Origin of the sequence: Paeniglutamicibacter sp. ORCA_105 (genome assembly GCF_045798545.1) — a bacterium.
Classification (GTDB): Bacteria; Actinomycetota; Actinomycetes; order Actinomycetales; family Micrococcaceae; genus Paeniglutamicibacter; species Paeniglutamicibacter sulfureus.
Genome location: NZ_JBIXLM010000029.1, coordinates 1 through 55,517, shown reverse-complemented (window position 1 = coordinate 55,517; position 55,517 = coordinate 1). Strand labels below are relative to the sequence as shown.

The following is a 55,517-nucleotide window of genomic DNA, read 5'->3' as shown; positions in this document are numbered from 1 at the left end:
CCCCCCCCCCCCCCCCCCGCCCGCCCCCCCCCCCCCCCCCCCCCCCCCCCCCCCCCCCCCCCCGGGACTAGGTGGCCACATGTGCCGTCGACCAGCCTCCCAGACCTAAGGACCACCCCGAGATCCCCATGCCCTCCACAGCCACACTTCCCTCCGCCAAGGCCCGCGTCCCCGGCCGCATCAGCGTCATCATCCCCGCAATGAACCAGCAGGATTTCATTGGCGACGCCCTGGCGTCCCTTGCCCTCCAGCAACTGAAGGGAAGGGAACTGGAAGTCCTGGTTGTCGATGACGCCTCCACCGATGCCACCGCGGCAATCACCGCGGAGTTCGGCACACGCATTCCCGGCCTGAAGATCCTCACGCACCATGCCAACCGGGGGGTGTCTGCCGCCCGCAACACCGGGCTGGAAAACGCCAGCGGCGAATTCGTGGTCTTCCTGGATCCCGACGACTGGTTTGCCCCGACCCACCTGGCACAGCTGGCCGACGGGCTAGAGGCACTGGACGTGGACTTCGTGCGCTGCGACCACGTCCGGGTCACCGGCGCTAACCGGACCCTGCACCACGCTCCGCAGGCCAACCGAAACATCGTGTTGGACCCGGCCGACGACATCTCCCCCATCCACACCGCGACCATGATCGACTACCCCCTGGTCTGGGCGGGCATGTACCGCGCCGAGGTGCTGGAGTCCGCTGCACCGCGCTTCAACGAGGAGCTGCGCACCTGCGAGGACAGGGCCTGGATGTGGGAGCTGTGCCTCAACGCTAAAAGCTACGCGGTCCTGAACGCGCCGGGGGTTTTCTACCGCCGCGGACTTCCCGGCTCCCTCACGCAGGTCTTCGACGACCGGCAACTGGACTTCGTGGACGCATATGCAGGGATCCTGGACATGGTGCTGGACGATCCGGCGCACGAGGCCCACGCACCCAAGGCACTGCGGCAATTCCTCGCCGTTTCCTGCCACCACCTCAAGCGCTCCGCCGAGTTCCCGCCCGCCCTGCGCCAGGCCCTGCGCTTGCGCATCGCCGACCGGCTGGCGATGGTGCCGGCACCGCTGCTGGAAGACGGGCTGGCCCAACTCGATGCCAAGCGCCGCAAGACATTGACCGGCCTGCGGCCCTCCGCCGCGGCCAAGAGGGAAAGCAAATGATCCAACTCATCCAGGCGTCCACCTACTTCCAGGTCGTCTCGCTGGCCGCGATGGTCGATGCCGGCCTGCTCCCGGAGGCCGAGCGCCGCGTCCTGGTGCTGGCCAACGGCAGCCAGATGCCCGAGATCACCACACCGCTGCGCGAAAACCCGGGCTTCGAGGCCCTGGCCGCGCGCTTCGACGACGTGGTGGACCTGGGCGAGCTGCTGTGGCCACGCCGCCCGGGGCAGTTCAATCCCCGGAACGAGGAACTCCCGCTCTTCGAGAAGCTGTTGCGCCACCGCTGGGACCTCGGCGCGGGGCAGGTGTCGCTGGTGCTCGAATCCATCCAGGTGAACCCGGCACAGGCATTGGCCAGGATCTTCTTCGACGCACCGATCTCCGTGCATTCGGACGGGTTGATGTCCTACGGCCCCACGCGCAACAAGCTGTCCGTGCAGATGACCCAGCGCCTGCGCGAGACCATCCACATCGACCTGGTGCCGGGCCTGGAGCCCATGCTGCTGCTCGAGGCCCCGGTGCAGCGCAAGGTCCTGCGTCTCGAGCCGCTGGCCGCCGTCTTTGCAGAGCTGGCGGCCGCGGCAGGGCCCGCCGGCCTCGACCTGCCCCGGGGCGCCGCCCTGGTGGTGGGCCAGTACCTGGGCTCGCTGGGCATCCTCGACACGGCCAGGGAACTGGAGCTGCACCACGGGATGCTGCTGGCCGCCCGCGACGCCGGGGCGGGCTCCGTGGTGTTCAAGCCGCACCCCAGCGCCGGCCCGACCGCCGCGCTGCAGCTGCGTGCCCGCGCAGAATCCCTGGGCCTGGAGTTCCGGATCCTGCACACCGACCTGCTGGCCGAAACCGTCATCACGCTCATGAACCCGCTGGTGGTCATCTCCTGCTTCTCCACGGCATTGCTCAGCGCCAAGTACATGCTCGGCACCCCCGTCATCGCCGTGGGCACCGGGGATCTGCTGCAGGAACTGAGCCCCTACCAGAACAGCAACCGCATCCCGGTCTCAATCGTCGACGCCCTGCTGGTCCAGGAGCTGGCAACGCCCGCCGAGGCGGGTCCCGACGACGAACTCACCCCGCTGCTGCGCGCCGTGGCCTATTGCATGCAGTACCGCAACCTACCCGGGCTTCGCGAGGATGCCGCCGCGTTCCTGGAGTCGAACTACTCGTCCTTTGCCGCGCATTTCAAGCGCCGTCGGCTGGCCGCCCTGGACCTGCCCCCGACCTGGGCCCACCCCTCGCGGGCCAACCGCAGCCGGGTCTGGGGACGCAGCATCAAGCGCCGTGCCCTGCGCGTCGGCTCCCGCTCCCTGGAAAAATTGGCACGCACGCTCCAGGAGACCTCTTCCCGTGTATCCCGCTGAATCGGCCGTCGCCCGTCCCCGCTTCGGACATGCCGAGGTGTGGGTGGAATCCCCGCTGCAACTGCTCTCCGCCATCGAGGCGCACGGAGCCGGGCTGCTGGGAACCACCAGCCGCATCCACCCGCGCGGGGGCACCACGACGCTAGACGCCACCCTGGCCACGCTCATCGCGCAGGCCCCGGCGGGCGTGCAGTTCGCGCCCTCCACCGCTGCCCCTCCCGCCCCGGGATCCGCCGGGGCCCGGCGCTGGGTGATAGGCGACGCGTATTCGGGAAGGGTCCAGCGCGCCATGCTGGGGTACATCGCCGTGGAGGAAGTGGTGATCATCGACGACGGCCTGGCCACGCTGGGTCTCATCAAGGCGCTGGTGTCCACCGAGCCGACCCCCTTGGTGCGTCCGCGCTCCCGCACGAACCCGGCACGCCGGGCGTTGGGCATCGCCAGCTGGTACCGCCTGCGCGCCCTGGCCCGGGCGGGCCGCCTGCTGATCTTCACCGCCCTTCCCGTCGAGCCCGACATCGCGCAGCGGTTCCTGGAGCTGGGCGGGCACCTGGAGTCGCACCGCTTCGAATGGCTGAACACCCAACCGGTGACCGAGCGGATCAACGAGCCCACCGTGGTTGTCGGTTCGGCCATGGCCGCCGACGGGCTCATCCACGCGGAGCCGTACTTCCGCTGGCTGGATTCGCTGACGCTCGACGGGCCCGTCGCCTACTTCCCACACCGCCGCGAGTCGGGGAAGTTCCTGGCCCTGCTCGCGGACCACGACCGAATCGTGGTCCGCGAGCACACCATCCCCATCGAGATGCGGCTGCGCTCGCTGCGCCCCGGCCAGGTCGTACGGGCCTTGCCATCCACTGCCCTGCCGTCCCTGCGGCTGCTGCTGGGCGAGGGCGGGGTGCGGATCCTGGGCCAAGGGATCCCCGCCGCCTGGTGGAAACCCGCCGCCACCCCAGAACTTCGTTCCCACTTGTCCTCGTCCCTGGAGCTGTTGACCCCGTGAACAATCTTTCATTCAGACCCAGCATCGTGGCCGTGGCCGACTCCGACTCCTACCTGAAGCTGGCCTGCACCACCCTCTCGGCCCTCGGACCGGAATGGGACCGCCGCGTGGTGTTGGTGCGCACCCCGATCGCCCCCACCCCGGAACAGATTGCTGCCGCGACCGCCGGCACCTGCTTCGAGGCCGAGGACATCCCGGTCATTCCGCGGGCCGCGCTGAACTACGACTCGCTCGAGGAACACATCATCTTTGCCGCTGCCACTGGACCGGTGGTCAGCGAGCTTTTCACGAAGCTCCTGCGCTCCAAGGCCAACTCGGCGCGCCCCGCTGCGCTGATCTCGGCGCTGCCCGGCGTCGCCTACCCGGCCACCACCAAGGGTTGGGCCTACCGGCGAAGCGGGGACGCGTTTATCGTGCATTCCCATGCCGAGGCCCGCGAATTCTCACACCTGGCCGATATGGAGACCGGCCACAGCCCCGACATCCTGGTCTCGAAGCTTCCCTTCCTGAAGACCGCCGGGTTCCCGCAGCCCCAGACCTCCCCCATCGACACCGTGGTGTTCGCTTCCCAGGCCAAGGTCCCGGTCCAGCGCGCCGAGCGCGAGGAGATCCTGCTGGCCCTTGAACGGGTGGCGCGGTTGAACCCCGACGTGCGCGTCCTGGTCAAGCTCCGCGCCCGTGCCGGGGAACCACAGACCCATGCAGAGGCCCACCCCTTCGACGCCCTGTGGGAGCAGCTGGTGGCCGAGGGGAAGGTCGGGGCCGGGCACGTGGAGTTCGTGACCGGAGCCATGGACCGGGTGCTGGTTCCCGGTTCCGCGTTGCTCACCGTCTCCTCCACGGCTGCGTTGGAGGCGGTGGATCGTGGACTGCCGGTATTGGTGATGACCGATTTCGGGCTCAATGACCAGATGCTCAACTCAGTCTTCCGAGGCTCCGGGCTGCTGGGAACCCTTGATGACGCGGCAGCATTGCACTTTTCTTTCCCGAATCGCGCGTGGCTGCGGGAAAACTACTTCCACCGCCGCGGCCCGGAATTCATCTCCGCGCTTTCCCACTACGCCCAGCGTGCCCAAAACCAGGCGCTGACCACCTCGAACGAGCAGTTGGCCATGGTCCGTGACGTCGCTTTCAGGCAGCGGGTACGTACCTCGCTGCCACGCCCTGCCCTCGAGGTGCTGCTGCGGATACGGCGCTGGTGGCTGCGCGAACGCGGCTCCCGGATCTGATCCGCAGGCCCGCTTGTACCACTGAAGAAGCCCGTTGGGAATAAGCGTCCTCGGTTCTCACTTAGCATTGTAAGTGTGCTGGACGGTGGGTCTTCCCCTGCCCAGAAGTTTTGATTTTGAGGAGACAAGGTGTCGGAAAATCCGATTCGGGTTGCAATTGTTGGCGTGGGAAACTGCGCCACGTCATTGGTTCAAGGTGTCGAGTACTACCGTGACGCGGACCCGCAGGCCACAGTTCCCGGCCTGATGCACGTCCAGTTCGGCAAGTACCACGTCAATGACGTGCAATTCGTGGCGGCCTTCGACGTGGACGAAAAGAAGGTCGGACTGGATCTGGCCGACGCCATCCACGCCTCCGAGAACAACACCATCAAGATCGCCGAGGTCCCGACCTCGGGCGTCACGGTACAGCGCGGCCACACCATGGACGGCCTGGGCAAGTACTACCGCGAGACCATTACCGAATCTTCCGCCGACCCGGTTGACATCGTCGCCGCGTTGAAGGAGACCAAGGCCGATGTGCTGGTCTGCTACCTGCCGGTCGGCTCGGATGCAGCCGCCAAGTTCTACGCCCAGTGCGCCATCGACGCCGGAGTGGCCTTCGTCAACGCCCTTCCGGTCTTCATCGCCGGAACCAAGGAGTGGGCCGACAAGTTCACCGCCGCCGGAGTCCCGATCGTGGGCGACGACATCAAGTCCCAGATCGGCGCCACCATCACGCACCGCGTGATGGCCAAGCTGTTCGAGGACCGCGGCGTCATCCTGGACCGCACCTACCAGCTGAACGTCGGCGGTAACATGGACTTCAAGAACATGCTTGAGCGCGACCGCCTGGAATCCAAGAAGATCTCCAAGACCCAGGCCGTCACCTCCAACACCTCGGCCAAGCTTGAAGCCGACGACGTGCACATCGGCCCCTCCGACTATGTCGCCTGGCTCGATGACCGCAAGTGGGCCTTCGTGCGCCTCGAAGGCCGCAACTTCGGCGATGCCCCGGTGTCCCTGGAATACAAGCTCGAGGTGTGGGACTCCCCGAACTCCGCCGGTGTCATCATCGACGCCGTGCGCGCCGCCAAGATCGCGCTGGACCGAGGCATCGGCGGACCGATCCTCTCGGCTTCCTCCTACTTCATGAAGTCCCCGCCGGAGCAGTACAACGACGACATCGCGATGGAAAAGGTCGAGGCCTTCATCCGCGGCGACATCGAGCGCTAAACCTCGTACCCCGCATGCGGGGTCGAAACGTCGAAGCCACCACGGGCAACCGTGGTGGCTTCGACTCTTAACAGAGCCTTTTGGTATTCCGGGCGAAATCCGGCGATCGTGGCCGCGTTTCCGGAACCGGTCCCCTAGGAAAGTCCGACGGCCTGCCCTTTTTCATCAACATCCATGTGCGTGGACGCCGGTACCTTGGGCAGGCCCGGCATGGTCATGATGGTTCCGGTGATTGCCACGATGAACCCTGCGCCGGTCTTGGGAATGAGATCGCGAACCTGCAATGTGAAACCCTCGGGGGCACCGAGAAGCGTCGGATCATCGGAGAACGAGTACTGGGTCTTGGCCATGCACACCGGGAGGTTGTCCCAGCCGTTCTCGTGGATCTGCCGGAGCATCCGCTTGGCGGCGGCCGAGTATTGGACATCCTCCCCTCCATATATCTCACGCACCACGGTCAGGATCTTCTCCTCAATCGGACGATCCAGATCGTAGAGCGGGGCAAAATTGCTCGGTGCCTCGATTGCCCGCAACACGGCGGAGGCCAGCTCTCCCGCGCCGGCGCCGCCCTGGCCCCAGACATCCGCCACGGCGCATTCAATGCCGTTGGCTGCGGCCCATTCGGTGACCACCGCGATTTCGTCTTCGGTATCCATCGTGAACCTGTTGATGCCGACAACCGGCTGCACCCCGAATTTCCTGATGTTCGAAGCATGGCGGATGAGATTGGACATGCCGCTGCGCACGGCTTCGACGTTCTGGTTTTTCAGGGCGTCCTTGGCCACTCCCCCATGCATCTTCAATGCACGAATGGTGGTCACCAGGACCACCGCATCCGGGTCACAGCCGGCGTAGCGGGCCTTGATGTCCATGAACTTCTCGGCGCCCAGGTCCGCCCCGAAACCGGCCTCGGTGACAACGACGTCGGCCAGCGAACGTGCCGTGTTGGTGGCTATGGCCGAGTTGCACCCGTGCGCGATATTGGCGAATGGGCCACCGTGGATCAGTGCCGGTGTACCGGCCATGGTCTGGACCAGATTGGGCTTGATGGCTTCCTTGAGCAGCATCGTCATGGCGCCGGCCGCCCCCAGGTCGTCGACGGTGACCGGCGTCCTGTCGTAGGTGTATCCGATCGTCATCCTGCCCAGTCGGGTACGCAGGTCATCGAGACCCGTTGCCAGGCAAAAAACCGCCATGACTTCCGAGGCGACGGTGATTTCAAACCCCGTTTCGCGAGGAACACCTTCGGTGGGGCCGCCAAGACCGATCACGATGTTGCGCAATGCCCGGTCGTTCATGTCCATGACACGCTTGAACGTGATTCGACGTGGGTCAATGCCCAACTCATTGCCTTGGTGCAAGTGGTTGTCAAGGAGCGCCATCAGCAGGTTGTTGGCGCTGGTGATGGCATGGAAATCCCCGGTGAAATGCATGTTGATCTCATCCATGGGAAGGACCTGGGAGTAGCCGCCCCCCGTGGCTCCGCCCTTCATTCCAAAGATCGGCCCCAATGAAGGTTCGCGCAGGGCAATCACCGTCTTGGTTCCGGTGGCGGACAGCGCATCCCCCAGACCCACCGTGACGGTGGATTTACCTTCACCGGCAGGGGTGGGGGAAATGCCGCTGACCAACACCACTTTGCCAAGTTTCGCGCCGCGGGCCGTCAACCGTGCGGGATCTATCTTGGCCTTGTATCGGCCGTAGGCCTCGAGCGCATCCTGTGGAATGCCTGCCGATTCGGCAATCTCCGAAATTGGCTTGAGCACCGCCCGCGAGGCAATCGCTAGATCGCTCATGTCGGTTTCTGGCATCGCTGTCATCTTCTGTCCCCTATCTCGGTTCCCGGTAGCGGGGGGATTGAGGAAGACCAAGGCCTGGGCTTTCCTCGATACGTCTTCAAGCTATCACCGCCGCACCGCAACGTCTGGAAGGCCGGGCCACCGAGATCGCACCCGGTCCTAGGGATTCGCGGGATAGGCAACGACCGAACCGGTGAATCCCAGCACCACATGGCTGCCATCCGCCTCCTGCGCGTCAAGGGCTCCGAAACTGACGCCCTTTGCTTCCTTGCCATCCGCGGTGCACGGGAAGAGCAACGTCCCGCCCGTGCCGTTCTGGGGCTTGGCATATTTGACGCCCTTGCTGCAGAGGAAGCGCTCCTCCGCCGCGACGTTCCTGGTTTCACCGGTCCGGGTATCAAGCAGTGTCGGGCTTTTTTCCTTTGCCAGGATCAGGCTGGCGCCACCATCGTCAGGTGCATGGGCAACGTCGATGTCGTTGACAACTGCGTAAACCTTGGTCTTCCAGATGACTTTCCCGGTACTGGGGTCATACCCTTCGAGATGAATTTTCCCGTTGACGAGCTTGCTTTTGGTTTCCTTGGATTCCTTGAGTGTTCCAGAGTCGAAAACGCATCTCACCGGGTAGGCCTTTCCGTCTTGCAAAACCGTGTTCCCAGTCCCCATGGGCGGCAGGCAGATCGTGGTGGCCCCCTTGGCCTTCCACAAGGTCTTTCCGGTGTCGGCGTCAAATCCAATCATCATTTCCTGGCGGTAGTCCGAATCGCGGGCAACCACATTTCCCTTGCCGTCCTTGGTCTCTTTGTATTCGCGGCCGATCCAGGCCGAGAAGATACCGAGCTTCTCCGAGTATTCGACGTTCCATCCCTTACCAGGGGTATAAGCCGATCCCATGGCCTTGTCCAGCGACAATCCCCAGAGTTTTTCGTTGCCCTTGAGTCGCAAGAGATTGCTCTTGTTGCCGCTGTAATGTGCGTAGATTTCCCCGGCACCAATGGGGAAGATGGAATCCCCCAACTTGTGCTGCGGCGTGAGGGTGCGCTGGGTGCCTCGGTCAAGATTCACACGCATCCTCTGCTCGTCATCAATGTATGGATTGATCGAGAGATAACACATGTCCTTGCCGTCCGGACATGAACTCTGGCGGGACGTGATCACTTGTGCGGGGCCCTTGTAGACGACTTTGCCGGAAGTGATGTCCACGGCAACCGGCTTGGTCCAGACGTCACCACCCCAACCGTCGCGCGGTTTCGACTTCTGCAGGAAAAGCGCCACGTGTTTCCCCTTGGCCGTCTTGCTCAGTTACACTCCCATGTTGACGCCGCTGGGGACCCAGCCAGGATCCACCGAAACACCCCAAAGTTTCTTTCCGGTGGTCTCCTTCAGCCCCGTCAGTTCGAGCCCCTTCGCGTCTTCGGAGAGCACCACCACCACCACCACGCCTTTGACAACTTGCGGGCGGTCCAGCACCTTCATCTTCACTGTCCAGGCAGGTTTGGCCATCTGGGTCCGGCGTTGGGCGAGTTCCGCCGCAGCATCGGTCTCCGGTGCAACAGGACCGGCAGTACCGTTTCCTGCCCCCGCCCCACGGGCTGGTACCGGCCCTTGGGTGCATGAACCGATCATCAGCCCAACACAACACAACGCGAGTGCCACGGCATACTTCCGTTTTTCCTTGATCATGGCCTCAGCCTAGAAATTTTCATCTCCTGTTTGGCACGCATCATTCAATCTGTGGATAACTATTTTGGGTGACTGCATGGCTTCTGGACTGATGGCCCATCGATTCCGTTTTGCCATCTGGCAATGGGAGAATGGACTTCATGCCCACCACTCCCCCGTTTGCCTTGCTGCTCGATGTCGACGGTCCCATCGCGTCTCCGGAGACTCGCGATGTCGCACCCGAGATCATCTCCCTGCTTCTGGAACTGACCGTCCTGGGTATTCCGGTGGTCTTCAACACCGGGCGCTCCGACGAGTTCATCAAGCGCCAAGTGATGGGGCCGATGATCACCGCGGGGATGCCGGAGAACGCGAAGATCCACGCCATCTGCGAAAAGGGAGCCACCTGGTTCACCTTTGATGCCAACGGCGCCGGAGAGGTCCATGTGGATCACGAACTTGCTGTTCCGGGGCACTACGCGGATGAGATTCGCGAACTGGTGGCCTCCGACTTTGATGAACACATGTTCTTTGACGAGACCAAGCGAGCCATGGTCTCGGTGGAGCAAAAGATCGATGCGGAGAACTTCGAATACCGGCGTGCCCAAGAAGTCTTCGACTCGGCCGCCATGGAAGCAATGGCCCGGCGAGGTCTGGGCGTTGAACGTTTGGAGGTCAGCCAGCCTGACGCGAATGCGGATATTTCGTATCGCGTGGATCCGACCATCATTTCCACTGACATCGAATCGGTGGAACTTGGCAAGGACTTGGGTGCCCGTCGCACCCTGGAGTTGTTGGAGGCGGATGGCATCATCCCCGCCGCGTGGTTCACGGTTGGCGATTCCCGCACCGACTACGCCATGGCCGATTGGCTGGCGGCACACGGTCATCAAGTCAGCCACGTCGACGTTCGCCCGGGTGACGGCATTCCGGCCGGTAAACCCTACCCGGTGCTTACTGCGACGGATCTGGGGCTGGGCCAAGAAGTCATCCACGACCATGCCGGATTGGCATTCCTCCGCCATTGGCGTGCCAGGTCGGCTGAGCATTCACCTGCGTTCCCCGGCTAAGGATCAAGGGGCCGGTTTAAGCGGCAAAGCCCGCCGGTGAAGCCGGCGGGCTTTGCACTGTGGGTTTCGATGTTGTTCATGGGTCCTGGTCCTGGGTGGGGTGAGTGACGTGAGTTCCGGATCAGGCTTTGTGGATGCCTGGCCCTAATTCATTCACCGCACGCGGAAGATCATGTCCATCGGAATGTGGTGACGTAGTTCGCGATCCCGAGCATCGGGGTTGAATTGCGTCTGAAGCCAAGCCTTGTGCTTCGGCTTCCTTGGCTTGCGTTCCTTTGCACTCATGGTAGTTACCTCCCCTCAACGGTGTTGGAGGAGCGGAAGGTGGCCTGTTCCGTGGGCCGCGAGCTGCGGGCACGCAGCGCTTCCGGCCCGGTGAAGATTAGTTCAGCGGAGCGAGCAACCTGGGTGGAGATCGATGAGATCTGGGTAGACATGATGAAAGTTCCTCAAGGATTTGGTCGATTAATGACTCATCAGCCTCGGGAACTTTGAAAAGCTAGGGAAGTACTAGCAGGGCGCCGTTCCGGAGGCGGGGGAAGTGGCTCGAGCGGTAAGGCCGCCGAAGCCATGACGGGGCACATAGAAGCCGCCGAAATTCATTGAAGTAATCATCATTCCCACCTCCTTTTCTGGAAGAACATGCCAGAAGATTCTGGCGCCGACATTGTCTATTGGATTTCAATGTCTCATTGAGACTTCTCAATCACAGGTTCCACGATACACACCGCGATAGGGTTACGCCACTCATTTTTCGAAGAGTTTAAAACGGGGAACCTCGCCTCGGCGTGTTTGGTGCGACACGCCGGGACAAGGTTCCCCCGGGGGACTCCTTGGCCTACTGCTCTGTTGCTTCGGGCTGCATCCGCCACCACTGAAGCAGCGACGCAATTGCTTCCTCTTCTTCGATCGGCCCGTTGTCCAGGCGACGCTCGAGCAAGTAGTTGTAGGCGCGGCCCACCACAGGACCGGGTTTGATTCCAAGGATCTCCATGATCTGCTGGCCGTTGAGGTCCGGCCGCACGGCGGCCATTTCCTCTTTTCCGCTGATCTCTGCAATGCGCGCCTCAAGGTCGTCGTAGGCAAAGGCAAGCCTGTCTGCCTTCTTGCGGTTGCGCGTGGTCACGTCCGACCGCGTCAACCGGTGCAGCCGCTCCAGCAAGTCGCCAGCGTCGTGAACGTAGCGACGCACGGCCGAGTCGCTCCACCCGGCATCTCCGTACCCGTAGAAGCGCATGTGCAGTTCAACCAAGCGGGCCACCGCCTTGGTGGTGTCGTTGTCGAAACGCAGGGCGCGCATGCGGGCCTTGACCTGTTTGGCACCGACAACGTCGTGGTGGCGGAAACTGACAGCACCGTTCGGTTCAAACTTGCGAGTCGCCGGCTTGCCGATGTCATGCATCAGTGCGGCGAAGCGCAACACGAAGTCGGGACCCGGCACCGGGCCCTCCGCATCACTTTCCAGCTCCATGGCCTGCTCCAGCACCGTCAACGAGTGCTGGTAGACGTCCTTGTGTCGATGGTGTTCGTCGAGTTCCAGGCGCAAGGCGGAAACCTCCGGAAGCACGATGTCTGCCAGCCCCGTGTCCACCAACAGGTCGATGCCGGCGCGCGGATCGACACCGTTGATCAGCTTCACCAGTTCGTCCCTGACACGCTCGGCGGAGATGATCTTGATCCGCTCAGCCATTTCCTTCATGGCCGCGCGGACCTCGTCCGCCACCCCAATGCCCAGCTGGGAGGCGAATCGCGCGGCACGCATCATCCGCAACGGGTCGTCGGAGAAGGACATGGACGGGGCACCCGGCGTGCGGACCTCGCCCTCGGCCAGGTCGGCGGCTCCGTTGTATGGATCCACCAGTTCCAGGCTCGGCAGGCGCAGCGCCATCGCGTTCATGGTGAAGTCGCGGCGGTAGAGATCGTCTTCCAGCCTGCGGCCGAAGGCCACGATGGGCTTGCGGGAGGAAGGGTCATACGCATCGGCCCGGTAGGTGGTCACCTCGATGGTGTGCTCGCCCTTGCGCAACGCAATCGTTCCGAAATCGCGGCCCACCTCCCAGGTGGCATCGGCCCATCCGGCCACCACCGCAAGGGTTTCATCCGGGGAAGCACTGGTGGTGAAGTCCAGATCCGGGGACACTCGGCCCAGGAAGAGGTCGCGCACCGGTCCCCCTACCAGGGATAGTTCAAAGCCGGAATCGACAAACCGCTGCCCCAGCTCAAAGATGACGGGGGGCAAAATATCGGAGAGGACCTGTGGGGACGGTAGCTGCTGCATAGTTCTTTAAGGGTGCCAGACTTTCCGGATAGTGACATGTTCCCGGCCTCCCCGATTCGGCGTTAGCTTCCACACGCCTGATGCCGCCGCTTCGCACCGAAGAATGGAATCACGCGCCGAGCGGGCGGGGCAAGCCACGAAGTGACGCAAAACCGATAGAGTGGTTTCCATGGCTCATCCAGTTCCCAGCGCCCCGAAGCGCACGCCGTTGACTGCGTCAATGGCGCATGCGCAGGCGCAGGTGAGCACCGGACACCACCCGTTGCCCACCGTGGAGGAAATCTCGGCCGGCGGCGTTGTCATCGACACGTCGCTTCCCAGCCTGCCGGTGGCCATTATCGCCAGGTACAACCGCGGCGGACGCCTTGAATGGTGCCTGCCCAAGGGCCACCCCGAGGGCGCCGAAACCAACGAAGAAGCAGCCGTCCGCGAAATCGAGGAAGAAACCGGCATCGCCGGCGACATCCTTGCCCCGCTGGGTTCGGTCGACTACTGGTTTACCGTCACCAACTACCGCGTCCACAAGACCGTGCACCATTTCCTCTTGCGTGCAACGGGCGGCGAACTGACCATCGAAAACGACCCGGACCACGAAGCCGTGGACGTGGCGTGGGTCCCGCTGCTTGATCTCGGCAAGCGCCTGTCCTTCCCCAATGAGCGGCGCATCGCCGATCTTGCGCGTGAAGTGCTCCCCAACTATGTCCCAGGTATCTAAACACCCCGCGCGTCCCAGCACGCCTCCACAGACCCCGGCCAAGCAATCACACAGCCAGTCCAAGGCCTACGCGCTGATGGCGTCGGGCACCATGGTCTCCCGCGTACTCGGCTTCATCCGCACCGCGCTGCTGGCCGTTGCCATCGGCTCGAGCACAACGATGGCCGACATCTTCGAGAAGGCGAACGTCATTCCGACGATCATCTTCATGCTGCTGGCCGGCGGCATCTTCAACGTGGTGCTGGTTCCCCAGCTCATCAAGGCTTCGAAGGCGTCCGACCGCGGATCCGCGTACACCTCCAAGCTCGTGACCCTCACGATCGTGGTGATGGGCCTTGCCACGGTGCTGCTGGTTTCCATGGCGGGACCGCTGATCAAGGTGCTGACCCTGGACTGGACCCCGGCGATGATAGCCATGGGAACCACGTTTGCGTATTGGTGTCTGCCACAGATCTTCTTCTACGGCGTCTATGCGGTGATCGGCCAGGTGCTCAACGCCCACAGCCGGTTCGGTGCCTATATGTGGGCACCGGTGGCCAACAACCTGGTGCAGATCTGCACCATCGGAACCTTCATCATCCTCTTCGGCGCCTATTCCGGCGGCGGCGACCAGCTGGCCGCCTGGACCTCCGAGCAGACCGTCCTGCTGGCAGGCGGCGCAACCCTGGGCATCGCGGTCCAGGCACTGGCCCTGTTCTGGCCCTTGCGCCGAGTCGGCCTGAACCTGCGCCCGGATTTCTCCTGGCGCGGCATGGGCCTGCGGCACGTGGGCAAGCTGGCCGCCTGGACGCTGGGGTCGATGATGGTGGGCAACATCGCCTCACTGATCAACTCGAAGTTCGTCTCGGCAGCGGCTCCGGCACGTCTGCTGCTGCCCGACGGCGGGGCAACGGTCCCGGGCGAATACGCCTTGAACACCTCCCAGCTGATCACCGTGCTGCCACACTCCATCTTTGCCCTCACCTTGGCCACAATGCTCTTCAACGAGTTCACCAAGGCCTTCCATGAGAAACGCCGCGAGGACATAGCGCCACTGCTTTCCCGCGGGCTGCGCACCAGCGCGGTTCCGATCGTCTTCGCCTCGGTGGCCTTCATCGTGCTCGCCGGGCCGTTGGGCCGACTGTTTGCCGGCAGCTCCTCCACCGCGATGTTGCAGGGCGCCGCCATCGGCCAGTTGTTGCTTCTCACGACGCTCGGGCTGCCATTCAAGTCCATTCACTTCTTCATGATCCGTGTCTTCTTCGCCGAGGAAGACACCAAGACCCCCATGCTGATCCAGACCGTCGTCGCCAGCCTCACCGTCGCATTGGCCTTCGTCGCGGTGCAGGTCCTGCCTACAACGGACATCGCCCGGGCGGTGGCGCTGATCTACGGTGCCACCAATGTGCTCTCCGCAGTGATCGCGCACTTCCTGATCGTCCGCCGCTATGGCGACTACGGCAGTGCCAGGGTCGCGACCGCGTATATCCGCATCGGCATGATGGCCACCATTTCCGGAGCCGTGGGGGCAGGGGTGCTGTGGCTGCTGGGCGGCTACGACTGGGGATTCGCTTGGAGTTCCATCGGTGCCGCGGTCGTCTCGATTGTCGTCGTCGGGTCCGTCATGGCCCTGGTCTACATCATTTTGCTGCGCCTGATGCGCTCGGAGGAGCTGGATGACTTCCTGGGTCCGCTGGCCCGCCGAATCCCTGCACTGCGGCGGTAATCGGAGCAACGGACGGGTTCGGGAGACCCGGCGCGCCCCCGGCTTCGGCCCGGGACTTCGAGAAATCCCGTCCCCATCCCGGTAACATGGAACGGGGCACCCACGAGGGTGCCGGCAACGCAAAGTAATCCCGGGAGGGAATCGTGTCGCAGCCCATCGACGCCGGCGCCATGCTTGGCGGCCGCTACCAGGTCACCGAATTGGTCTTGACCTCAGCCGACGGAGACCAGGTCCTCAGTGGCATCGATCAGGTGCTCAACCGGCCTGTCAGCATCCTTGTCGGTTCAACGGCCAATGCCTCGCAGCTGGCCACGAGCGCGCGCGAAATTGCCACCGGCGAACGCTATGCCGCGGTCCAGGTCCTGGACCTGGGAATTTCCGAGGGCAACACCTACCTGGTGACAAACCTTGCGGAGCCCGCAGACCTCCTGGACCTGGTGGTCCAGGTCGATGCCCCCTACGTCGAGCCGTTCTACACCGACACCCTGGGGACCGAGATCTTCGGCGTGACCCGCTCAAAGGAGCCGGCACGCTACGAAGACGACGCCGAATACTACGAGGACCAGCGCACCCAGGAAGAGCAGCGTCCATCCATGCTCGACCGGCTGCCGGAAATCAGCCTCAACGAGAAACTAAACAGCATCAAGGGCCGCTTCGGCCGCGGCAAGCAGACCCCGCCGTCGGTCCCGCCGGTTCTGCCCGCGGCATCGGTGGGTTCGAGCACGGAGCAGGCTCCTGCCGTTTCGGCGTCCTCTCCATCCGCGCCTGCCCCGGTGGCTTCCTCCCCGGCCCCCGCTCCCCGCGAAACCCCTGCCGCGACGCAGGCCACCCCCACCACTCCCCCGGCGCCCACGGCACCGCCCGTCGCCCAGCCCGCTCCCAAGGTCACTCGGATGGAAACCACTGACCACACCGAGGAACCAGTCGTGACGTCCGCTGCCGCCCTTGCAGCGGCGCAGAAGTCCCGGGGCATCACCGTCGACGAATCGGGCCAGCGCGTGGCCTCCAGCTTCCCTGTCGCAGCCCAGTCGTACTCGGAGCCGCTGCAAGAGGACTACGAGGACGAGGACGAGGAAGCGGGTGAAGGCCGAAAGAAGACCACGCGCCTGCTCGTGGGTGCGTTGCTGTGCGCAGTGTTGGTCTTGGCCGTCGTCTTCGCCTTCAACGCATTGGGCGGCCGCGCCCCGGAACCCGTGGCCAGCGACTCCCCCACGCAAAGTGCCCCCGATACCAGCGGCGGCAGCGAGTCGGCCTCGGAATCGCCGAGCGCCGCCCCTGTCGAGCCCGTGGTCGCCGACCTCTCCCGCATGGTGCCTGGCAACCAGGACCTCAACGCGGAGACGGACAGCACCCTTTCCAAGGCGATCGACGGCAACCCGGCAAGCCTCTACAGGTCATACTCCTACACTTCCCCCCAGTTCGGCGGACTTGCATCGAACATGGTGCTCATCGCGGAGCTGGAAGAAGTTTCCGACATCACGGAAATCCAGCTTGAGGGTCTGAACGGCACCGGTGGATCCTTCGAAATCCGTGTCGGTGAAACGGACGACCTTTCCGATGCCAAGATGGTTTCCAGCGGTTCCTTCACCGGACCGACTGTAAGCGTCCCGGTCAGCGAGGAGAACGGTGCAGCTGCCAAGGGGCAATACGTGTTCCTTAACGTCACCGAACTGCCGCGCCGTGCCTCGGGCGGCAACGCCTCCCGCCCGTACGGCCTGCAAATCGGCGAGTTCCGCGTCTCCTAGCCCCACCCGGCCGGGAATACCAACACTGCATTGGCTGTTATGCAGGACAGTCCCCCTTACCCGCGGCGTGTTTGAACCAGGCCGCACTCATGAAAGGTTCACCGACCCGTGGCCACAGAAGCACAAGACGCCATCCGCAACGTCATCATCATCGGTTCGGGCCCCGCCGGCTACACCGCGGCCGTCTACACGGCACGTGCGAACCTGCAGCCCCTGGTCATCGCCGGCTCGGTGACCGCCGGCGGCGAGCTCATGAACACCACCGACGTGGAAAACTTCCCCGGCTTCCCCGAGGGCATCATGGGCCCGGACCTCATGGACAACATGCAGAAGCAAGCCGAGCGCTTCGGCGCCGAGATCCTCTTCGACGACGTCACCGCCGTCGAACTCGCCGGAGACATCAAGGTCGTCACCCTGGGCGACGGCACCGTGTACCGCGCCCACGCCGTGATCCTCTCCACCGGCTCGGCCTACCGCGAGATCGGCCTGCCCGACGAGAAGCGCCTTTCCGGACACGGTGTCTCCTGGTGTGCCACCTGCGACGGTTTCTTCTTCCGCGAACAGGAAATCGCCGTGATCGGCGGCGGCGACTCGGCCATGGAAGAAGCACTCTTCCTGACCAAGTTCGCCTCCAAGGTCACCGTGGTCCACCGCCGCGATACCCTGCGCGCCTCCAAGATCATGGCCGATCGCGCCCTGGCCCACCCGAAGATCGAATTCATCTGGGACTCCGAGGTCGTCGGCATCACCGGCGAGCAGAAGGTCACCGGCATGACCCTACGCAACCTCAAGACCGACGCCCGCCAGGACGTCCCGGTCACCGGCATGTTCGTGGCCATCGGCAACGACCCGCGCACCGACCTGGTCAAGGACGTCCTGACCCTCACGGCCGAAGGAACCATCGCCGTCGAAGGCCGCACCTCCAAGACCAGCCTCCCCGGCGTCTTCGCCGCAGGAGACGTCATCGATTCCTCTTACCGCCAGGCCATCACCGCCGCCGGCTCCGGCTGCGCCGCGGCCCTGGACGTCGAGCACTACCTCGCAGATGTCCACTCCAACGCCGCGACCCCGGCAGCGGTTTCCGTCTCCAACTAGATCCCCTTCCCAAGCACTGGGAAGAAATCCTTAACGAAAGGTGCAGGCCATGAGCCAGACCAAAGACGTCACCGACGCAACGTTCCAGGCCGATGTCCTCGAGGCCGCCAAGCCCGTCATCGTGGACTTCTGGGCCGAATGGTGCGGCCCCTGCCGCCAGCTGACCCCGATCCTCGAGCAGATCGCGGCCGAGCACGCCGAGAAGGTCGACGTGGTCAAGGTCAACGTCGATGACAACCCGGCCATCGCCGCCAAGTACGGGATCACCAGCATCCCCGCCGTCTACGTCTTCCAGGGCGGAGAACACGTCGCGACCTCCATCGGTGCCAAGCCCAAGCCGGTCCTGGAAAAGGAATTCGCCGCGTACCTCTAAAACGCGCCCACGAATCCATCAGCTCGGTGCATCCGCCCTACGGGGCGGATGCACCGAGCTTTTTAAGCCCTACCTCGGGTCCGCTTCCCGATAGAACGGCAATAGATACGCTCTGGAACAACTGCTCTCAATATCCAATTGAAATTGTTTGTTTATCAAGTAAACGCAGTCGATCCTGTTCCGCTCGGCATCGATGCCCGGTTTTGGTTTCCTTAGCTCACCAGGACCTACCCACCTGCCATGGAAGGCCCCCCGGCTCGCCGACACCTCAGTCATTTCCTTGCAACCTCAAGCTTCGCGAACAGCAACTCTGGCTGTTTATCGGTTCTGGCATGAGCTCGGACCCCCCGGAGTTCACCATGAAACGACATGGTTCCAGCGAGGCATCCCGTCACCAAGCCTGGAGCGCAAGGGCGCAGTGGCGAACAGCAACGATGACGGAACGCGGTCAGCCCGCGCCGAGACACTTGCTCCTATTCGGGCAACACTCACGATCTAATCCGACTGTCCGGGAAGTTCACGGACCGCTGGTCTGTAGCTCGTCACCCACACACTGCTCCGCGGCATTGGCTTTCCTGCCCCGCCATATTCAGGATTGACTCAGACCGTTTCCATAGCGCGACAATGAATCCGTGGATGCAGGCTTGGTTCGTGTTGGATCCGACGATGCCTCGCTGTTCGACGCACTCGAGTGCACGATCCGCCCACTATGCAATTCCATGGTCGCATCCGTTCCAGGCTTGCCGCTGTCAGGTCCTCATCGGCTCCCAACTCCTCGAAGTTCCTGGGCGGAGAGCCGTGAGACCTCTTGGCGGAGAGCATTCGCCGTGCCTGTTCAACGTCGACACAATTCGCTCAACGCTCAGGACGTCCATGAATCATCACCAGGCAGCCACCAAATCTGTCTGAGATACCCGCCGCGTTCCGTCGAATATCCGGAGGGTGGTGCGGCGTGTGCAATTCGTTCTCGGTTCCAATCAAATGTGGCTTCTCCCGGGCGACGGCACCTCGACGTTGATGTCGCGGGGTGATTTTGCATGTGAGCCTTGAAGGGTCGCCGGTCATGTGCGCGCAGATTGCGACTGTCCGCGATTTTCGCCCGACATGAAATCAGGCGGTGACGGCTGACCTTGACCGGCGCATTCGCATCTTCGCGAACCAACCCCGATGCCAATTGGTCGTCAGGCATCTGTCATGATCGACCGCTGTCCCTGGTGTGTGGCTAGAGGGCGTGTACAAGTGGCTCCCGGGCCGCACGTCGCTCATCTCCATGACGGTTCATGCACACCAAGAGATGGACAGTCTTGGGTTACCTTCATCGATCTTTCACGGGAAAGACCTTCGATCCTGCGCCTCATCCCTAGATGTTCACCATGCCAGTAGTACCGTCTGGACAGGCTTGAAGCCGTGGGCTAGCTCGAATTCGATATCCGTTGGGTGCACGCGGGTCACCGCAACAATGGAGGGCTTACCGTGCGAGGCGCCTTGCATGCGCCGCCACTCCCCCAAAGCAGCGCGTGCGCGGCTTCCGCGCTCTTGAGCGCCGCTCCCCCAGTCTCGCGACGACCGTGATCTACTGCGGTCAGGAATCAGCATACCGACCGTTTCATCCTGGACTATTCGACCCTAGGATGGGCGGTATGGGCACTGTTTCACGTGAAACAAAGACCGCTAGGCTCCGCAGATCGTGATTGGTGCCCTTACGCGCCTTCGGAGTGTTTCACGTGAAACACTCAACATCTTTGCCAAGTCTCGGATTCCCGTCTCAAGCGACAGGAACTAAATGTTTCACGTGAAACCGTACCGAAGCACGATCCCGCATGCACTCCGAGCAGATTATTCAGCCACTTCGCATCTCGCCAGCCCTCCCCCAAACACCGTGGTGCTCGGGCACGACGTGGTGCAGATCCTTGACGAGCATCCCGAACCGGTGCGCACCTTCTCGCGCGTCTTCGGGAAGCAAACCGAGACCATCTTCGACCCCGCGTCCCTGGTCCCGATGCTGATGACCAAGCCCGGCCCCTGGTCCCATTCCCAGTTGCGGACCCTGGTCACCGACCCGGCGCGACTGTTTGAATAAGGCCACCGCCACCGCTCGACGGCTGCTGTTCAACGCGGTGGATGCCGCGTCCGGGACCAGTGGGTTCGACGTCGCGATACAGCCCGTCGACACCCTGTCGCGCGTGGGGACGAACCGGACATGGCCATGCTGGGCATGCTAGCCCGCCGCCTGGCCGACAGAACCACCGGCGACCAACCTGGACTTGAGCGTCAATGACACCTTCACCATCCTGAACAACACACCGGAGAAGTCGCATGAACCCGATCACCGTCCAGGACCTCCTCGGGGCCGGCAAACACGCCTCGATGACCGGCAGCGCGCTGACCGAATGGGCGGAGAAGGGCGCCCCGAAGCAACGCGAATACCTGCACGGAGTGTTGGTGGCCGAACACGAATCCCGGCCCGAATCGCGGCGCCAACGGCTGCCGAAGGCCGCACTACTGCCGGCCGTGAAAACCCTCACTGGGTTCGGCTACAGCAACGTCAGGTTCCCCGAGGACCAATGAAGCCATCCCCTGGAAACCCTGGACTTCATCGAGAGGGTCCAAGACCTGGTCCCTTACGGGCACGGGGCAAGACGCATATGGCCACCGCACTGGTGGCCGCCGCGTGCCGGCAAGGCATCTAGGCTAGGTTCTTCACAACCTCCGCGCTGGTGATGATGCTGCGCCGCGCCAAGAAGGAGGAACGCCTGGACAAGGAACTCGAGTCACTGGCCAAGAACCAGTTGAACGTCATCGACTTATGCCGAGACCGGGATTATGCCTATCCCTTCACGGAACGTCGGTCTCGGCCGTTGCCCACTTGAGGAACGGGATGGAATCCCGCTGGCTTCAATCGGCATAGTCCCGTGGTGGGATTGATGCTGTTTTCCAAACAACAAGGTGTCCGGTACGGAGGGCAGGATCATGGTGGGTAGGCGGCGGAAACCGGGACTGGTGGTGCCCAATATCTCGGGGTTCGAATCACGACTGTTGTCGTTGGGCTACACGCCTGGGACGACCCGGGGCATGTTGAAGGTGGTTGGCAATGTTGGTCGCTGGCTTGCCTTGGAGGGATTGACGGCCTCTGACTTCAACGAGAGCAGGGTGGGCCCCTTCGTTAAGTATCGGCACGATGCCGGGTATCGCCAGAAAAAGGACCGGAGCGTTTTCACGTTGCTGATGGCTTTCCTGCGCGAGCAGGGCGTGCTTCCGGCCGCACTCGTGAAGCCGCCAACCGCCCTGCAAGTCTTCTTCCGGGGCTACCGGCAGTGGCTGACTGATGAGTGTGATCTCGCGAAAATGACCATTCTTCGATACGTCAATTTGGCGCGGCGGTTCCTCGACATAACGGACGGTGAGCGTTCGGACATGCGGGATCCGTCCGTCCTGCGCGGGTCGGACGTGGCAGCGTTCATGCTGCTCGAGAGCGGGCGGGTGAGTTTGGGTTCCGCGCGCGGACACGTGGCCGAACTTCGTTCGCTGTTGCGCTACATCCATTTGCGCCACGTGACAGAGCTGGACCTGGCGATATCGGTGCCGTCGGTCGCCGGATGGAGGGACGCCGGCCAGCCCGATTCTCTCGCAGCATCCGAGGTGGAGAAGTTGGTGGGTTTCTGCGACGGAACCCGGGCATCGGCCACGCGGGACCTTGCGATCTTACTGTTGCTGACCCGGTGGGGGTTGCAGTCAATCGAGGTCGTACGCCTGCAATAGGACGATCTGGACTGGCCTTCCGGGAACTCCTGGTCCCCGGCAAGGCGTTGCGCATCGACCGTATGCCCCGCACGGAGGTCCCTCCCGTCGGGCTGCTGCCGCATCGAGGACGTTGGCATCCTCCCTACATCTACTCGGCCCGGGACGTCGCGGGGCTGATGGCCCAGTCTCGCCTGGCACTGGATTCGCGGCTGCCGACGGCAACATACAAAACGCTGACCGGGTGGTTGTCCGTTGCTGATCCGGGAATCGAAGTTCGGAAAGACCCGTCTCGTACCCTTGCAGGATGGGGCCATGGAGGCCTTGGGCGCCTATACAAAACTGCGGGTGCGGTGCAGCCCCGGCGCCAGACCAACGCGTTCGTGACCGTCACCAGAAAGCGGCTGATCTGTACCGTGGTCGGCGGGTCCTTCCGGGACCTATGCGCGAAGGCCGGCGTGGGAGCCGGCGCGCCACACAGCCCCAGGCTTCACGACCTGAGGCACACGTTCTCGCTGAACACCTTGGTGAGGTGGTACCGGCAGGGAGCCAACGTGCCTGCCCGGACGCCGCATCTCTCGGCATACCTCGGGCACCGGGACGCGGGGTTCATCTACTGGTACCTCTCGGCAGCCCCGCGCTGTTGGCCCTTGCCGCCGGCCGCCTCGGGGATGCCCCCTCCAGCAAAGGAGACCAACCATGAACCCGATCGCACCGACCGTACAGGTGTTCTTCACCGACCGGATGGCCAGGCAGGGCCAGGCAAGTTCACACGCTAGGGCTTGCTACCGCGACACCTTCCGGCTGTTGTTTGAGTTCCTCCAGCGATTGGGTGCCATTCGGCCCCTGTTCGCCGATGCCTCTTTGCGTCACCCGAAGCACGCCGCGCTGATCTCCGGTGTCCTGGCGATACCTTCGAAACGATTCGACAAGGCCACGGTCTCCCACCTCACGCCGGCAGAAGTCGGGGCGCTCATCGCGGCAACGGACCGCTCACGCTGGGAAGGCCGACGAGACCACGCATTGCTGATACTGGTCATCCAAACAGGACTGCGCATCTCCGAACTGACAAGCCTCAACGGCGGTAACATCGGCACGGGCACCGGAATCCACGTCCAATGCCGCGGCAAGAAACTCAAGGATTGCGCCGTTCCCTTGAGCCATCCCACGGCATTGGTCCTGCGCGAAGGGATGGCCGATCGCAACGGCCCGGTGATCCGTTGTTCTCCACGCGCACGGGGAGGCGCTTGAGCCGCGATGCCGTTGAACAACGATTGGCCAAGCACCACGCCACGGCCGCATTGACGTGCAAGACGCTGCAGACCAAGAAGATCACCCTGCGCCACACCACGGCGATGGCACTCCTGCATGCAGGGGTCGATTGCACGGTCAGGGCGTTATGGCTCGGTCGCGCGTACATGTACGGCAACATGACCATCAAGGAACGCGCTTTCGCCCTGACCACATCAATTGCTTCGCGGCCAGGACGATGCCAGGCACCGGACAGCCTCATGGACTCCCTGAAGGGCATGCAACTATGCCGCTACGACATCTATCGCAGCGAACAAGAGGCCCGCCATCGACACGTAACTGGACTGCTCCGCGCCTAGGATATTGGCATATTCCCAGCCTCGGTATAAGTCGATCTATGCGGATCTCCACATTGATCGACGAGCTGGGATACCTCCCGATCGATACCGAACGGGCCAGGCTGCACTTCCAGGTGATCGCGGACGGGTATGAAAAGCGCAGCCTGATCATCACCACAAATTTGGATCGGTGGATCGGTGTTCGGCAATGAAAACATAGCCGCGGCCGTCATCAACCGGTTGGTGCACCACGGAATGCTCCTGCAGTTCCGCGGAGAGTCCTACCGGGTCAAGAACGCCCTCATGAAATAGGCCAAATGCCAACATGGCAGGAAATCGAGCCCAAGTGGCCTGATTCTTAGCGCTTTAATGGCCGGCTTAAAATTCATCTCGCGGCCTCGCCCAGGCGCTACGGGGCGAAGGTGGCCGTGCGTCCAGCGTATTCGGGGCATCGTATCGGCGTAGTGAAGAAGAACGACCACACTGCAGCTCAACGCCGGTGGCCGACCGTGCAGCACGAAGCCTTCTTCGAGCAGGCCATGGCAACCAATGAGAGCTTGGGAACATTGGCAGTCCCGTACCCGGTGATCCTCAGCGAGGAGCGCATCGCCAGCCGCTGGGCGTTGGTTACCAGGTGCGGGAACTACTATCAGGTGCCGCCGGAATTCGCCGCCGCGAAGGTTACTGTGGCGCACCGGCCAGGCACTACGCAATTGCATTGATCATCACCACGGTGGACGGAACCGTAATCGCTCGGCACCAACGTGCCATCAACAGCCTGGGCGCCATCGTCGCAGGACGGCGGGCTAACAGCTATCGCCGGAGCCAGCACCCTCAAACCACACGGGCGCAATTAACGCATCCCCTCAGGAATCGAGGCTCTGTCCGCCGCCGCCATTCTGCTGTGTGGGACACCCGAAACCACGCCGGAACTGGCAGCAATTTCCTTGGCTGTCTATGAAGGTGGCACCTTGGACAGTAGCCACCTTGCACGATTGGCGAAACCGCACCCAGCCATGCAAGCATCGACCACATCCGCAGAACAACCTGGCGGCCGAAGCCCACCCGGGCCAGTTGGTCGAGGCAACCACTGCGGGCGGTCCACCACCGAAACCCTCGCCGGTCCTGGATTATGCCCAGGATCCCGACCGCTTGCTCAAACCTGCTCCCCCGGCCGATCTCTTGGTACCAATCGCTGGGCATGCCGCATTTTCCCTGCGATGGTCATAGGAGCCTTTCAACAGGACTCGGCCCGTCTGTCCGCGCATCTATGACCGTCTTACCCGAGGCCTGTCTTTTGCTTCTCAACGATGCGGAGTCGGGAACGTCCCGTGGATGCAACTACTGAAAGATGCCAGGCCGGAATACGACCGATGGCTGCAATCACAATGCCTTCCAATGGGCCGCAAGCATATCCATGAAAATCGACGGCATTATGCTGGTCAAGAAATCTACGTCGTCAATGTGGCAGTGATCCGCTGGCTGTCTTCATGTGGAATGTCCGGCGGATACAAGAAGAGTTCGACAGGATTTTTTGGCGCTTATCCAAGCGGGCTCACTGGTCCATCATCAATATGTGTTGGGAAATGGCTAATCATCACCGATAATCTCGATACCGTCGAGGGTCGATATCAGCCGGGTTGTTTCACGTGAAACATCGTCATTTGCATGGCTCCCCCATCGTTCTCTGCCGTGGGCAACGGACTTTTCAGGTGGCCACGGATTCTTGGAATTCGTGAATATTTGACTCTTTGAGAGCAACCGAAATTGTCTTTCAGAGCCATCTCACCAAAACGCAAATATTTTCCTTCAGAGCCACTGATAACGATCTTGAGAGCCATGAATTGCCTCCCAAGACCAGGTGAAGGACACATCGTGGAAGGAACAGTGAACAGCTGCGCGACCGCGCAGGGGCGCGGACTGGCACCAGTGACTCGGGTCTTGCGCTCACGACGACGCGATCATAGACCGGATCCTGCAGAACACCATCAGGATCGAGACCGGAAGCTACAACATGCGCGAGACGATCGGCGCCGTTCCGGAATGGATAGGCCCGTTGGAGGCCGCTGGCTTCCTCCCGGGGAGGCACTTGCCCCCAACGTCAATAATGGGGGTCCCCAAAACGTCGAATACTCAGGAAGCTCGTGTCAGCATCTTTGAAGCAAAATTTGCCTATCCAGGATCCAACAAAATAGACGTTGGAGACGACCCCGGAAAGGTCAGAAAATTGTTCTTGGAATCCACCTGTAGCCTTCATGAGTGCCACGATGTTCCTGATGAATATTTGCTCGTATGGGACCCACCAATATTGCGCGTGGGGACCATGCGGGAAAACGCGAATATTCTCCGTGGGAGCCACCGGTGGCATTGTCGGGAACCGCTTTGCCGGCGGGGTGGTGGTGGGCGCCGCGGCGGGAGCCGGTCCGATCTGGACTGGGTGCCCCTCCAGGCTGCCGGACGCTGCGAAGCACGGGAAGTGCACGGCGGGCTGCATCCTGCCTGCGATAGAGGAGCTGTTGTTTGGGGAACCGACCGCGAAGCGTTTCCGCAGGCAGCTCGCGCCCAGGGAACGCCGCAGCGGCCCGGCCCTGCCGGTGTTCTGCACGCAGGGTCCGTAGAAGGACCGGCGGCTCGGCTCCGTCGTCCACGTGGTCATCGACCGGGCTACCTACAACACCATCCGGATCTGAGCAGGAGGATACGCGTTACTAGAGATGATCGGCGCTGTTCAGAAACAGGTGGAACCCGTTGGGGACCAGTGGCTCCCACCCGGGGAGGTGCCGGTCCCCAACGGCGATATTAGTGGCCCCCAACGGCAATAATGGGTGGTCCCCACAGCGTCGAATACTCGCCTGAACAGTATGCGGCATACATGGTGGTGATTGGTTTGTGGCTGGTCTATGGCCTCTCCAGCGCCCTTCTCGGCGAGCTTCCGGAGCTCACGTGTCGCCGCTGTGCTGACCTACACGCATCATCAGCAGAAGGACTTACACCAGCGACTTGGCTTCGGCGTTCTTGTAAAGATGATCATCCGCATAACGATTTGGGTTGAGCCCCGAACATGCAGCATCCGGGAGCAGACCAAGGAGGAGCTGGAATAGATAGGAAGTTCGGTGGCCACGTCTCCCCCGAAGAACGTGTTGGCCCCCAGTCGCAATATCTGAAGGCCCAAACCGCGGATACACATCTGAACGCTGGCCTCTCTCACGCAGCTCCCGGTTGAACGAATGCTTGCTCATTTCCGGCGGGCGAAGTACCGAGTCGGATGCAATCCAGAACAGCAGAAAATAGATCGTCGTCCAGCCCATGCAGCATTACTTTGGTTCAGGTTCATCTCATGACTGCTAAAGGATCCGATGTTGCGGATGTCGGTCGACGATCCACGCGGCTTGCCCCCCAACGCCCTCTGCGGCCCAGAGACGCCCTATGAGGCCCGCATCGCAAGGTGGGCGGTTCGTGTCGCCGTTAGGGCTCGTGGAGCTCATCAGCGGCTTCTGAGCGGTCTCGTGCGGAGTGGTTTCATGGATTTCCGGCGTGATCATCATCTGGGGGCAATACTTCCTTAAACGAAAGTTGGAGTGTTTCACGTGAAACACTCCAACTTCGCAAGTCTTGCTACTTACTCCACTTGGGATTCCGGAGACAACACGCTCATGATGCGGTTCAGGTCGTCGACACTGGCAAATTCGATGCTTACCCGCCCCTTGCGAGCACCCAACGAGATCTTCACGCTTGTATCCAGTCGATCGGAGAGCGAGGTTGCCAGGAAATCCAAGCGCTCATGGCGCGGGGTCAGCTTCGGCGTTGCGCTCTTTCGAGGCTTTTCCTGTCCGTCACTCATGGCTACGGCTTCTTCGGTGGCCCGGACGGACATGCCCTCATTGACGATCCGCTGGGCCAGCTGCTCGATCGCTGCAGCGTCAACCAGTCCCAGCAGTGCACGGGCGTGTCCCGCTGATATAACTCCGGCAGCCACTCTACGTTGCACGAGGGCAGGTAATTTCATCAGACGGATGGTGTTCGAGATCTGAGATCGTGAACGCCCGATTCGTTCTGACAGCACTTCCTGTGTGCAATCAAATTCACTCAGGAGTTGCTGGTATGCGGCGGCCTCTTCGAGAGGGTTAAGCTGCGAACGATGGAGGTTCTCCAGTAGTGCATCCCGGAGTAGATCATCATCTTGCGTTTCCCGGACGATTGCCGGAATTGTTGTCAGACCTGCTGCCTGCGTTGCACGCCAGCGTCGTTCACCCATGACGATCTCGTAGGGTTCTTTGTCATTCTCCCGTGAAGGACGAACAACAATCGGCTGAAGCAAACCCACTTCGCGAATGGAATGGACCAATTCGTCCATATGTTCTTCGTCGAAGTACGAACGCGGTTGCTTCCGGTTCGGGTGGATCTGATCGACGGAGAGCTCCGCAAAGCTGGCACCAGGAACCTCAACGAGACTGCTGGCATCGACGTCGTTGGCGTCCAGCTCCCCCGCGCGTCCCGAGGAAGCAATGAGACCGGGCATCTGGGCCCTACGCTTTTTGGCCGCTGCAGAGGGAGCTGAAATCGATTTGGAATTCTCCGCGGCGACTTCTTCCTCGGTCTTACCCGGCACGAAGAACATATCGACCGGCCGCGCTTTTTTGCCATTTACCGCGCCCACGGCGGGCTTGGCTTTGGCAGCGGTCCGTTCCGGGCTCTTCGCAGAGCTGGCGGTTGCCGGCTTCGATGTTCCACGTGAAACATTCTTCGGAGCATCCTCCTCGGTTTCCGCGACAGGGCTGCTCGAAATCAAGGCACCAAGGCCTCGTCCTAAACCACGTCGCTTTTCCGACATTGGAAGTTACTCCCTTTCGACACCGTTGCAATTTGAACCCAAGGCAATTCTACTGGGTGGTGATTGATTGTTGAGGACGCGGCTCACGGGTGTGCCCCGCGGACGTCCAAAGCGGTCATTTGCACCCTACCCGACCCCGGGGCATGCATCTACCCGCCGCAGAAACGCGTTCTAGAAAATAACAGTAAAAAACAACCGAAAAAGGCACTTATCCGATAGCTTGAACAGATTCGACGCCATTTCGCGGGCGCGGCAGGAATCCGGGCCGACATCGGCAAATTTACTTGGTGCCGCGCTCAGCGATCTCCGCAGCTGCTTCCAAATAGGAAAGCGCCCCCGTCGAACTCGAGTCATATGTGATGACCGTTTGCTGGTAGCTGGGAGCTTCGGATATGCGGACGCTCCGCGGGATCAAGGCCTGCAACACCTGGTTTGGGAAGTGCTCCCGAACTTCGCTAGCAACCTGCGCTGCGAGGTTTGTCCTGCCATCGTACATAGTCAAGAGAATCGTCGAGACGGTGAGATCCGAGTTGAGATGCTTCTGGATCATTTCGATGTTCTTTAGGAGCTGGCTAAGGCCTTCAAGTGCGTAGTACTCGCACTGAATGGGAATTAGGACTTCGCGTGCGGCAACAAACGCGTTAACAGTCAACAGGCCCAGGCTTGGCGGGCAATCAATGAATACATAGTCCAAGCGGTCCAATCCATGCTGATCGCGATACTGAGCGTACTGCTCCAATGCGCGACGAAGCCGTTGCTCGCGGGCAACCAGTGATACCAACTCGATCTCCGCACCAGCCAAATGGATGGTTGCAGGAGCTACCGTCAGGTTATCGATGTCAGGACAAATGGCCACGACGTCGGCTAGCGGAAGATCGTTGATGAGCACATCGTAAATGCTGTCGACATCAGCGTGATGCTCGATGCCCAACGCGGTCGAAGCATTGCCCTGTGGATCGATATCGATCACAAGAACATTCAGGCCCGCAATGGCCAACGCTGCAGCAATGTTCACGGTGGTGGTTGTCTTGCCGACGCCACCCTTTTGGTTGCTGACAGTCATGTAGCGCGTGGTATCCGGCTTCGGCAGTTTCCGGCCGCTGAGCTTTTCCCGCCTTTTGTGTTCGCTAGCAAGCTGGCTTGCAAGTGGAGAACTGTCGTCAGTGGTATCGAAAACGTTTCGTGCCATCGCAGGTTCCTTCGCCACCACTGGGTCCTCTCCATCGGAATCCGTCAATTCCACTGCTTCGTTCTCGTCGAGAATCGTTGCAGTGGTAAAGATTGTTTCACGTGAAACATAGTCGGGCTCGGTTAAATCAATTGTTTTAGGTTGCTCTTGAGTGTTCGACGAACCAAAGCTAGCAAAAAGCGCTGCAAACGGTGGAATCTTGTTGACGCTACGCTTCAAAACAGTTCTTTCTACTATCTCTACCGGTGGCATCGAACCACCTGATACAGCCTATCGCTAAAGCGCTAGCCTACGTTGATACGCACCACGGTCGTCGGTTCGCGAAGAATATCTTCTCCCACGGTCACGACCTCAGTCTTTTTACCGCCGAGACGACGGATCATCTTCGCTGCTTTCTCGACTTCCTCAGCGGCTGAACGCCCCTTGATGGCGAGGACGGTACCTTTGCCATGAAGCAGAGGGATCGTGAGGCCAGCGAGGTTGGTAAGGGCCGAGACTGCGCGGGCTGTCGCGAAGTCGGCGTTCACACTTTCAATCACTTGCTCGGCCCGTCCACGCATCACCGTAACGTTCTCGAGCCCGAGATCCTCAACGACTTCGTGCAACCAAATACACCGACGCTCCAATGGCTCGATCAAGGTCAACTCAAGGTCGGCCCGGGCCAGTGCCAGGGTCAGACCCGGTAGCCCTGCCCCGCTGCCAACGTCGGCCACATGAGCACCCTGGTCAATCAGGTTGGCAACGACGGCACAGTTCAAGACATGCCGGGACCACAAACGTGGGACTTCACGGGGACCCAGCAGGCCGCGCTCCATACCGGATGTGGCCAAATGCTGAACGTAGCGCTCTGCAAGCCCCAAGCGGTCACCGAACACGGTTCGGGCCGCCTGGCTCTCTTCGGCGGTAAGTTCTACTTCGTTGCTCATAAAGTGTTGTTCCTTGGTTCCAGGCTCAGGCGTCTGCGGGAGAGACAACGATGTGGCGACCGGGACCCTCGCCCTCGGACTCGCTCTGCATGCCCAGAGCGGCCACACAATCGTGTACAAGCTTGCGTTCGTAGGCGCTCATGGGCTCGAGCGCTACGCTTCCGCCGCTCGTCCCCACCTTGGCCACAGCTTCTTCGGCAATGCGCTTGAGGTCGCCGGCACGACCTTGGCGGTAGCCAGTGATATCCAGAACGAGACGCGAACGGTTGCCTGTCGCCGTCAGGACAGCCAGTCGCGTGAGTTCCTGCAAGGAGTCCAAGACTTCCCCATTGGAACCGATAAGGCGACGCAGCGACTTTTCGTCTTCCGGCTCTCCTGCGATAGAGATGTAGGTCCGTCCACCACGAACTTCAATGTCAATGTCGCCATCGAGGTCGGCAATATCCAGCAGTTCTTCGAGGTAGTCGGCAGCGATGTCGCCTTCTTCCTCGATGTTCCTGGCTTCGTCGCGAACATCGTCCTCCTCCACCGGGCTTACGGTCTCGGCAGCTTCGCTTTCCTCAACATTGCTCATGGCTACTTCTTCTTCCTGTTCTTGCGCTGGGGCTGGACACGCTGCACCTTTGGCTCTTCAACTACAACCGCCGCGGCTTCCGCTTCTGCCTTCTTCTGGCCAATCGGAGGCAGGCCCTTGGCTGCACGGCGCTCATTGAGTTCGCGTTCTGCCTGGGAACCCGGAGTCGGGTTGTTGCGAATGACGTAGTACTGCTGGCCCAAGGTCCAAAGGTTCGTGGCGGTCCAGTAAATCAAGACACCGATCGGGAAGTTGATGCCACCAATACCGAAGACCAACGGAAGGATGTAGAGCATGATTTTCTGCTGCTGCATGAAGGGACCCTCGAGGGCTTCCTTCGTCATGTTCTTGGACATGATCTGCTTCTGCGTAATGAACTGCGAAGCCGTCATGGCAAGAATCATGATGATGGCAACAATGATCACCGCGGCGCTCGGAGCCCCGGAATTCAAGGTGTTCAGGAAGGTGTCGGAAAGGCGTGCGCCAAAGATGGACGATGCGTCAAAGCTTTTGATGTGTTCTGCCGAAAGCGCGCCAACGGCCGAATTGCTCGCGCTGGCCTTGGAAGCGTTGTTCAAAACCGTAAACAGTGCGAAGAAGAACGGCATCTGCACGAGCATCGGCAGGCAGGACGACAACGGGTTCGTCTTGTGTTTCTTGAAGAGCTGACGCTGCTCTGCAATCATGGCCTGCTGCGAAAGCTGGTCTTTCTTGCCCTTGTACTTGGCCTGAAGCTTGCGCAGGTCCGGCTGCAGGGCCTGCATGGCGCGCTGTGCCTTGATCTGCTTGACGAAGACCGGGATCAAGGCCGTACGGATCAAGAGCACCAGGAAGATGATGGACAGCGCCCACGTCCACCCCGAGTTGGGATCAAGTCCTATGAGCGTGAACAATTCGTGGAAGGCCCAGAGGATCCACGAAACTACATACCGAAACGGGCTCAGCAGCAGGTCAAAGAAATTTGTCATTACCGGTCATGCTCCTCAGGCCGCATCTGCGGCGTCTTCGTCGGCGGGAATCGGAGGATGATTCATCACCATGATCTTGGGGGTCTTGCCTTCTGGCCAAATTCGCCGGCCTTCGGGAACGTAATCGATCCCGCCATGGCTAAAAGGATTACATCTTAAGACACGCCAGATGGTTAATCCGATGCCTTTGATGGTGCCATGTACCGTGACTGCTTCAAGGCCGTAGGCCGAACAGCTGGGAAAGTAACGACAGACGTCGCCGTAGACAGGCGAAATGATCTTGCGATACACCATGAGAAACCCGATGATGAGATTTCTCGGGATATCTATAAGGAACCAGATGAGCCCGGTTCTGGGCCTACGATCCTTTTTCATGCTTAGCACCCGCCTTACGGACAACCGATTCAAGCCCCGAACGGACTTGCTGGCCTAGCTCGTCCCATTCGATGTCGGCGGAACCAGGCAATGCCCGGAGCACGACGTCGAGGCCGGTGGCATCCGCAGCGAACTGCTGAGCCAATGCACGCATTCTTCGTTTGACGAGATTGCGGTGCACGGCATTGCCAACGGCCTTGGAAACGATGAAACCAAAACGGTTATTGCCCTGGGGTTCTTCAGAGCGAACCCGTGCATATAGCACTACGTTCCGGCGCCCAGTTCGGGCGCCGGAACGTACAGTGGCTGTAAAGTCCTTCGAAAGGCGCAATCGCTGATTCTTTGGCAACACGACGTCACGCGTCGAGTCTGTAAAACAAAGAATCCACGAAAACCTGCGCTATTTCAGGACAGTAGTGCTTAATGGTTATGCAGAAAGTTCGACGCGACCCTTGCCACGGCGGGTTGCCAAGATGGCACGGCCTGCACGGGTACGCATACGAAGTCGGAAACCGTGCTTCTTGGCACGACGACGGTTATTCGGCTGAAAAGTCCGCTTGCTCACGGTAGTAACTCCAAGACGATCATGTGATGCGCCTTGCCCGTTGCTAATAAGTAGGGAAGAACAGGCCGACGCTCGTATTCAGGTGGCCCTCGTGGACTGCTCCGAGCTTTCGATAATCCGAAGACTTTCGAAGGCACCTCACAGTGCCAAAAGTGCACACATAGGACTACACAACGATAGGGGTGGAAGTGAGGGTACGTCAAATTGAACCGACCATGGCCCGGCAAGGACCACTGTGCGTGATGTGATGTTAATTGTGGATAGCCCGGTGGATAAACGCTTAAAACTAGCGAATATCGGGTCTGACACCATGGTCCTAGTCGTCAATTTTTACTTGCTAACACGCAGATTTGCAAGCCCCCGGGAGATATCCACCTCAAGTTATCCACCGTCTGTGCATAACGCTGTGGATGACGGCTAGAATCATTCCGTTGGGGTCCGGTCGTTGCCGGCCCCATTCGTCGCCCGCTTGGTCGATGTAATAAAACGAAGGGGCCTAACTGTGAGCACAGACGAGACCAATAGTGTCGGCAGTGCCTGGCGCCAGGTAGTTCGCCATGTCGAACAAGACGACCGCGTGACTCCCATGCAGCGTGCATTTGCCGCCTTGGCTCAGCCCCAAGGTCTGATCGGGACAACCCTGTTGCTGGCGGTACCCAACGAGTTGACTCGTGACGTTCTCCAAACACAGCTCAAGGATCCCCTGGAACAGTCTCTAAAGCTGGTTTTCCAGTCAGATATCCGCTGTGCGTTCAGCATCGACTCGGACCTGGTCCCCGAGGAGGCGCCGGTTCCCCCCGTCGAGTTGCCCCCGGTTCCCAAGGCGCGCATCAGCGATGTCCTCCCGCAGCCATCGCCACCGTCCAATTCCCAGGAATTTGGCCGGCTGAACCCCAAATACATCTTCGACACATTTGTCATCGGTTCCTCGAACCGGTTCGCCCACGCCGCTGCGGTGGCGGTCGCAGAGGCCCCTGCCAAGGCGTATAACCCCCTGTTCATCTACGGCGATTCCGGTTTGGGCAAGACCCACTTGCTCCATGCCATCGGTCACTATGCCCGGCATCTCTATAACGGGATACGCGTCCGCTACGTAAATTCCGAGGAATTCACCAACGACTTCATCAACTCCATCCGGGACGACGAAGGCGCCAGCTTCAAACAGACCTACCGGAATGTCGACATCCTGCTCATCGACGACATCCAGTTCTTGGCCAACAAGGACGCCACCCAGGAAGAGTTCTTCCACACGTTCAACGCGCTACACAATCACAACAAGCAGGTCGTGATTACCTCTGATCTGCCGCCAAAGCAGCTGTCCGGCTTCGAGGATCGGATGCGTTCACGATTCGAATGGGGCTTGCTCACCGATATCCAGCCTCCAGAACTCGAAACCCGTATTGCCATTCTGCGTAAGAAGGCCACTGCCGAGAATCTCTCCGCACCCGACGAGGTCATGGAGTACATCGCTTCCAAGATCTCCACGAACATCCGCGAGCTTGAGGGTGCGTTGATCCGCGTGACGGCCTTCGCCTCACTCAACAACCAAACCGTTGACATGAGCCTTGCCGAGACAGTCCTGAAGGATTTGATCACCGACGAGGGTGCGCAGGAAATCACCCCGGCCACGATCGTTGCCCAAACTGCCGAGTACTTCAATCTCACAATTGAAGAACTCAACAGCAAATCCAGAACCAGGACTTTGGTGACAGCACGGCAAATCGCCATGTACCTGCTGCGGGAACTCACCGATATGTCCTTGCCAAAGATCGGCCAAGAACTTGGCGGCCGTGACCACACCACGGTGATTCACGCGGACCGAAAAATTCGCGAACTCATGGCCGAGCGTCGGGCAATCTTCAACCAGGTCACCGAACTGACCAACCGGATCAAGCAACGTCAGCGAGAGGGCTAAGGGCTCCTTTACCCCAATAACCACAGGTGTGGATAAACCTGTGGATAGTTAAGTGGACTACGGCGATTACCTGCGGATAACTACAGGGGTCGCTGTGGATCCCTTAATTTACGCAGAAAGTTATCCACCGGGGCGTGACACTCAGTGTCACGCCCAATCACATGTTGTGCACATGCATAATTGGTGCGTTCCCGCGGCCGAGGGTACTTATCCACAGTATCCACAGGGGTTATTAACACTACTAATCCCATCTTTCTTATTCATCCAGATAACAAGACCTCTTTTCCGTCCCCAGGCCCAAAAGGCCCATATCGCCATCGTTTGTCTCGTTCCCATGGGTTACTTTCAGCCGAGTTGCCCCCCAAGATGAACGCCCGAACTTGCGCTTCTCCGTCATGGAACATCCCACTCAGGACGCCACCGCCGGGGCGGACTGGATTCGCCGTTAGAAGGGCCTCGTGGGTAGTCCGCCCCGGGCAAGGCGAGGAAACCTGGATCCTAACTAGCACTCCGTAAAACGCGTATCACTCCGACCAAGACCTCGGATGCTGAATTTCATGCTCATTCCGTCTGCGTTTTGTGTTCTTCAGATGGTCTAGGTTGCCGAAAACCACATGTGATATCGGCTGCCTCGATTGAGTGGCATCTCTTGCTACCGCGCGCTTGTTCAAGAAAGTGCGTACCCCCGTTCTTTTCGTTGATTCAGAGAAGCCACAGGTTTCCGGTTTCGGCTAAAGTCATCGCGTTTCACACCAAGCCACAGGCATGACCATCGTTTGCGAGTCTCAAAAGCCGGTATGCTCGAAGGCTGTGCCGTAGTTCTGCCATCAGCTGCAGTCGGTTCAAAAGCAAGCGTGCGAACGCACGCCGGTCCAAGGATCGGTTCTGGTTTTGGATTTTTTCCGAGCCGCTAAGCTTGCTTTAAGTCAAGTACTGTCGACTTCGTCGTGAAAGGCGGACCACTTCGTGAAGTTCAGCGTTGAAAAGGATGTATTGGCCGAAGCCGTATCCTGGACCGCCCGTTCACTCTCTCAGCGACCGCCCTCACCGGTGCTCTCAGGCATCCTCATCACCGCGACCAGCGGCACTGTTTCGCTGGCAGGGTTCGACTACGAAATTTCCGCACACCTCGAAATCGCTGCGGATGTCGCAACCGAGGGAACCATCCTGGTCTCGGGCAAGTTGTTGGCCGAAATCTGCCGGAGCCTTCCAAACGCCACCGCAGTCATCGAAACCGATGGCACCAAGGTCACTCTCACCTGCGGACGAAGCCGATTCCACCTGGCCACCATGCCGGTGGCCGAGTATCCGGAACTTCCAGTGCTTCCAGAGGTTACGGGCGTCGTCGATGGCGAGGCTTTTGCCCACGCGATCAACCAGGTCATCGTTGCAGCTTCCAAAGACGACACCCTCCCGATCCTCACCGGCGTCAAGATGGAAATCGAAGACGACCTGATCACGTTCCTGGCGACAGACCGGTACCGCCTGGCCATGCGCGAGGTCCACTGGAAGCCCTCACAGGCCGGTATTTCCACCTCTGCGTTGGTCAAGGCCAAGACCCTGAATGAGGTCGCCAAGACCCTGGGCTCCGCCGGCGAACTGAAGATCGCCCTGGGTGAAGGCAACGAACTCATTGGTTTTGAAAGCGGAAACCGCCGGACAACCTCGTTGCTCGTGGACGGGGACTACCCCAAGATCCGCTCCCTCTTCCCCGAAAACACGCCGATTCATGCCACCGTGCGCACCTCGGACCTCATGGAAGCCGTCCGCCGCGTGGCGGTCGTTGCCGAGCGCAACACCCCGGTCCGGCTATCGTTCGCTGGCGGCCAGCTGTCCCTCGATGCCGGCACCGGAGAAGATGCCCAGGCCGAGGAATCCATCGAGGCGCAGATCGACGGCGAGGAAATCACCGTTGCATTCAACCCCGCCTACCTGAGCGAGGGACTGAACGCATTCGACAGCGAGTTCGTGCGGTTTTCCTTCACCAGTGCCCCGAAGCCGGCCATGATGACAGCGCAGTCGTCCCTGGATGGACAGGACAGCGACCAGTACCGTTACCTGGTCATGCCGGTCCGCCTACCAAACTTGCCCAATTAGGTTGCAAGCGGGGGAAAACCTGGTTTTCTTCCCCGTTGCAACCCCGTGTTCGACCGCTCCACGTCCGCTCCAACCGGAGCGGTCGAACACGACTTTTCTTGGCGGTTTCCGCCAGGCCTTCATCACCCGATCGACGGCACCCCGCCCCTTGATCCCACCGCAGGACGTCTAGGTGTATATCTCACATGTCTCTCTCACCGACTTTCGCTCCTATGCGCAAGCCGATGTCGAGCTGGGGCCCGGCACCAATGTCCTGGTAGGTTCCAACGGCGTCGGCAAGACCAACATCGTCGAAGCCATCGGCTACCTGGCAACACTTTCCTCACACCGCGTCACCAACGATGCGCCACTTCTGCGTTTTGGCACTGACCGGGCCTTGGTTCGGGCACGCGTCCAGCGCGCCAAGCTGGTGACCACCATCGAGGTGGAAATAACCGCCGGCAAGGCAAACCGTGCCCGGATCAACCGCGCCAACCCGGTGCGGGCGCGAGACATCCTGGGAATCGTCCGCACGGTGCTCTTTGCCCCGGAGGACCTGGCCCTGGTCAAGGGGGATCCGTCCAATAGACGCCGTTTCCTCGACGAACTGCTGGTCACCCTGCGTCCTGGCGAGGCGGCGACCCGCGGGGACTATGAGCGGGTGCTCAAACAGCGCAATGCCCTGCTGAAATCCGCCCGGGCCGGGGGAAAACCCTCCACGGCCCACGAATCCACGCTCGATGTCTGGGACACGCATCTTGCCCGGGCCGGGGCACGGGTGCTGCGCGGGCGGCTCGAGGTGCTCCGCCTGCTTTCGCCCTACATGGGTGCTGCCTACGCATCGCTGGCCGACGCCAACAAGGAAGCCCGCGCCTACTACCAATGCACGGTCCTGGCCGATTTTGACGGCGAGGAATCCTCCTCTGGGGTGCCGGAGACCGAGGAGGAAGCATCGCGGGTGGCACCCGCGGCGCTGTTGGACGCCACCACGGAGGAACTCGAAGAGATGTTCCTCGCGGCCCTGTTGAATACGCGCGCCAAGGAGCTTGAACGCGGCATCACCCTGGTGGGTCCGCACCGCGACGATGTCCTGCTGACCCTGGGAGGCGCCCCCGCCAAGGGTTATGCCAGCCACGGGGAAACCTGGTCGCTGGCCTTGGCGCTGCGGCTTGCCGCGTACAAGGTCATGGGCGAGGACGACCCTCGGCCCGGGGCTGGCCCGATTCTGATCCTGGACGATGTGTTTGCCGAACTCGATGCCACCCGGCGCACCCGCCTGGCGTCCATCGTTGCCGGCGCGGACCAGGTGATAGTCACCGCCGCGGTTGCCGGGGATGTCCCGGGGGAGCTCGGCGGCACCTTCCTGAAGGTCAGCCCGGGAGCGGTGCACTCGTGAGCGAGGAAAAAGACCCGCATGCCCCGGAGGCATTGGACGCCGCCCGCGCCATCCTCAACCGCATGCGCGAAGCGGCACTGAGTCGGGGCGAGGCCCGGATCGACGCGGCGAAGGCAGCCAGGTTCGAAGAGAACGCCGCCGCGCGCAAAGCCAAGAGACGAGCGAGTTCCGCGCCGGCGAAATACTCTGACGGGCGCGACCCCCAGGAAATCGGCAACCTCTTCGGCAAGATCGTGCGCGACCGCGGCTGGAGCGCACCGGTGGCCGTGGGCTCGGTGCTTTCGCGCTGGAGCGAACTGGTGGGCCCGCAGATTGCTGCGCATTGCATCCCCGAGTCGTTCGAGGATTCCACCGTGGTGGTGCGCTGCGACTCCACCACCTGGGCCACGCAAATGCGGTTGCTTTCCCACGAACTGCTCAAGCACTTTGACAGGGAACTCGGCCCCGGAGTGATCACCGTGATCCGGGTCCTTGGACCGGCCGCACCCTCCTGGCGCCACGGAGGACGCTCGGTCAAGGGCAGGGGTCCGCGCGACACCTACGGGTAGAAAACCAAAACGCGTAGCGGGCCGACTGGCGCACCGAGAGCGCGCGAACCACATAGCCCCCCACTCGAGGCGGGACAAATCGCTCCTGTGCATGATTGGCGGCCAATGACGGCATGTTGCTGCCCGTCAATGCCGGATAATATGGCGCAACACGGTAGAATTGATGAAGGTGTCTTGTCCGTGCGACGGGACGCTGGTTCATGATCGGGCACCTTCGGTGTTCGGCCTTCCACTGTTTGAGGAGTCTGTAGCACCTGTGTCTACCGATAACACCACACCCCAGGAACCCATCGATTCCGTAGAGGCCGGCGAATCCCCCGCGGCACAGCCGGCGGATGAGATTGTCAACGGCCGGGTGGAACACACCTATGGCGCCCAAGACATCACGGTTCTCGAGGGCCTCGAAGCGGTGCGCAAGCGCCCCGGCATGTACATCGGTTCCACCGGCCCGCGCGGCCTGCACCACCTGGTCTACGAGGTCGTGGACAACTCCGTCGACGAGGCCCTTGCCGGGTACTGCGACCACATCAAGATCACCATGCAGGCCGACGGCGGCGTGCGCGTCGAGGACAACGGCCGCGGCATCCCCGTGGACATCCACCCCACCGAGGGCAAACCGACCGTCGAGGTCGTCATGACCATCCTGCACGCCGGCGGAAAGTTCGGCGGCGGCGGCTACGCGGTCTCCGGCGGACTGCACGGCGTGGGCATCTCCGTCGTCAACGCCCTTTCCTCTCGCGTGGAAACAGAGATCCGCCGCCAGGGCAGCGTTTGGCGCATGAGCTTCGCCGAGGGCGGCAAGCCGCAGGGCACCCTCGTCAAGGGCGAGGATTCCGACGCCACCGGCACCATGCAGACGTTCTACCCGGACGACAGCATCTTCGACTCGATCGACTTCGACTTCGAGACCCTCCGCGCCCGCTTCCAGCAGATGGCTTTCCTGAACAAGGGCCTGCGCATCACGCTCACCGACGAGCGCACCCTTGAGGTCGACGCCGACGAGATCGCCACGGAGGAAGACGAACTCAAGGACGACACCCCGAAGCACCGCGTCGTCGACTACCTCTACAAGGACGGCCTGCTCGACTACGTCAAGCACCTGAACTCCTCCAAGAAGGTCGAGCTTGTCCACGAAGACGTCATCGCCTTCGAATCCGAGGACACCTCCAAGGGCATCAGCGTCGAGGTCGCCATGCAGTGGACCAACGCCTACTCGGAGTCGGTGCACACCTACGCGAACACCATCAACACCCACGAGGGCGGCACCCACGAAGAGGGCTTCCGCGCCGCCATGACCTCGCTGATCAACCGCTATGCGCGCGAGAAGACGATCCTGCGCGAAAAGGACGAGAACCTCACGGGCGACGACATCCGCGAGGGCCTGACCGCGGTCATTTCCGTCAAGCTCGCCGAACCGCAGTTCGAGGGCCAGACCAAGACCAAGCTGGGCAACTCGATGGCCAAGGGCTTCGTCCAGGGCGTGGTCAACGAGGAACTCGGCGACTGGCTCGAGCGCAACCCGATCACTGCCCGCGACATCATCCGCAAGGCCCAGCTCGCCTCCCAGGCACGCCTGGCCGCGCGCAAGGCCCGCGACAACGCGCGCCGCAAGTCGCCGCTGGAATCCTTCGGCATGCCCGGCAAGCTCTCGGACTGCTCCTCGAAGAACCCCGCCGAGTGCGAGGTCTTCATCGTGGAGGGCGACTCCGCAGGCGGCTCCGCCAAGCGCGGTCGCAACCCCCGGGTCCAGGCCATCCTGCCGCTGCGCGGCAAGATCCTGAACGTCGAGCGCGCCCGTCTGGACCGCGCCTTGGGCAATGCGGAGGTGCAGGCCATGATTACGGCCTTCGGCACCGGCATCGGCGAGGAATTCGACATGGCCAAGCTGCGGTACCACAAGATCGTGCTGATGGCCGATGCCGACGTCGACGGCCAGCACATCACCACGCTGCTGCTGACCCTGCTCTTCCGCTTCATGCGCCCGCTGATCGAAAACGGCTACGTGTACCTGGCGATGCCGCCGCTGTACCGCATCAAGTGGTCCAACGCCGCGCACGAATACGTGTACTCGGACAAGGAACGCGACGACTCGCTGACCACCGGCGCCGCCAAGAACAAGCGCCTGCCCAAGGACAACGGCATCCAGCGCTACAAGGGCCTGGGCGAGATGGACTACTCGGAACTCTGGGACACCACCATGGACCCCGAGCACCGCACGCTGCGCCAGATCACCATGGACGACGCCGCCGCGGCCGATCAGATCTTCTCCGTGCTGATGGGCGAGGACGTCGAATCGCGTCGAAACTTCATCCAGCAAAACGCGAAGGACGTGCGCTTCCTGGACATCTAGTCCACCCGCACGCCCGCGTTTTAGACACAGACTTTTGACTAGAGGAAGAAATCGATGAGCGATCAGACTCCCGAAAACCCGCAGGACGGCACCGAACCCGCCAACGAGATCGTTGAGGGCGCGGTGATCGACGACGCCGTGGCGGTAAACCTCGGCGTCGACAAGATCGACCAGATCGACCTGCAGACCGAGATGCAGCGCTCCTACCTTGACTACGCCATGGCGGTCATCGTGGGACGCGCGCTGCCGGACGTGCGCGACGGCCTGAAGCCCGTGCACCGGCGCGTGATCTACGCAATGTACGACGGCGGCTACCGCCCGGAGCGCTCCTACAACAAGTGCGCCCGCGTGGTCGGCGAGGTCATGGGCCAGTACCACCCGCACGGCGACACCGCGATCTACGACGCCCTGGTCCGCCTGATCCAGGACTGGACCATGCGCTACCCGCTGGCCCTGGGCCAGGGCAACTTCGGCTCCCCGGGCAACGACGGCGCGGCAGCCCCGCGTTACACCGAAACCAAGATGGCCCAGCTGGCCATGGAGATGGTCCGGGACATCAACGAGGACACCGTTGACTTCCAGGACAACTACGACGGCAAGAACCAGGAACCCACCATCCTGCCGGCGCGTTTCCCGAACCTCTTGGTCAACGGCTCCTCCGGCATCGCCGTGGGCATGGCCACCAACATCCCGCCGCACAACCTGCGCGAGGTCGCCTCCGGCGTCCAGTGGTACCTCCAGCACCCGGAGGCCAACCGCGAGGAACTGCTCGAAGAGCTGATGCGCCACATCAAGGGCCCGGACTTCCCCACCGGCGCCATGATCCTGGGCACCAAGGGCATTGCCGACGCCTACCGCACCGGCCGCGGATCCATCACCATGCGCGCCGTGGTTTCCGTCGAGGAGCTGCAGGGACGCACCTGCCTGGTCGTCACCGAGCTGCCCTACCAGGCCAACCCGGACAACCTGGCGGTGAAGATCGCCGAGCTGGTCAAGGACGGCAAGATCTCCGGCATCGCCGATTTGCGCGACGAGACCAGTGGCCGCACCGGCCAGCGCCTGGTCATCGTGCTCAAGCGCGACGCCGTGGCGAAGGTCGTGCTGAACAACCTCTACAAGCACACCGAGCTGCAGTCCAACTTCTCCGCGAACATGCTCGCCATCGTCGACGGGGTGCCGCGCACCCTCTCGCTGGACGCATTCATCCGCCACTGGGTCACGCACCAGATGGAAGTCATCATCCGGCGCACCCAGTTCCGCCTGCGCAAGGCCGAGGAGGAAGCGCACATCCTGCGCGGCCTGCTCAAGGCCCTGGACGCCCTGGACGAGGTCATCGCGTTGATCCGCCGCTCCAACACCACCGAGGCCGCGCGCGACGGGCTGATGGAAATGCTGGAAATCGACGAGCTCCAGGCCCGTGCGATCCTCGACATGCAGCTGCGCCGCCTGGCCGCCCTGGAACGCCAGAAGATCCAGGACCGCCACGCGGAACTCGAAACGATGATCACCGAGTTCAAGGTCATCATCGCGGACCCGCAGCGCCAGCGCACCATCATCTCCGAGGAACTCGCCGAGATCGTCGAGAAGCACGGCGATGACCGGCGCACCAAGGTGCTGATGGGCTACGACGGCGACATGAGCGTCGAGGACCTGATCCCCGAAGAGGAAATGGTCGTCACCATCACCCGCGGCGGCTACGTCAAGCGCACCCGGAGCGACAACTACCGCTCGCAGCACCGCGGCGGCAAGGGCATCAAGGGCGCACAGCTGCGCGGCGACGACGTGGTGGAGCACTTCTTCGTCACCACCACGCACGACTGGCTGCTCTTCTTCACCAACCACGGCCGCGTCTACCGCACCAAGTGCTACGAACTGGCCGAGGCCGGACGCGACGCCAAGGGCCAGCACGTGGCCAACGTGATGGCCTTCCAGCCCGATGAGCACATCGCCCAGGTCCTTGACCTGCGCAACTACGAGCAGGCCCCGTACCTGGTGCTCGCCACCCGCAACGGCCTGGTCAAGAAGACCCGCCTGGCCGACTACGACACCAACCGCACCGCCGGGGTCATCGCCATCAACCTGCGCGAGGGCGACGAACTCGTCTCCGCGCAATTGATCAGCGAGACCGACGACATGATGCTCGTTTCCCGCAAGGGGCAGTCGGTGCGCTTCACCGCCACCGACGAGGCACTGCGCCCCATGGGACGCGCGACCAGCGGCGTCACCGGCATGAAGTTCCGCGAGGAAGACGAATTGCTGGCCGCCGACGTGGTCACCGACGATTCCTATGTGTTTGTCGTCACCGAGGGCGGCTACGCCAAGCGCACCTCCGTGGATGAATACCGCGTGCAGTCCCGCGGCGGCATCGGCATCAAGGTAGCCAAGCTCGCCGAGGACCGCGGCGACCTCGTCGGCGCGCTGATTGTCCACGATGAGGACGAGGTTCTGGTGGTCATGGAGGGCGGCAAGGTGGTCCGCTCGGACGTTTCGCAGGTTCCCGCCAAGGGCCGCGACACCATGGGCGTCATCTTTGCCAAGCCGGACAAGAAGGACCGCATCATCGCCGTCGCGAAGAACACCGAGCGCGGCCTCGGAGAGAACGCCGAGGAAGATGCAGTACCGTTGAACGCGGAAAAGACACAAGAAACGGCCTCCGAGGCCCTTCCGGGTGATGAAAACCCGGGAGGAACCGAGGAAAACCTTGGGCACGACGACGAGGCCACCAACGACGGAGGTAACGCGTGAGCACCCCGAATACGCCCCGCCCGGCGGGCGGCACTGGTGGTACCCGTCCCGCACCGCCACGACAGGCGCCCGTAGGGGCACAGCGCCCCGCCGGTGCGCCCCGACCAGGAACTGCGCCCAAGCCCTCGGCAGCGCAGCGCCCCGCAGGCGCACCCCGCCCCGGCGCACCCCGCCCCGGGGCACCGCGGCCCGGGGCACCGCGCCCCGCCGGCGCGGCGCAGGGACGCCCACAGCAGCTGGTCCGCCCGGCGCCCAAGGCCAAGGTCCGCAAGGCACGCCTGCTCATTTCCAAGGTCGACCCCTGGTCGGTGTTGAAGATGGCGTTCCTGCTCTCGGTTGCCCTTGGCATCGTTACCGTCGTTGCAAGCGTCGTCCTGTGGTCGGTGCTTGACCTGACCGGCATCTTCGAGGCCGTCAACGGGTTGCTGCGCGAAATCATCGGCTCCGAAACCGGATTCGATTTGATGGAAATCGCATCGCTGGGCCAGGTTGCCTCGTTTGCCACCATCATCGCCGTGGTGAATGTGGTATTACTCACGGCTCTGTCGATGCTCTCAGCGGTGCTTTACAACCTCTCGTCGACCCTGGTCGGCGGCATTGGCGTGACCTTGACCGACGATTAATTAGCGGAAACACGCCAAAGACGGCCCCCAAAGTCCTTGATAAAGGGACCTTTGGGGGCCGATTTGTTTCTTTGGTGGTTTCTCGGGTAAAGTTTTATCTCGTTCCCGGCGGGAACATAGAGGGCGTATAGCTCAGGCGGTTAGAGCGCTTCGCTGATAACGAAGAGGTCCCTGGTTCAAGTCCAGGTACGCCCACGGATTCCCTCGTCCGAACGATAGTTGAAAGGAAATCTCCATGCGGAAATTTCTGGTGTTGGTGGCAGTAGCCGCGGGCGTTATTGGTTATCGTAAGTACAAGGGATCCACGGCTGAAAAGGCCACCTGGAGCCAGGGCACCGATAAGGTATCCTGAATTCGGGGCAGGGCTAACCTGCCATGCAAGAAGTTGATGCACAACAAAATACGGGGACTTAGCTCAGTTGGTAGAGCGGTAGCTTTGCAAGCTTCAGGTCAGGGGTTCGACCCCCCTAGTCTCCACCGAAATAAAAGACCCGGAACGCCAGTTCCGGGTCTTTTATTCTTTAACACTCGCGCCCAGCCGGATCGTGAGCTTTGGGGGTTGTCGGCTCCCCCGCTGCCGCATTCGGTGGCCCGGCACGCGAAACCATAGAGTGGGCAGGTGACCTTTCTACTGGCCCTGGTGGGCGTCCTGGGAGTTGCTGCTTCAGGGCCGCTCATTGCCGCGTTCCCGGCGGTTCCCGCCCTCTCCATGGCCTTGTGGCGCAATGCCATAGGCACTGCCGTCATGGCCGTGCCCGCACTGGTGAAGGATCGGCGCGGTTTCGGCCGGCTGCGCCGCCGGGAATGGGGATGGAGCGCCCTCGCCGCCCTCTCGCTTGCGCTGCATTTCGCCTTCTTCATGACGTCGATCCGAATGACCACCGTCGCTGCATCCACAGCACTGGTGTGCCTGCAAGCTGCGTGGATAGCGCTGTTCCAATCCCTGCGCGGAACAAGGTATGGCTGGAGGGTCGGTCTGGGAGTGCTGCTGGCTTTCGCCGGCGTACTGGTGATCACGGGGTTCGACATCGGGTCGGGCACGGAGGCACTTATCGGTGACGGGCTGGCCCTCATAGGCGGCGTCCTGGCCGCCGCTTACACTCTGGCGGGGTCCAAGGCCCGCGCGACCATGAGTACCAGTTCCTACACCACTATCTGCTACGGGCTGACTTCTGTCCTGCTCTTGGTAATGTGCCTGCTGGCCGGCGAACCGGTCTGGGGATTCGACCTCAACGGATGGATCGGCATCCTTGCACTGGCTCTCTGCTCCCAGGTCCTCGGGCATTCGGCCCTGAACCATCTGCTGAGTTCGCTGGGCCCGCTCACCGTTTCCACCCTGATCTTGCTGGAAATCCCGGGGGCGGCCCTGCTGGCCGCATTGTTCCTGGGGCAGATATTGCCGGCCGGAACGGTGTTTGGGCTGGCGGTAATCCTTGTCGGCCTGTTCTTTGTCGTGCGGGGACAGGCGCACGCTCAGAGCAAGGCCCTCGTGGAACCGCTGACAAAGGAACAGGGCACCACCTGATCCATCGCATCCCGGGTTGCCGGATGCAGTGAAGACCACGTGCTGCCCTGTTGCTCTATGTCTGCCCGGGGCATCCGTTGCGGATGCCCCGGGACCGACCGAAACTACTTCTTGGTGCGGGGACCCGGCTTTGGCGCGGTGTCCCCATTGGAAGCCTCGGCTTCGGCGACCCTTGCTTCGCTGGAGTCCAGGCTTGCCTCTGCCTTGTGCTTGGCGGTGGTGGCCGCCTCCGAAATTTCCTCAGCCGATTCGGAAAGCTGCTTCTTGTTGTCTGCCACCGCTTCGTCGGCTTGAGCTGAGCTATTCTCCTTGGCGGCGGCTGCCGATGAGGCCACTTCGTCGCGGACTTCCTCCACGCTGGCGGGGACTTCCACCGGGCCGCTTGCGCGCACGGTGGTCGGTTCCACCGGTGCCGGGGTCTTCCACGGGTCGTCGATGGGCTTCGAGGCACGCCAAGCAGCCACGGCCGCTGCGCCTGCGGCGGCAATGACGGCTACGACAAGCCATCCCTTTTTCTTCTTCGCAGGCTTCTGCACCTTGTTCAGCTCCTTGCTGACTCGGCCCACGGCAGCGCTTGCGCTGTTCTGGACACGTTCGACGGTTTCAGGACTAGGCGTGAGTTTTTCGGAAACCTGGTGAAGCGCCTCGGGAACCCTGGCCTGCTCAAGCTTGCGCGTGGTGAATTCGGCCGCCTGACCGATCTTTTCGTTGGCCGCCGGCAGGTAATCGTTGAGAACGACATTGCGCGCATGGGTGAGGGCAGGCGTCGCCTTCTCGAGCGCCTCGTTCAGCGCGGGAGTGGCACGGTCAACGGCCTTCTGGACCCGGGGGGTGGCTTCGTCAATGGCCGCGGAGAGTCGTGGACCCACGCGCTCAAGGGACTCCTGGATCATGGGAGTGACCCGCGCGACGGTCTCCGAAAGCTCGTGGGCGGCCCAGTTCAGGCTCTCCTGGATCTTCGGGGATGCCGTCTCGATGCCCTTTTCTATACGAGGAACGGCCCACTTCACGGCCGTGTCCACCTTTGGAGCTGCCCAATCCAATGCCTGCTCGGCACCAGTGGCAACACTTTCACCAAAGTCTCGAGCAATACGTTCTGACTTCACAGTGAACCCCTTCGATCGTTTCGTAAGCTTCGTCCTAGCCTACGACCTACGATTGGCTTACAGCCATTACCTGACCGACCTATAAACAATCGTGTGGCCGTGTTCACTGAACGCGTAGCCATTCGCAACGGCGGTTAGAGCGCTCATGGAAGAATGACTGTATGACTGCAATCCCAACGCATACAGCCACCATCCACACCAACTTGGGCGACATCGTCGTGAACCTCTTTGGCAACCACGCCCCCAAGACCGTGAAAAACTTCGTGGGCCTGGCCACCGGCGAACAGACCTGGACCGACCCGCGCAACGGCGAGGAGAAGGTCAACACCCCGCTGTACAACGGCACGATCTTCCACCGCATTATCTCCGACTTCATGATCCAGGGCGGCGACCCGCTGGGCCAGGGCACGGGCGGACCGGGCTACCGCTTCGACGACGAGATCAATCCCGAGCTTGATTTCCGCGAGCCCTACAAGCTGGCCATGGCCAACGCAGGTATCCAGATGGGCCAGGGTACCAACGGTTCCCAGTTCTTCATCACCTCGATCCCGACCACCTGGCTGCAGGGCAAGCACACCATCTTCGGCGATGTCACCGACGAAGCTTCGCGCAAGCTCGTTGACCAGCTGAACGTCGTTCCGACCGACGGCCGCGACAAGCCGCTCGAAGACGTCTCCATCAGCAGCATCGACGTCACCGCACTCTAGGCCCGTGGTCCGGGCGCGGTTCATGCGCCTTTGACCGTCGAAGGCTCCATCTGCCGCCCCGCCGCATCGTCCCTCACCTCGCCCTGCAAGGTGAGGGACGGCGGCGGGACGGATGGATGGGGCCTTTTGCTTTTGCCCGGCACGCACGTCTTGCGACGTGCGCATACTCGGTCCCGGCGCGTGCACCGCCGCGCCTGTAATCCGTCCCGTGGCAACGGGGCAACGAACGTACTTACCCAGGAGCATCGATTCCATGTCATATGGACTGTCCAACCCGAACCAGGCCGCGCAGGCACCCGTCTGCCCCAGGCACCCCGACCGGATTTCGTATGTCACCTGCCAACGCTGCTTGCGTCCGGCCTGCCCCGAATGCCAAGTCACGGCGGCGGTAGGAACCCAGTGCGTGGACTGCGTGCGCGAGGCCAACAAGCAGTTGCCAAGCACCCGTACGGTCTTTGGCGGCAAGGCGACGGACGGCCGCCCCTTGGTGACTTATGTGTTGATCGCCATTAACGTGGTCGTCTTCGCCCTGCAAATGATACTGCGCGACTTCAGTGACTACGTTGTGTACGCAGGGCTGTACACCAGCCCGTATCTGGAACCCGAGCCGTGGCGCATGCTCACCTCGACCTTTGCGCACTCCACGACTTTCATTGGGCACATCGCCTTCAATATGTACGCGCTGTATATCTGCGGTCGCGTGCTGGAACCGATGTTGGGGCGGCTGCGCTTCCTGGCCCTGTACCTGGCCTCCGGTCTTGGCGGCTCCGTCGCCGTGCTCTTGATCACCGATCCACGGGTTCCCGTTCTGGGCGCCTCCGGTGCGGTGTTCGGGCTCTTCGCCGCGATGTTTGTGCTCCTCCGCGCACGCGGAGTCCAAACCATGCAGATCGTCATCTTGATTGCGATCAACCTGGCCATCGGCTTCATCATCCCTGGTATCGCGTGGGAGGCCCACGTGGGCGGACTGGTGGTCGGTGCTGCAACGGCAGCCGTCATGGCCCACGCGCCCAAGGGAAAGCAGCAGGCCCTGATGCAGTGGGCCGGCACTGCATTGTTGGTTCTGTTGCTATGTGCGCTGACTTTTTACGGTGCCGCAAACATTCGACTCTGACAGCCAAATAGGCCCGCTGGCCATAAAAGTTGTCCACATGGGTTATCCACACTGTTAATAACTCACAACCATGTAATTCATAAGAGACGGACCGGCTCCAGCGCCCGCGCTGACGCCGGTCCGTCTCGTTTGTGGATAGTTTTTGGCAAGTATTCACAATTTCATCCACACCTGTGGATAACTTAGTGCACAACCTGTGAAGTGTTGAGGGTCCGATTCGAAGGTCCGGCGGAGCGTACTTGTCGAAAATTTAACCGAATCCGTGAGATTGCGCGGAAATCCGGGCACTTCGAGGAGGGTTTCCCGTCCGTTGTCCACACGGCTTATCCACAGTGTTAATAACTTACGCACATGTAATTCACACCCCGCGAGGCCGCCCAAACCGCGAAATTGGCGCTCCAAAAGGTTGAACCCACAGCTTTGTCCCCACCTGTGGATAACTTTCGTGCACAGCATGTTACTAAGTTTCGCGTCCACTCCCCCGCCCACTTCGCCCTGTGATTAGTGGGGGAAAACTGCAAAAATGGTGCTCATCAGGTTTCCGCACCCACCGGGTGCATCCCCATACCGGAGAGTCCCAATGCGCCAGGATTGGATCCACCCCGAGCATGTCGCTGCGTGGGCAGCCTTGACCAACCGCTTGGCAGCGTTCGATGAAACCGGGGAATTCTACGAAGTCGAGGATCTGGCAGAGGAACTGGACGAGCCTGGAGTGGACCCCCCACAAGACACGATTGGACTCTGGGACGGCGATGCCATGATCGGGTTCGGCCAGCTCCGCCTCGGTGAGCAGCTGCGCGACGGCCGTGGGCGGGTTTCCATCGACGGGGGCATCGCACCCGAGTACCGCCGTCGCGGCCACGGGTCCGGAATCATGGACACCCTTGAATCAAGGGCAGCGCAGAAGATGGCGGAACGACTCCCCAAGATCGACTTCACCATCGATGTGTGGGGGAATGCCCCAGGCCATGGTGCTGGCGCCATGGCCAGGAGCAGGCGGTACGAGCCGGCACGCTATTTCCAGGACATGTCCGTGTTGCCTGACAGTTTCAGGCCCCGGGGACGCCCTGTGGCGGCCTATGGTGACGCGCGGCTGGTCGCATACTCTCCCAGCTTGTCCGAGTCGGTTCGGCTCCTGGACAATGAGGCCTTCGCCGATCATTGGGGCTCGACCCCGAAGAGTGTCAAGGAATGGGCGGCCATGACCGGATCCCGTTCCTTCCGGGGAGCGTACTCCCAGGTGCTGCTGCAAGCGGACGGCGGCTCGGTTCCGACCACGGCTCTCTGCTACGTCTTGGCGGCCGAATGGGTGCCGGGAGAACTGTACATATCTCGCGTGGGTACGGCACGTTCGTCACGCGGTCGAGGGTATGCGGCTTGGGCGCTCTCTAAGGCTGTTCAGACGGCATTTGACGCCGGTTATACAAAGGTGGACCTGTCGGTGGACGCGCAAAGCCCAACCGGTGCGGCGGGGCTGTACCGACTCTTGGGGTTTGAGCTGGTTCGGCAGGGGACGATGTATCGAAAGATCGTCCGGGCCCGTTGAATAGCTACGATGCACGGCGGGGCTCCAACCCGTTCTCAGCCAATGAGCGGGAACAGCAGCGAGATGGCCAGTACTGCCATGAGCGTCGCGATGACGGCATCTAGGATGCGCCAGGATCGGGGACTGGCAAAGAACCCACGCAAGTAGCGTGCCCCAAAACCCAAGCCGACGAACCAGAGAATGCTGGCTAGCGTCGCGCCCGTGCCAAAGACCCAGCGCCCAGGGTCGCCTTGGGCTGCGGCTATCGAGCCGAGGAGAATGACCGTATCGAGGTAGACATGCGGGTTGAGCCAAGTCAATGCCAGCGCCGTCAGGACGGCAGTGCGCCGCGGGGTTGGCGGCGTCGATGCGCTTGTGTCCATCCCCCGCGGGCTGAGCGCCCGCCGGGCAGCGAAGAAGGAATAAACGAGCAAGAAAGTGGCTCCACCGATCCGGGCCGCGTCAATAAACCACGGGGCGATCGACAGCAGGGCACCCAGTCCGGCGATCCCGGCAAAAATCAGGACGGCATCCGAGACGAGGCAAATCAGCACGGCAAGGCCGACATGTTCCTTTCGGATCCCCTGTCGCAGGATGAACGCATTTTGGGCACCAATGGCAACTATCAAGGAGAGGCCAGTGGCCAGACCGGATATAAAGGGAATGAACGTCACCAACTGAGATTAGGCGAACCAGCAAAGACGTGTCGAGCTAAAGATTCTTAGGGTCCATTAGGATTTCTAACTATGGACTTTTCCACGGAGCAACTACAAACGTTCAAGGCCGTGATCGACGCCGGAACCCTGGAGCGAGCGGCAGGACACCTGAACATCACCGCGTCGGCCGTCAGCCAGCGTCTCAAAGCGCTGGAAAAACGGGCCGGCAGTGTGCTGTTCATTCGTTCGCGACCGATTCGCACCACCGGCAGTGGGGACGTGCTGCTTCGTTTGGCCAGAGAGATCCAAATGCTGTCCACGGAGGCGCATCGCTCACTCGGATTGGACGCAACGCCCGACCATGTACCCCGGCGAACGGAACTCAGCATTGCCGTGAATGCCGATTCGCTGGCCGGTTGGTTCGCACCGGTTCTTGGAGGCCTGGCTGCCCAAGACGTCATGAACTGCGAGATCCTGCGCCATGACGAGTCCCATTCCACCGCCTTGCTTCGTTCGGGGCAGGTCATGGGAGCGGTGACGACGAAGAGCAACCCGGTGCAGGGATGCTCTTCGGTGTATCTGGGAACCATGCGCTATCAAGCCATGGCCAGTGCAGGTTTCATGGATCGCTGGCTCCCGGGTGTCGATCCAGGGGCCGAGCTCGCATTTGCGCCAATGGTGAGTTTTGATCGGACCGATGACTTGCAACGGGCGCTACTCCGAAAGGTCGTAGGCACGCGGATCGCCGAAACGCCTGCGGAGCACTTCGTGCCGGACTCGAGGACGTACGTGGCAGCCGTGGTCGCGTCGTTGGGTTGGGGCATGATCCCGGAGGTCCAGGATCCACGTGACGGATCGCTGGTATGCATCAACGAGGCGTGGACAAGCGATGTCGCTCTTTACTGGCAGCGGTGGAAGGTTCCCTCGGTGGCACTGGATCTGCTCACCGGTCTGGTGCTGGATGCTGCGGGGGCCGCCGGCCTGCGCCAGGAATTTTGAGGTTTCCGGCAGGAACGCGACCCGTGGTCCACCTCGGAACCAGAACGGCTCTAGCTTGTCCCGCCCGGAGGGCCGATGACCAGAAGTGCTGCGGTGATGGCCGCGACCGCGATTAGGCCAACAGCTGCCGCCAGCCAAGGGCTGCGTAGCGCCGTTGCCTGCAGTCTCTCGATAGGCCCCTGTGGCGCTTCCCCGCCAGGTGCCAGCCGCCAAGTGTCACTGAGCAGCCCCCGCCGCAACACTGCCCGTTCGAATGGCAGCGTGGCAAAGGGAATGACCGCCGAGACCAAGCCCAGCACGCCACGGGCTACACTCCAGCGCTCATTGGCCCAGACAAAGAGCGTCACCAGGCCGTAGGCGATGAAAACCACGCCGTGGACCATTCCAAAAATGCGGACGTAGATTTCCGGTCCAATTCCGTACTTGATGACCATGGAGATGATCAGCAACGCCCAGGTCACCATTTCGGCGGCAGCCAGGAATCCGTACAGGCGCTTCGGTGATAATTTTGGCGCGGCGGCAACGGAGGAAGAACCTCGGGTGAGATCGGGGCGAAGCATGGGGACTGGCATGCCTTTCTGGAAGTTGGTTTGTACGGTGCGTTTTCGGGCCCAGGCGAATTGCTAGGCTGTCCATGGCGCACCAGCGCCCCCGGACGAGGGAGCCGTACCCGGACAGCGACAAGACGGCCACCGAAAGGAATCGGTGCTTACGACATGTCGTGGATAGTACTTATCATCTCAGGTCTGTTCGAGGCGGTCTGGGCAGTTGCCCTGGGAGCCTCCGAGGGATTCACCAGGCTCGTCCCCACCGTGGTTTTCGCTGTGGGTCTCCTTCTCAGCATGGCCGGCCTGGCTTGGGCAATGAAGGAGATCCCCACGGGAACCGCCTACGCAGTCTGGGTGGGAATCGGGGCCAGCCTTGCGGTGGCCTACGGCATGGTCTTCGGCGGAGAGACCTTCAGCGTGGTCAAGGTCCTGCTGATGATCGGGTTGGTTGGCTGCATCGTCGGTCTGAAGGCCGTGAGCTAGCGCCACCCCGTGGTCATGAAGAAACCAATCATGGCCACGCCAAATCCGATCACGATGTTCCAGCCGCCGATGTCGGGGATCGGAAGCACGGTCTGGGAAATGTAGTAGACCATGATCCAGACCAGGCCGAGGATCATCAGGCCGAACATGACCGGTTTGTACCACTTGGGCAACGGCTTGTCATAGGTCTGGGAATGGTCGCCGTCATGTGGCTTGCGGTTTTTCCGACGTGTCTTGGATTCAGGCATTGCTGCTCCTCGAGTCTTCAGGCGCCGACACGATCCAACGAGTACGTGTCCGAACGGTAGGCTGGTCACTGTGTGTCGGCGAGGTTTTCTTCCCACCGCCACGCTTACATCCAATACTATCCGCTCAAACTGGACGTCACAGGGTTTCCCGGTGCTCCAAGTGACAGTGAGGGAAGTTCGCATGACACGATCCGCATTGCGGACGCGGGCAAAGGTCACGGCCGGCCAGCGACTCATGGGGATATTTGGCGAAATCCTCATCACGCTCGGAATCGTTATGTTGCTCTTCGTCGGTTGGGAACTCTGGTGGACCAACATCGATGCCGGTCGCACGCAATCCCAGCTGACCTCGGAATTCGTCCAGGATCTGGCGGACGGGGGAACCGACGCGTTGAGTGGGCCGGCAATTGCGGATGAAGATTTCGGTCCCGCGCCGATCACCGAGATCCCCGATGGGGAAACCTTCGGGATCTTCTACATCCCGAGATTCGGCAAGGACTTCGCCCAGCCGGTGACCAACGGTGTCGGAATGGATGTGCTCAACACCGTCGGCATCGGCCACTATCCCCAGACGCAGGCGCCGGGCGAGCCCGGAAACTTTGCCGTTGCTGCCCACCGCCAGACCCATGGCCAGGTGTTCTGGAACATCGACAAGTTCCAGGACGGGGACAAGATCCATCTCCAGACACGCAAGGGGTTCTACACCTACGAGTGGCGAGACACCGAGATCGTTCACCCCTCGCAGAACGAGGTGCTCCTGCCTGTTCCGAACCAGCCGGGTGTCGATCCGACGGCCTCCACGCTGACGCTGACCAGTTGCCATCCGCCATTCACCACCCGGATGCGCATCATCGCCTACGCGGAACTGGAGTCCTGGCGTCCAGCCGATGCAGGACCCCCGCAGGAAATCGCCAACCTGGTGAAAAAGACGATGGAAAACTAGGAACACCACACATGTATGCATGGATCTTCTCCAAACTCCCCGGACCGCTGTGGTTCCGCGTCATCTTGGCGGCGGCGCTGATCGCAGGCGTCGTATTATTGCTCATGACATATGTCTTCCCGTGGCTGAGCCAGTACAGTCCGTGGACCGAATCGACGATTGGCCTGATGCTGCTGTGACCACCCCCAAGATCCTGGTGATCGACAACTACGACAGTTTCGTCTACACGCTGGTGGGTTATCTGCAAGAGCTTGGCGCCGAAACCACGGTGATCCGGAACGACGACCTGTCCGTGGCGGAGGTCATCGAGTTGGCCGAGGCCCGCGACGGAGTCCTGGTCTCCCCCGGCCCGGGCACCCCTGCCGAAGCCGGCGTCTGCATCGAGGTGATCCAGTGGTGCGGTGCGCAGATGAAGCCCATGCTCGGGGTATGCCTGGGACACCAGGCCCTGGCAGAGGCTTATGGCGGTGTGGTCACGCACGCGCAGGAGCTCATGCACGGCAAGACCTCGCCCGTTGTCCACACCGGGCACCCGATCTTTGCACACATACCCAGCCCGTTCACTGCAACCCGTTACCATTCGCTGGCGGCAGTGCGCGCCAGCATTCCCGAGATCCTGTCGATCACCGCTGAGACGGAAAACGGCATCGTCATGGGCCTGGCACACCGAAACGCACCCCTCTGGGGCGTGCAGTTCCATCCAGAGTCTGTCCTGACCGAGGGAGGCTACCAAATGCTGGGGAACTGGCTGGAATCTCTCGGCCTGACCGGCGCCGCGCAGCACGCGTCAACGCTGAGTCCGCTGATCCGCGAAGCCGGCATCTAAGACACCTCAACAAAAGGGTGCCGTG

The 55,517-nt window shown here is 61.7% G+C and carries 55 protein-coding genes, 2 tRNA genes and 1 riboswitch; of the genes, 39 read left to right on the top strand and 18 right to left on the bottom strand.

The features are described 5' to 3' along the window. The first annotated feature begins 128 nt into the window (after positions 1-128). From ACIPUB_RS14335 to ACIPUB_RS14315, 5 genes are all read left to right on the top strand, one after another. Positions 129-1,154 carry a glycosyltransferase family 2 protein gene (locus tag ACIPUB_RS14335; protein ID WP_407607981.1) on the top strand — a complete coding sequence of 342 codons (1,026 nt, stop codon included), beginning with the start codon at positions 129-131 and terminating at the stop codon, positions 1,152-1,154. After that, a complete protein-coding gene (locus ACIPUB_RS14330) occupies positions 1,151-2,515 on the top strand; it encodes a polysialyltransferase family glycosyltransferase (RefSeq protein WP_407607980.1) in 1,365 nt (454 codons plus the stop codon). Before ACIPUB_RS14335 ends, ACIPUB_RS14330 begins: the two co-directional genes overlap by 4 nt. Continuing rightward, positions 2,502-3,518, top strand: a complete 1,017-nt coding sequence (locus ACIPUB_RS14325; RefSeq protein WP_407607979.1) for a hypothetical protein — start codon at positions 2,502-2,504, stop codon at positions 3,516-3,518. Before ACIPUB_RS14330 ends, ACIPUB_RS14325 begins: the two co-directional genes overlap by 14 nt. Continuing rightward, positions 3,515-4,747, top strand: coding sequence for a DUF6716 putative glycosyltransferase (locus ACIPUB_RS14320; protein ID WP_407607978.1), 1,233 nt, complete (start codon positions 3,515-3,517; stop codon positions 4,745-4,747). Before ACIPUB_RS14325 ends, ACIPUB_RS14320 begins: the two co-directional genes overlap by 4 nt. A gap of 129 nt (positions 4,748-4,876) precedes the next feature. Further along, on the top strand, positions 4,877-5,962 hold the full coding sequence (locus ACIPUB_RS14315; protein WP_407607977.1) for an inositol-3-phosphate synthase: 1,086 nt from the start codon (positions 4,877-4,879) through the stop codon (positions 5,960-5,962). 134 nt (positions 5,963-6,096) lie between these two features. Here ACIPUB_RS14315 and ACIPUB_RS14310 read toward each other — a convergent pair whose 3' ends face one another. The 3 genes from ACIPUB_RS14310 to ACIPUB_RS14300 all read right to left on the bottom strand — a co-directional run bounded on the left by ACIPUB_RS14310 (position 6,097) and on the right by ACIPUB_RS14300 (position 9,444). Beyond that, positions 6,097-7,782, bottom strand: a complete 1,686-nt coding sequence (locus ACIPUB_RS14310; RefSeq protein WP_407607976.1) for a formate--tetrahydrofolate ligase — start codon at positions 7,780-7,782, stop codon at positions 6,097-6,099. Positions 7,783-7,920: 138 nt separating this feature from the next. After that, a complete protein-coding gene (locus tag ACIPUB_RS14305; RefSeq protein WP_407607975.1) occupies positions 7,921-9,036 on the bottom strand; it encodes a hypothetical protein in 1,116 nt (371 codons plus the stop codon). Positions 9,037-9,063: 27 nt separating this feature from the next. After that, positions 9,064-9,444: a hypothetical protein gene (locus tag ACIPUB_RS14300; RefSeq protein WP_407607974.1), complete on the bottom strand. Its 381-nt coding sequence runs from the start codon at positions 9,442-9,444 to the stop codon at positions 9,064-9,066. A gap of 140 nt (positions 9,445-9,584) precedes the next feature. On the opposite strand from ACIPUB_RS14300, the gene ACIPUB_RS14295 reads away from it, so the two are divergent. After that, complete coding sequence (locus ACIPUB_RS14295) at positions 9,585-10,493, top strand: hypothetical protein (protein WP_407607973.1); 909 nt, start codon at positions 9,585-9,587, stop codon at positions 10,491-10,493. Between the two features lie 290 nt (positions 10,494-10,783). Here the strand turns inward: ACIPUB_RS14295 and ACIPUB_RS14290 are convergent, their stop codons facing one another. Further along, entirely contained in the window at positions 10,784-10,930 is a 147-nt protein-coding gene (locus tag ACIPUB_RS14290; protein ID WP_302263610.1) for a hypothetical protein, read from the bottom strand. Between the two features lie 401 nt (positions 10,931-11,331). Then, entirely contained in the window at positions 11,332-12,771 is a 1,440-nt protein-coding gene (locus ACIPUB_RS14285) for a CCA tRNA nucleotidyltransferase (protein ID WP_407607972.1), read from the bottom strand. Between the two features lie 169 nt (positions 12,772-12,940). On the opposite strand from ACIPUB_RS14285, the gene ACIPUB_RS14280 reads away from it, so the two are divergent. The 14 genes from ACIPUB_RS14280 to ACIPUB_RS14215 all read left to right on the top strand — a co-directional run bounded on the left by ACIPUB_RS14280 (position 12,941) and on the right by ACIPUB_RS14215 (position 25,384). After that, positions 12,941-13,486 (top strand): NUDIX hydrolase, encoded by a 546-nt coding sequence (locus ACIPUB_RS14280; protein WP_407607971.1) that lies wholly within the window; start codon positions 12,941-12,943, stop codon positions 13,484-13,486. Further along, complete coding sequence (gene murJ, locus ACIPUB_RS14275; protein WP_407607970.1) at positions 13,470-15,191, top strand: murein biosynthesis integral membrane protein MurJ; 1,722 nt, start codon at positions 13,470-13,472, stop codon at positions 15,189-15,191. Before ACIPUB_RS14280 ends, murJ begins: the two co-directional genes overlap by 17 nt. A gap of 143 nt (positions 15,192-15,334) precedes the next feature. Next, positions 15,335-16,936, top strand: coding sequence for a hypothetical protein (locus ACIPUB_RS14270; protein WP_407607969.1), 1,602 nt, complete (start codon positions 15,335-15,337; stop codon positions 16,934-16,936). 108 nt (positions 16,937-17,044) lie between these two features. Next, positions 17,045-18,031, top strand: coding sequence for a thioredoxin-disulfide reductase (gene trxB, locus ACIPUB_RS14265; protein WP_407607968.1), 987 nt, complete (start codon positions 17,045-17,047; stop codon positions 18,029-18,031). Between the two features lie 49 nt (positions 18,032-18,080). Continuing rightward, entirely contained in the window at positions 18,081-18,404 is a 324-nt protein-coding gene (gene trxA / locus ACIPUB_RS14260; RefSeq protein WP_264271063.1) for a thioredoxin, read from the top strand. Positions 18,405-20,196: 1,792 nt separating this feature from the next. Beyond that, positions 20,197-20,484, top strand: coding sequence for a hypothetical protein (locus ACIPUB_RS14255; RefSeq protein WP_407607967.1), 288 nt, complete (start codon positions 20,197-20,199; stop codon positions 20,482-20,484). A gap of 236 nt (positions 20,485-20,720) precedes the next feature. Next, positions 20,721-20,972 (top strand): hypothetical protein, encoded by a 252-nt coding sequence (locus ACIPUB_RS14250; protein WP_407607966.1) that lies wholly within the window; start codon positions 20,721-20,723, stop codon positions 20,970-20,972. A gap of 504 nt (positions 20,973-21,476) precedes the next feature. Next, positions 21,477-22,163, top strand: a complete 687-nt coding sequence (locus ACIPUB_RS14245) for a hypothetical protein (protein WP_407607965.1) — start codon at positions 21,477-21,479, stop codon at positions 22,161-22,163. Positions 22,164-22,841: 678 nt separating this feature from the next. Further along, complete coding sequence (locus tag ACIPUB_RS14240; protein ID WP_407607964.1) at positions 22,842-23,393, top strand: tyrosine-type recombinase/integrase; 552 nt, start codon at positions 22,842-22,844, stop codon at positions 23,391-23,393. Then, entirely contained in the window at positions 23,390-23,752 is a 363-nt protein-coding gene (locus tag ACIPUB_RS14235) for a hypothetical protein (RefSeq protein ID WP_407607963.1), read from the top strand. The genes ACIPUB_RS14240 and ACIPUB_RS14235 overlap by 4 nt, the downstream gene beginning before the upstream one ends. A gap of 38 nt (positions 23,753-23,790) precedes the next feature. After that, the gene (locus ACIPUB_RS14230) at positions 23,791-23,943 is read left to right on the top strand and encodes an ATP-binding protein (protein ID WP_407607962.1); all 153 of its coding nucleotides are present in this window, start codon (positions 23,791-23,793) and stop codon (positions 23,941-23,943) included. After that, positions 23,930-24,043 (top strand): ATP-binding protein, encoded by a 114-nt coding sequence (locus tag ACIPUB_RS14225; protein WP_407607961.1) that lies wholly within the window; start codon positions 23,930-23,932, stop codon positions 24,041-24,043. Before ACIPUB_RS14230 ends, ACIPUB_RS14225 begins: the two co-directional genes overlap by 14 nt. A 152-nt stretch (positions 24,044-24,195) precedes the next feature. Next, positions 24,196-24,453: a hypothetical protein gene (locus ACIPUB_RS14220; RefSeq protein WP_407607960.1), complete on the top strand. Its 258-nt coding sequence runs from the start codon at positions 24,196-24,198 to the stop codon at positions 24,451-24,453. A gap of 613 nt (positions 24,454-25,066) precedes the next feature. Next, positions 25,067-25,384 carry a hypothetical protein gene (locus ACIPUB_RS14215; protein ID WP_407607959.1) on the top strand — a complete coding sequence of 106 codons (318 nt, stop codon included), beginning with the start codon at positions 25,067-25,069 and terminating at the stop codon, positions 25,382-25,384. Here the strand turns inward: ACIPUB_RS14215 and ACIPUB_RS14210 are convergent. From ACIPUB_RS14210 to rpmH, 9 genes are all read right to left on the bottom strand, one after another. Continuing rightward, positions 25,363-25,572 carry a hypothetical protein gene (locus ACIPUB_RS14210; RefSeq protein ID WP_407607958.1) on the bottom strand — a complete coding sequence of 70 codons (210 nt, stop codon included), beginning with the start codon at positions 25,570-25,572 and terminating at the stop codon, positions 25,363-25,365. The genes ACIPUB_RS14215 and ACIPUB_RS14210 overlap by 22 nt on opposite strands. 1,778 nt (positions 25,573-27,350) lie before the next feature. Further along, entirely contained in the window at positions 27,351-28,562 is a 1,212-nt protein-coding gene (locus ACIPUB_RS14205) for a ParB/RepB/Spo0J family partition protein (RefSeq protein ID WP_407607957.1), read from the bottom strand. Positions 28,563-28,842: 280 nt separating this feature from the next. Beyond that, a complete protein-coding gene (locus tag ACIPUB_RS14200; protein WP_407607956.1) occupies positions 28,843-29,970 on the bottom strand; it encodes a ParA family protein in 1,128 nt (375 codons plus the stop codon). Positions 29,971-30,035: 65 nt separating this feature from the next. Next, on the bottom strand, positions 30,036-30,677 hold the full coding sequence (gene rsmG, locus ACIPUB_RS14195; protein ID WP_264271054.1) for a 16S rRNA (guanine(527)-N(7))-methyltransferase RsmG: 642 nt from the start codon (positions 30,675-30,677) through the stop codon (positions 30,036-30,038). A gap of 25 nt (positions 30,678-30,702) precedes the next feature. Further along, positions 30,703-31,251, bottom strand: coding sequence for a protein jag (locus ACIPUB_RS14190; RefSeq protein ID WP_407607955.1), 549 nt, complete (start codon positions 31,249-31,251; stop codon positions 30,703-30,705). Between the two features lie 2 nt (positions 31,252-31,253). Then, on the bottom strand, positions 31,254-32,219 hold the full coding sequence (gene yidC / locus ACIPUB_RS14185) for a membrane protein insertase YidC (RefSeq protein ID WP_407607954.1): 966 nt from the start codon (positions 32,217-32,219) through the stop codon (positions 31,254-31,256). Positions 32,220-32,234: 15 nt separating this feature from the next. Further along, complete coding sequence (yidD, locus tag ACIPUB_RS14180) at positions 32,235-32,594, bottom strand: membrane protein insertion efficiency factor YidD (RefSeq protein ID WP_264271051.1); 360 nt, start codon at positions 32,592-32,594, stop codon at positions 32,235-32,237. Further along, positions 32,578-32,946, bottom strand: coding sequence for a ribonuclease P protein component (rnpA, locus tag ACIPUB_RS14175; RefSeq protein WP_407607953.1), 369 nt, complete (start codon positions 32,944-32,946; stop codon positions 32,578-32,580). The genes yidD and rnpA overlap by 17 nt, the downstream gene beginning before the upstream one ends. A 75-nt stretch (positions 32,947-33,021) precedes the next feature. Continuing rightward, on the bottom strand, positions 33,022-33,159 hold the full coding sequence (gene rpmH / locus ACIPUB_RS14170) for a 50S ribosomal protein L34 (RefSeq protein ID WP_217390880.1): 138 nt from the start codon (positions 33,157-33,159) through the stop codon (positions 33,022-33,024). A gap of 502 nt (positions 33,160-33,661) precedes the next feature. On the opposite strand from rpmH, the gene dnaA reads away from it, so the two are divergent. The 11 genes from dnaA (at position 33,662) to ACIPUB_RS14115 (ending at position 46,337) form a co-directional block, all read left to right on the top strand. Then, positions 33,662-35,074: a chromosomal replication initiator protein DnaA gene (dnaA, locus tag ACIPUB_RS14165; RefSeq protein WP_407607982.1), complete on the top strand. Its 1,413-nt coding sequence runs from the start codon at positions 33,662-33,664 to the stop codon at positions 35,072-35,074. Between the two features lie 966 nt (positions 35,075-36,040). Next, positions 36,041-37,171: a DNA polymerase III subunit beta gene (gene dnaN, locus ACIPUB_RS14160; protein WP_407607952.1), complete on the top strand. Its 1,131-nt coding sequence runs from the start codon at positions 36,041-36,043 to the stop codon at positions 37,169-37,171. Between the two features lie 172 nt (positions 37,172-37,343). Continuing rightward, on the top strand, positions 37,344-38,546 hold the full coding sequence (gene recF / locus ACIPUB_RS14155) for a DNA replication/repair protein RecF (protein WP_407607951.1): 1,203 nt from the start codon (positions 37,344-37,346) through the stop codon (positions 38,544-38,546). Further along, the gene (locus ACIPUB_RS14150; RefSeq protein WP_407607950.1) at positions 38,543-39,094 is read left to right on the top strand and encodes a DUF721 domain-containing protein; all 552 of its coding nucleotides are present in this window, start codon (positions 38,543-38,545) and stop codon (positions 39,092-39,094) included. The genes recF and ACIPUB_RS14150 overlap by 4 nt, the downstream gene beginning before the upstream one ends. Before the next feature lie 256 nt (positions 39,095-39,350). Continuing rightward, on the top strand, positions 39,351-41,444 hold the full coding sequence (gene gyrB, locus ACIPUB_RS14145) for a DNA topoisomerase (ATP-hydrolyzing) subunit B (RefSeq protein WP_407607949.1): 2,094 nt from the start codon (positions 39,351-39,353) through the stop codon (positions 41,442-41,444). A gap of 54 nt (positions 41,445-41,498) precedes the next feature. Then, a complete protein-coding gene (gene gyrA / locus ACIPUB_RS14140; protein ID WP_407607948.1) occupies positions 41,499-44,189 on the top strand; it encodes a DNA gyrase subunit A in 2,691 nt (896 codons plus the stop codon). Continuing rightward, on the top strand, positions 44,186-44,812 hold the full coding sequence (locus tag ACIPUB_RS14135; RefSeq protein ID WP_407607947.1) for a DUF3566 domain-containing protein: 627 nt from the start codon (positions 44,186-44,188) through the stop codon (positions 44,810-44,812). Before gyrA ends, ACIPUB_RS14135 begins: the two co-directional genes overlap by 4 nt. Before the next feature lie 121 nt (positions 44,813-44,933). Then, a tRNA-Ile gene (locus tag ACIPUB_RS14130) sits at positions 44,934-45,007 on the top strand. Between the two features lie 40 nt (positions 45,008-45,047). Beyond that, positions 45,048-45,164 carry a DLW-39 family protein gene (locus ACIPUB_RS14125; protein ID WP_367281523.1) on the top strand — a complete coding sequence of 39 codons (117 nt, stop codon included), beginning with the start codon at positions 45,048-45,050 and terminating at the stop codon, positions 45,162-45,164. A 52-nt stretch (positions 45,165-45,216) separates the two neighbouring features. Beyond that, positions 45,217-45,289 (top strand) — tRNA-Ala (locus ACIPUB_RS14120). A gap of 142 nt (positions 45,290-45,431) precedes the next feature. After that, the gene (locus ACIPUB_RS14115) at positions 45,432-46,337 is read left to right on the top strand and encodes a DMT family transporter (RefSeq protein ID WP_407607946.1); all 906 of its coding nucleotides are present in this window, start codon (positions 45,432-45,434) and stop codon (positions 46,335-46,337) included. A gap of 104 nt (positions 46,338-46,441) precedes the next feature. Here ACIPUB_RS14115 and ACIPUB_RS14110 read toward each other — a convergent pair whose 3' ends face one another. After that, a complete protein-coding gene (locus ACIPUB_RS14110; RefSeq protein WP_407607945.1) occupies positions 46,442-47,347 on the bottom strand; it encodes a hypothetical protein in 906 nt (301 codons plus the stop codon). Between the two features lie 257 nt (positions 47,348-47,604). On the opposite strand from ACIPUB_RS14110, the gene ACIPUB_RS14105 reads away from it, so the two are divergent. The 3 genes from ACIPUB_RS14105 to ACIPUB_RS14095 all read left to right on the top strand — a co-directional run bounded on the left by ACIPUB_RS14105 (position 47,605) and on the right by ACIPUB_RS14095 (position 50,810). Continuing rightward, positions 47,605-48,150: a peptidylprolyl isomerase gene (locus tag ACIPUB_RS14105; protein ID WP_302263316.1), complete on the top strand. Its 546-nt coding sequence runs from the start codon at positions 47,605-47,607 to the stop codon at positions 48,148-48,150. 253 nt (positions 48,151-48,403) lie between these two features. Beyond that, positions 48,404-49,264, top strand: coding sequence for a rhomboid family intramembrane serine protease (locus ACIPUB_RS14100; RefSeq protein WP_407607944.1), 861 nt, complete (start codon positions 48,404-48,406; stop codon positions 49,262-49,264). 580 nt (positions 49,265-49,844) lie between these two features. Beyond that, positions 49,845-50,810: a GNAT family N-acetyltransferase gene (locus tag ACIPUB_RS14095; protein ID WP_407607943.1), complete on the top strand. Its 966-nt coding sequence runs from the start codon at positions 49,845-49,847 to the stop codon at positions 50,808-50,810. Positions 50,811-50,845: 35 nt separating this feature from the next. On the opposite strand, the gene ACIPUB_RS14090 is transcribed toward ACIPUB_RS14095, so the two are convergent. Continuing rightward, positions 50,846-51,466, bottom strand: coding sequence for a LysE/ArgO family amino acid transporter (locus ACIPUB_RS14090; protein ID WP_407607942.1), 621 nt, complete (start codon positions 51,464-51,466; stop codon positions 50,846-50,848). 69 nt (positions 51,467-51,535) lie between these two features. Between ACIPUB_RS14090 and ACIPUB_RS14085 the strand changes: the two genes are divergently transcribed. Continuing rightward, the gene (locus tag ACIPUB_RS14085; protein ID WP_407607941.1) at positions 51,536-52,444 is read left to right on the top strand and encodes an ArgP/LysG family DNA-binding transcriptional regulator; all 909 of its coding nucleotides are present in this window, start codon (positions 51,536-51,538) and stop codon (positions 52,442-52,444) included. A gap of 50 nt (positions 52,445-52,494) precedes the next feature. On the opposite strand, the gene ACIPUB_RS14080 is transcribed toward ACIPUB_RS14085, so the two are convergent. Then, complete coding sequence (locus tag ACIPUB_RS14080; RefSeq protein ID WP_407607940.1) at positions 52,495-53,004, bottom strand: DUF3817 domain-containing protein; 510 nt, start codon at positions 53,002-53,004, stop codon at positions 52,495-52,497. 71 nt (positions 53,005-53,075) lie between these two features. Continuing rightward, positions 53,076-53,138: riboswitch (guanidine-III (ykkC-III) riboswitch) on the top strand. A gap of 22 nt (positions 53,139-53,160) precedes the next feature. Here ACIPUB_RS14080 and ACIPUB_RS14075 point away from each other — a divergent pair. Continuing rightward, positions 53,161-53,475: a DMT family transporter gene (locus ACIPUB_RS14075; protein ID WP_407607939.1), complete on the top strand. Its 315-nt coding sequence runs from the start codon at positions 53,161-53,163 to the stop codon at positions 53,473-53,475. Here ACIPUB_RS14075 and ACIPUB_RS14070 read toward each other — a convergent pair. Further along, on the bottom strand, positions 53,472-53,723 hold the full coding sequence (locus ACIPUB_RS14070; RefSeq protein ID WP_264271035.1) for a cell division protein CrgA: 252 nt from the start codon (positions 53,721-53,723) through the stop codon (positions 53,472-53,474). The two genes, ACIPUB_RS14075 and ACIPUB_RS14070, sit on opposite strands and share 4 nt — an antisense overlap. A 181-nt stretch (positions 53,724-53,904) precedes the next feature. Between ACIPUB_RS14070 and ACIPUB_RS14065 the strand changes: the two genes are divergently transcribed. The 3 genes from ACIPUB_RS14065 to ACIPUB_RS14055 are packed head-to-tail and all read left to right on the top strand — an operon-like array spanning position 53,905 to position 55,492. Next, positions 53,905-54,666: a class E sortase gene (locus ACIPUB_RS14065; protein WP_407607938.1), complete on the top strand. Its 762-nt coding sequence runs from the start codon at positions 53,905-53,907 to the stop codon at positions 54,664-54,666. An 11-nt stretch (positions 54,667-54,677) separates the two neighbouring features. Next, positions 54,678-54,845, top strand: a complete 168-nt coding sequence (locus ACIPUB_RS14060; protein ID WP_302263310.1) for a hypothetical protein — start codon at positions 54,678-54,680, stop codon at positions 54,843-54,845. Further along, the gene (locus ACIPUB_RS14055) at positions 54,842-55,492 is read left to right on the top strand and encodes an anthranilate synthase component II (protein WP_407607937.1); all 651 of its coding nucleotides are present in this window, start codon (positions 54,842-54,844) and stop codon (positions 55,490-55,492) included. Before ACIPUB_RS14060 ends, ACIPUB_RS14055 begins: the two co-directional genes overlap by 4 nt. Positions 55,493-55,517: the final 25 nt, after the last annotated feature.

Coding starts and splice junctions, on each gene's coding strand:
- ACIPUB_RS14335 (WP_407607981.1), top strand. CDS start 129: ATGCCCTCCACAGCCACACTTCCCTCCGCCAAGGCCCGCGTCCCCGGC.
- ACIPUB_RS14330 (WP_407607980.1), top strand. CDS start 1,151: ATGATCCAACTCATCCAGGCGTCCACCTACTTCCAGGTCGTCTCGCTG.
- ACIPUB_RS14310 (WP_407607976.1), bottom strand. CDS start 7,782: ATGACAGCGATGCCAGAAACCGACATGAGCGATCTAGCGATTGCCTCG.
- ACIPUB_RS14300 (WP_407607974.1), bottom strand. CDS start 9,444: ATGATCAAGGAAAAACGGAAGTATGCCGTGGCACTCGCGTTGTGTTGT.
- ACIPUB_RS14295 (WP_407607973.1), top strand. CDS start 9,585: ATGCCCACCACTCCCCCGTTTGCCTTGCTGCTCGATGTCGACGGTCCC.
- ACIPUB_RS14290 (WP_302263610.1), bottom strand. CDS start 10,930: ATGTCTACCCAGATCTCATCGATCTCCACCCAGGTTGCTCGCTCCGCT.
- ACIPUB_RS14285 (WP_407607972.1), bottom strand. CDS start 12,771: ATGCAGCAGCTACCGTCCCCACAGGTCCTCTCCGATATTTTGCCCCCC.
- ACIPUB_RS14280 (WP_407607971.1), top strand. CDS start 12,941: ATGGCTCATCCAGTTCCCAGCGCCCCGAAGCGCACGCCGTTGACTGCG.
- murJ (WP_407607970.1), top strand. CDS start 13,470: ATGTCCCAGGTATCTAAACACCCCGCGCGTCCCAGCACGCCTCCACAG.
- trxA (WP_264271063.1), top strand. CDS start 18,081: ATGAGCCAGACCAAAGACGTCACCGACGCAACGTTCCAGGCCGATGTC.
- ACIPUB_RS14250 (WP_407607966.1), top strand. CDS start 20,721: ATGAACCCGATCACCGTCCAGGACCTCCTCGGGGCCGGCAAACACGCC.
- ACIPUB_RS14245 (WP_407607965.1), top strand. CDS start 21,477: ATGTTGAAGGTGGTTGGCAATGTTGGTCGCTGGCTTGCCTTGGAGGGA.
- ACIPUB_RS14240 (WP_407607964.1), top strand. CDS start 22,842: ATGAACCCGATCGCACCGACCGTACAGGTGTTCTTCACCGACCGGATG.
- ACIPUB_RS14230 (WP_407607962.1), top strand. CDS start 23,791: ATGCGGATCTCCACATTGATCGACGAGCTGGGATACCTCCCGATCGAT.
- ACIPUB_RS14215 (WP_407607959.1), top strand. CDS start 25,067: ATGCAACTACTGAAAGATGCCAGGCCGGAATACGACCGATGGCTGCAA.
- ACIPUB_RS14210 (WP_407607958.1), bottom strand. CDS start 25,572: ATGGCTCTCAAGATCGTTATCAGTGGCTCTGAAGGAAAATATTTGCGT.
- ACIPUB_RS14205 (WP_407607957.1), bottom strand. CDS start 28,562: ATGTCGGAAAAGCGACGTGGTTTAGGACGAGGCCTTGGTGCCTTGATT.
- rsmG (WP_264271054.1), bottom strand. CDS start 30,677: ATGAGCAACGAAGTAGAACTTACCGCCGAAGAGAGCCAGGCGGCCCGA.
- ACIPUB_RS14190 (WP_407607955.1), bottom strand. CDS start 31,251: ATGAGCAATGTTGAGGAAAGCGAAGCTGCCGAGACCGTAAGCCCGGTG.
- yidC (WP_407607954.1), bottom strand. CDS start 32,219: ATGACAAATTTCTTTGACCTGCTGCTGAGCCCGTTTCGGTATGTAGTT.
- yidD (WP_264271051.1), bottom strand. CDS start 32,594: ATGAAAAAGGATCGTAGGCCCAGAACCGGGCTCATCTGGTTCCTTATA.
- gyrA (WP_407607948.1), top strand. CDS start 41,499: ATGAGCGATCAGACTCCCGAAAACCCGCAGGACGGCACCGAACCCGCC.
- ACIPUB_RS14125 (WP_367281523.1), top strand. CDS start 45,048: ATGCGGAAATTTCTGGTGTTGGTGGCAGTAGCCGCGGGCGTTATTGGT.
- ACIPUB_RS14105 (WP_302263316.1), top strand. CDS start 47,605: ATGACTGCAATCCCAACGCATACAGCCACCATCCACACCAACTTGGGC.
- ACIPUB_RS14100 (WP_407607944.1), top strand. CDS start 48,404: ATGTCATATGGACTGTCCAACCCGAACCAGGCCGCGCAGGCACCCGTC.
- ACIPUB_RS14095 (WP_407607943.1), top strand. CDS start 49,845: ATGCGCCAGGATTGGATCCACCCCGAGCATGTCGCTGCGTGGGCAGCC.
- ACIPUB_RS14085 (WP_407607941.1), top strand. CDS start 51,536: ATGGACTTTTCCACGGAGCAACTACAAACGTTCAAGGCCGTGATCGAC.
- ACIPUB_RS14080 (WP_407607940.1), bottom strand. CDS start 53,004: ATGCTTCGCCCCGATCTCACCCGAGGTTCTTCCTCCGTTGCCGCCGCG.
- ACIPUB_RS14075 (WP_407607939.1), top strand. CDS start 53,161: ATGTCGTGGATAGTACTTATCATCTCAGGTCTGTTCGAGGCGGTCTGG.
- ACIPUB_RS14070 (WP_264271035.1), bottom strand. CDS start 53,723: ATGCCTGAATCCAAGACACGTCGGAAAAACCGCAAGCCACATGACGGC.
- ACIPUB_RS14065 (WP_407607938.1), top strand. CDS start 53,905: ATGACACGATCCGCATTGCGGACGCGGGCAAAGGTCACGGCCGGCCAG.
- ACIPUB_RS14060 (WP_302263310.1), top strand. CDS start 54,678: ATGTATGCATGGATCTTCTCCAAACTCCCCGGACCGCTGTGGTTCCGC.